Origin of the sequence: Streptomyces griseorubiginosus, from assembly GCF_017614965.1 — a bacterium.
In the GTDB taxonomy this organism is placed as follows: Bacteria; Actinomycetota; Actinomycetes; order Streptomycetales; family Streptomycetaceae; genus Streptomyces; species Streptomyces griseorubiginosus_B.
Window position 1 is genome coordinate 57075 of the sequence record NZ_WVUG01000001.1, and the last position, 52023, is coordinate 109097.

Here is a 52023-nt window from a genome sequence, read left to right on the forward strand (position 1 = left end):
TCGGTACGCAACGCCTTGCCCGACTCCAGCGCCAACAGTCCCGCCAGTTCCTCGCTGTGCCGGCCAAGCACGGAGGCTGCCTCGACCAGCAGCTTTCCGCGGGCGCGCGCGGGGACTTGCGCCCACTCCCGCTGCGCACGCTTGGCCGCCGCAACCGCCTCGTCGACATCGGCGGTACCCGAGTTCGCCACGCGGACGATCAACTCCCGGGTGGCCGGATCGTAGAGCTCGAACAGCTCCTTCCCGGACGGCCCGACCAGCTTCCCGTTGACCAGGTTGACGCCTTCCAGGCGCCGAGCACTCTTCAGGGCGGACGCACGGGTGACAGCGGCATCGGTCATCGTGAACTCCTCTTGGTCAGGACTCGGCAGACCCGTGCCTCGGCGTGGCCGTCAGCAGTGGTTCGCAGCGGTGCGCGGTGTCCGGAAGCGCGGTGCCGACCGCCTCGGACGACGTGACCATGTGTCAGACGACCCCCGGCGTCGGTCGAGGTGTCCAAGCCGACTCGCCGTGAAGGGCTTTGCAACGGGCGCACAGCACACGGATTGACCCTGGCTTGTTTCAGACCCACCCGGAACCCATGGCCATTCGGTCCGTATGGCGGATCAGGCGATCCGCATAGAGGGACGGTACACTGGGGTGGTGTGATCGTCAACGGTTGGTTTCGCTGAGTGACCAACTTCGCGGGACGTGGCCGCAAACCTACAATCGCCCTCGTCCGGTCTACTGTGCGGACCGGTCCAGTCTCGCGGTCACTCTAGGAGCGCCACCCGTGCGAAGCGTGAAGACCACCTTTCAGATCCTCGACGCGGTCGCGGTTCACCAGCCCATCGGCCTGAGCGAGCTCGCCCGCCGACTCGGCCTTCCCAAGAGCACTGTGCAGCGCAGCCTTGCGACCTTGGCGGAGCTGGGGTGGATCAGGCCCGACGGACAGGCGGCAACCCGTTGGATGCTCGGCGAACACGCCCGCAGACTGAGCGAGATGATCGATGACTTCGGACACCTGCGAGATGTGGTGTCTCCCGTGCTCGACCGCCTGAACAAGGAGACCCTCGAGACGATTCACCTGGTGATTCCGGATGGCCGCATGGTGCGTCTGGTGGAGCGTCGCGACAGCAAGCATCCGTTGCGTCTGGTGCGTCCGATCGGTGCCAAGTCCCCACTGCACGCGGGGTCCACCGGGAAGTGTGTCCTCGCGCATCTGCCTGAGGCCGAGATCGAGAACTACATCGACGGAGGTCTTGAGGCGGTGACTCCGCACACGATCGTCGACCCGGACCGCTTGCGGGCCGAGTTGGCGGAAGTTCGGGACAGGGGCTACGCCACGACTGTCGATGAGTTGATCGTCGGTATCACCTCGGTGGCGTCATCGATCCGGCCCATGGACGGGCGGCCCATCGCGGCAGTGAGCATCTCCGGTGCCTCCCCGCGCATCCCCGCGGGCGTCCGCGCGGAGTACGGCCGCCTGGTCGCAGCAGCCACCCAGGAGATCACGGACAGCCTTCGCTAGCCGGCCGAGTCGCTTGGCCCGAGCCGCCCGTAGCAGCCGCATCCTGACGAGCGGTCACCTGGCGCTCTGCCGGCCCCGACCGCTTGCGCGTTCCTGGAGCAACCGGCGCCGTGAACTCTCGGCAGCCGTGACCGCGCGCTCCACCGCGGCAGCATCGGTCATCGCTCCGGCGCGCTTCACGAATCGGCCGGCCACGAGGACGTCCACCACGGCGTTGGCAGTCCCGTAGTTGACGATGCACGAAGCCGGGTCGCTTGCCGAGACCATCCCCGCCCGGCGCAGATCGATGACCGCGAGGTCTGCTGCCTTTCCCGGTGTCAGGCTGCCGATGTCGGCGTCGAGGCCGCTCGCCCGTGCGCCTTCGATGGTCGCGAACGCGAGGACGTCCCGCTCGGTGAGCGGGACCGGGGTTGATTCCCCGGTGTAGACCTGTTGCGCGGTTTCGGCGAGGAGTACGGCTCTCATGGTGGAGAACATGTCGGTCGGGGCGGTGGGTTCGGCGTCGATGCTGAGGCTCGGGCGTATGCCGGCGCGCACCAGTCGGCCGGTGGCCGGTCTGCCGATGCCGGGCATGGCCAGCTCGATGTAGGCCGACACGGAGGCGGTTGCGCCGTGGTCGGCCATCATCCGCAGCTCTTTCTCCGAGGTCTCGCAGCAGTGGATGAAGAGAAGATCGGACCCGAGAAGGCCCGCGCGTTCCAGCGCTGCGACACCGTGGTGCCGCGAGGACTCAACTCCTCCGATGTGCAGGGAGGATCGCAGGCCGAGGCTTCGTGCGTACGCGAGGTCTGCCCTGGCACTGTCCATGTCGGACAGCTCGGGGCCACGGATCATCATGGCGAAGGTGACCCGTCCACCGGCCGCGCTGTCACCACGTTTGAGAACTTCGGAGATGTACGTGGGATGCCGTCGCCGGTTGCCGTCGGCGGACCGCCAGGCGTAAGTGTCGGTCGAGGGCCATCCGTAGGCGAGCACCGCGCGCCCGCCGCCGTCGACCAGGGCCTGGAGGACCGCCTCGGTGTACTCGGGGCCGTTCTGGACGTGGGACTCGTCGCGGATGGTCGTGATACCGGTCTCGAGGGCACCGAGCATGCCCAGGAGGTCGCCCGCGTAGACGTCCTCCGGTGTGACCAGACCTCCGAACTCCGACCGGATGACTCGCACATACGCCGAGTAGTCCCTCCACGCGGTCATACCTCGCAACGAGGTCTCCCACATGTGCCGGTGCGTGTCGACGAAGCCCGGCACGATGGCCATGCCGGTGGCGTCGACGACTTCGGCGGTTTCGGGGATCTGGATCCGGGGTCCGATGTCGGCGATTCTGCCGTCGACGACAAGGATGCCGCCCACGAGTTCGCCCAGCGACTGATCCTGAGTGAGCAGGTGTGCGTTCAGATAGGCGAGGGGTCTCAAGAGTCGGCGCCCCCGTCCTCGGCCGGCTGCGCCGGCGCTGCACCGATCAGGACAACGGCCATTCTGGCGGGCTGGTCGGACCTGTTGCGCCATGCGTGGCGGGTGGCGTTCTGAACCACTACGTCGCCGGCGACCAGTCGCGTCAACTCCCCGTCGTCGAGCTCCAGCCATAGCTCGCCCTCGAGGAGGATCACGTAATCGACGGTCGGCGTGGTGTGCATGCCGTCCGGCTCGAACAGTTCGCCGAGCCCCGGGCCGTGCTTGAGTTGCTCCGCGGCGTAGAGCGGACCGTCGAAGCTCGGCAGGGCCATATGGGCATCCGGGGGGATGGTCACGAACAGCAGGCGTGTGCCGCCTCCCGGTTCGGGCACATAGGAGCCGACTTCAGTGGTGATGTCGTCGCCCGCACCGCTCACCGGTTCTCCGGGTTCGGTCGCCCCGGCGAGCTCGAACACGAACCCCGGAAACCCCTTGTAGGCGTGGCTCCGAGGAGGCTCGCCATCGCTGACGATGACTGAACGGCCCCGACCGTCATGTCCCGTGACGACCCTGCGCATTCTGAATCTCCGTCTCACTGGTGTGGGTGTAGCCGGCCGGAAGATCGTGTCGAAGCTGTTGAGCCTCGATGAATGCCCGGCGGTTCCATGCCCATGGCGGAGCCGCCTGGTTGGTGCAGGACTGCTTCGTCTCCGGCGTCCACCGGGCGCGCAGTCTGCTTCGATTCGAGCGGAGTGTCGCTGCTGTCGGTCTTGAACCGGGCCGACCCGCCTGCGGCGAACGGTCCATAACGCGGACCGAACTCATCGCGTTGCGGGACGCTATGGGAATCCGAGTATGACTGTCAACACATTCCGCGGGGTGCGCTCCGGTGCTGCCCGCTGTCCGTGGCGGAGCGTTCCGCGCGAACGGCTGAGCTGCGAGACGCTGGTCGCTCTTGGCTTTGGTGGCCGCCGAGTTGAGGGAGGACGGCCTCGGGGCTGCTTCTGGCGGGGTCGGCAGGAAGCGCGTGCCCATGGGCGGGTGCTTCCGGTCTCGCCGGGCTACGGAGCGGTCCTCCGGGCTGGTGTAGCAGGGGCCGCGGAGTGGTCCGCGCTGCGGACCACTGTGGATCGAATACTGGCAGTCGGCGACGCAAGGCAGGCAAGGCGAATCCGGCGCCCGCGCCCGTTGACCCATGACGCGATGCTCGGCTACCGTGCCAATATACAGACCGATGGTCCGCATTACGGACCAATCGAGCGGAGATCATCACTTCCACGCGCAGGTACTCGCCGCTGTGGCCAAGCTGCGGTACCGCTGACACTCCCGCACTGTTCGCTGATTCGTGGTCGTCGAGACGGCCCGGCGTTCTTCTTCCGAGCCGTGAAGCGCGCCGAGAAGGGACACCCGCATGACCAGCACAGGGTTCGACATCTTCGCGGAGTTCGGCCTCGACCCCAGGCCCGACGCGGAGCTGACCAGAGACGAGATCATCTCGCGCAACCTCAAGGTCGTCGACTGGCACTTCCACTCGGAGAACCCGCACGAGGTGGAGAAGGCCGTGGCGCTGTACGCCGACGACATCGTCTGGGAGGCCCCGAGCAGGGGGCTCGTCATGAGGGACGCCGGCGAGGTGCTGGAGGCCTACCGCAACATCTTCCGCACGATGGCCTACCGCAAGACGATCTCCCTGCGTCGGTTCGCCACTGAGGACTTCGTGTTCGACGACCAGATCGCCTGGGCCAAGGTCGTGGGCGACCCCGCGCAGATGCCGGGCATGCCCTTCCCGCAAGGCACCGAGGTCTGTGCCCGCCTGGTGCACTGCTTCCAGATGAAGGACGGCCGGATCTCGCGTGAGATCGCCTACGAGGTCTGGCGCGAGGCTGACAGCGACATCGCCCACGACGACGTGCCCGACGGCTCTGCCGTACAGGTCTTCTCGGGTCTGCCGGACTGAACCCCGTCAGCGGACAGCGCGGAACCCCGGGCCGTTTGGCCACCGAGAAGGGAAACACTGTGAGAGTTGTCGGCTACCTTCAGGACGGCGTCCGGCACGTCGGATCGCTGTGCAACGACAAGGTGACACCGCTGGGAACGACGGAGGCCTTCTACCGGCGCGGCGGGGGCACCGAGAAGGCCGGCGCTCCGGTCCCGGTGTCCGACCTGGAACTGGTCCCGTTCGTGCCGGAGACAGCACGCGTCTTCTGCGTGGGCGTCAACTACAAGGCGCACGCCACCGAAGCCAAGGAGATCGGGGGCATCGAAGCCCCCAAGTTCCCGATGATCTTCGGGCGATGGGCGTCCACGCTCGTGACGGACGGGACGCCGGTGCCGGTCCCTCCGAACGAGGACGGCCTGGACTGGGAGGTGGAACTCGCCGCCGTCATCAAGGACGACGTGTGGGAAGCGACGCGGGAGAACGCCCTCGACCACGTTCTGGGCTACACGGCTTTCAACGACCTCTCGGCCCGGCGCAAGCAGACTGACACCATTCAGTTCACGCTGGGCAAGAACGCGGACCGTAGTGGTCCGATCGGCCCCGTCCTGGTGACCGCCGACGAAGTCGAGGACCCGACGAACCTTCGGGTCATGACACGGGTCAACGGAGAGACGGTCCAGGACAGCAACACCAGTCTGCTGATCCACTCCCTGGCCGAGATCATCACCTACATCACCGACACGGTGACCCTCCGCGCCGGGGACGTCATCGCGACCGGCACCCCGGGCGGAGTCGGAATGAGCTTCACACCACCCCGGCTGCTCGGCCCGGGGGACGTGGTCGAAGTCGAGGTGGAGTCGATCGGCACCATCCGCACGCCCATCATCTCCCGCGCCGAACTCTGATCCGCGACGGATGTGCAGACCAATCCCGGTACAACGAAAGGGAGGCCGCGTGCCCACGGGTCAGCCGCAGGCGCCGCCATACGCTTGGAACCCCTACCGGTCGATTCACTTCGTCCCCGCCTCACGTCCGGACTGGGTGGGGAAGGCGGATGCGGCCGGGGCGGACGCCATCGTGATCGACCTCGAGGACTCCGTTCCACCGAACCAACGAGCCGCCGCCCGCCGGCAGATCAAGACGATGCTCAGCGACGGCTCAGCACTGCGGGCCGACCTATGGGTGCGTACCCTCGACGTGGACAACGCGGAGTTCGAGGACGATCTGGCCGCCGTGGTCCATGAAGGCCTGACCGGGGTCCTGCTTCCCAAGACCGAGTCGGCCGCCCAGGTCGTCGCGGCGTCGTCGCGCCTCCTCCACTTCGAGTCGATGAGAGACCTCGCGCCGGCGAGCACCGCGCTCATCGTGTCGCCGGAGTCTCCCGCCGCCATCCGCGATCTCGGTGACATCCTGCGCGCCGACCGTCGCGTCGTCGGCGTCGGTTTCGCCGGCGCGGACGGTGGAGACCTGTGCAACGCACTGGGGATATCGCAGAGCCGGGACCGGCGGGAGGTCCTCTATCTACGCTCACGGGTCCAGTTCGAAGCCGTCCTCGCGGGCTGTCGGCAGATCATCGAAAGTGTATGGGTCGATCTCAACGACCCCGATGGGTTCGCCGCCGACTGTCAGTTGTCCCGTCGCATGGGATACACGGGGCGCGGAACCATTCACCCCGATCAGATCACGGCGGCCAACGCGGTCTACGGTCCCGGCCCGCAGCAGATCGCGGACGCCCGAGCCTTGTTGACCGCTTACCGCGAAGCGGCGGCGGCCGGCCAGGGAGCCGTCAGACACCGCGGCCGAATGATAGATGCCGCCATGGCCGAAGGGGCGGAGCGCTTCCTCAAGCAGCTGGGTGCCCTCGATGCAGGAGTGTGAGACATGAGCGAGAGCCTCCCACTGGCGGGAATCACCGTCCTCGATGTCGGTCAGGCCATAGCCGGTCCGCTTGTCGGTCAGATCCTCGGGGACTTCGGCGCCGAAGTGGTCAAGATCGAGGATCCGGAGCACGGCGACACCTACCGGCACTGGCTGCCGCGCAAGGAGGGTGTGGAGCTCGGCTGGCTGTCGATAGCCCGTAACAAGAAGTCCGTCACGATGAACCTGCGGGATACACGAGGGGTCCAGTTGCTGAAGGACCTCGTCACCAAGGCCGACGTGGTGATCCAGAGCTTCAAGCCGAGCACCAGTGACCGGCTCGGTATCTCCTATGAGGACCTGGCCGCCGTGAACCCGCGCATCATCGTGGTTCAGGTGTCGGGCTTCGGACAGACGGGCCCTTATCGGGACCGCCCGGGGTTCGGCACGCTCGCCGAGGGGATGAGCGGCTTCGCCGAGATGAACGGCGAAGCGGACGGACCTCCCCTCCTGCCGCAATTTCCCCTGGCCGACAGCGTGGCCGCGCTCTACGCGGTCATCGGTGTCCTCACGGCCGTCCTCGACAGGGACTTGAACGGCGGCGGGAAGGGCCAACTCGTCGACGTCAGCCTCCTCGAGCCGTTGTTCTCGATCCTCGGCCCCATCTCAACCCTCTATGACCAGCTCGGGATCAAGCCCGTTCGGCTCGGGAGCCGTAACCCGGCCAACGCGCCCCGCAATCTCTACCAGACCAAAGACGGAAACTACGTCTCCATCGCGGCATCCGCGCAACAGGTGGCAAGGCGCTGCTTCGAAGCCATCGGCCGTCCTGAACTCTTCGACGACCCTCGCTACGCCACAGCGGCGGCACGCGTGGAGCACGTAGAAGAGGTGGATGGCCTGGTCGGCGACTGGGTCCGCGAACGATCCCGAGAAGAAGTGGTGCAGGTGATGAACGAGCACGGGGTCGCCGCCGCGCCCGTGTTCGACATCGAGGACCTCTCCGCGGACCCGCACGTCCTCGCCCGGGACATGATCCACACCGCGCACCATCACGTGCTGGGGGACGTGCGGATGCACGGCGTCGTACCTCGCCTGTCGCGTACCCCCGGGAGCATCCGGTCCGTGGGGCCGTCGCTCGGGGCACATACCGAGGACGTACTGCAACAACTGCTGCACCTGACCCCTGACGAGATCGGGCAGTTGCGCACCGACGGAGTCATCTGACCATCAGCGCTGACGGAGGAAACAGCCTTGCGGTACGACGTTGCCATCGTGGGATACGGCCCGGTGGGTCAGACGCTTGCCTTGAATCTTGGGCGAAAAGGACATCGAGTGGGCGTCTTCGAGCGCAACGACTCCCTGTGTGGCCAGCCGCGTGCCGGAGGCGGCGACGGCGAGATCATGCGTCTCCTGCAGAACCTGGGTGTGGCGGAGGAGCTCGAGCCGCTCTTCCAGCCATCCCTCGCCTTCGACCTGGTCGACAAGGACTTCAATGTGCTCCGCGTGGGAGGCGATCACGGAGTGAGCACGACCGGATGGCTCCCGTGGTACCTCTACCACCAACCGGACGTCGAGGAAGCGCTCGACAAGGCCATCCGGGAACTCGACAATGTCGACGTGTTCCTGGGGCGTACCGTCGTCGGCGTCGAGCAGGACTCCGACTGCGGCCGGCTGTTCGTCGACGGGCCGGAAGGGCGCTCCACCGTCGAGGCCGCGTATGTCATCGGCGCCGACGGCGCTCGAAGCCAGACCCGTGAGTGGCTGGGTGTGGAGCAGGTCGACCAGGGGTTCGAGCCGGCCTCCTATGTCGTGGTCGACATCAAGCACAGGGATCCCACCGTCGAGATCCCGCGGATGAACCTGATGCGGCAGGTCCTCGACCCGGCTCGCCCGCACTTCGCCTCTCGCTGGAACGGCACGGAACATTCTCGCTGCGAGTTCGCGGTCATGCCCGACGACGATCTGGACGCGATCGTCGAGCCGGAGAACGTCATGAAGATGCTGGAGCAGTTCTGGGACATCGACCCGTCGAACACGACCATCGTACGGAGCACCATCTACACCTTCCGCTCCAAGGTGGCAGAGACGTTCCGTGCGGGTCGGTTCTTCCTCGCGGGTGACGCCGCGCACCTCATGCCACCGTTCCTGGGCCAAGGACTCTGCTCCGGGCTGCGCGACATGGCCAATCTCGCCTGGCGCCTGGACCTGGTGCTGTCAGGCCGTGCTTCCGAGCGCGTCCTGGACGACTACACTCCCGAACGCAAACCGCATGTCGAGGGCATCGCGCGTGCGTCGGCGAGCATGGCCGACATCTGCATCCGGCTCGACCCCGCCACGATGGATGATGCCGCACGTGAGGCGTTCCGGACCGCCAAGTCCGCCGACTTCGACCGGAAGTACTTCGACGGGACTGTCGCCTCCGGTGCAGCGTTCGCCGGGGAGTACTTCATGCAGGCACGCGTCCACCACAACGGTCGCACCGGCAAGATGGACGACATCTTCGGCAACGGCTGGCGTCTCATCTCCCCGAGGAAGATGGACCTCTCTGCACTGGATCCCGAGCTCCGCCGGTGGAGTTCCGGCTTTCTTGAGGTGATCCCCATGTCGCGAGGGCGGCTTGCCGGGGTCGTGATCGACATCGACGCGGCGTACGCGGGCTGGTTCACAGCACATGGGGTGGACTTCGTCATCGAGCGCCCGGATCACTACCTGTTCGGGGCCGGCAAGCTGGAGGACCTGTCCGACGTGCTGGCGCAACTCCGGGAGCTCATCGGAACACCGCAGGCGGCGTAGCCCATGAGTGACAGGCTCGTCCTCCAGGTGATCCTTTGCAGCGTTCGATCCGGCCGCGTCGGAGAGCCCCTCACACGCTGGTTCTCCGACACCGCACGAGCACACGGACACTTCGACGTCGAGGACATCGACCTCAAGGAGACAGCGCTTCCCCTCCACGACGAACCGGACTTCCCGGTCACGCGCAAGTACACGCAGCCGCACACCGTCGCCTGGAGCAAGACGATAGAGCGCGGCGACGCCTACGTCTTCGTGACGCCGGAGTACAACCACGGCTACAGTCCCTCGGCCAAGAACGCCATCGACTACCTCTGCCACGAGTGGGCTTTCAAACCGGTCAGCTTCGTCAGCTACGGCGGCATCTCCGCCGGCACCCGGTCGGTGCAGCAGCTGATGCAGGTGCTGCAGGCGGTCCGTGCCGTGCCGATCGCCGAGCTCGTCGCTGTGCCCTTCTCTCACACCAAGCTCGACGAAGACGGCAACCTCGCCCCCGACGAGCCACTGTCGCTCGCCGCCATCGCAGTCTTGGACGAACTCGCCCGCATGGCAAACGGACTCAAGCCGCTACGCAGGCCTCTGCCGCCACTCTCCTGATCCGGAAGTGGGCAGAAGCGGAAGTCCGAGCGGGGCTGGTATTCAAGTCCGCGCTGTGCAGACGGCGGCGAGGGACCCTGCGGTCGTCTCGAAGGGGGTGCCGACGCCTCCGGGGGTCCCGTCCACCGACGGCAGGCGAGTGCGTGGCCATGGCGGCCTCTTTCAGCTGATCGGTTCGCCGGCCCACGCCGCCTGCAGCAGTAGGGTCAGGTTCGCGTAGGTGACGGGGGTGGGGTTGTTGGCGGGGATCGCCTTGACGATCGGGCCCAGCGCCTTGGCGATGCCGGTCTCCGGCATGCCGTAGTCGCGCAGTGCCCTCGGCGCGCCCAGAAGTTCACGCAGGGCGGCCAGTCCGGCGCTCGCCGTGCGGGTTCCGCACTCCGCGCCGATGGCCTGTGATATGCGTGCTTCCGCTTCGGGGGCGTGCGGGGCGTTGAAGGCCAGAACGTAGGGGAGCACGACCGCGTGGGTCTGGGCGTGCGGGAGATCGAACATGCCACCGAGGACATGGCAGATCTTGTGATGCATGCCGGAGCCGGCCGAGGCGAACGCGACAGCCGCCAGATAGGCGCCGTACAGGGTCTGTTCGATGCCTGCGACGCTCGTCGAGTCCTTGGCCACCTTCGGCAGGCCGGCCGCCAGGGCGCGGATGCCCTCCTGGGCCAGCGCCCGGTCGATGGGGTCGGCGCGTGGCCCCCACATCGAGTCCACGCAGTGGGCCATGGCGTTCATGCCACTGGCCACGGTCATGTCGCCGGGGAGCGTGGTCAGCAGAGCCGCGTCGTAGACGACCGACGCGGGCAGCACCGTGTCGTCCACGCCGGTGGTCTTGGTCTCGCCTTTGGTCAGGCCCCACACGTTGGTCGCCTCGGACCCCGCGTACGTGGTCGGCACCGCGACGATCGGCAGCCCGGTGGTCATCGCCACCGCCTTGGCCAGACCCGTGGTCGAGCCCCCGCCGACGCTGACCAGGATGTCGGCGCCCGCGTCGGCCGCGGCTCGACGGGCCCGCTCCGCAACGTCGACCGGTACGTGCATCACGACTTCCTCATGACGCAGCACGACCGCGATCTCCTTGTCGATGGGGTCGGCCAGCTCCTTCTCACGGTCCGACGCGATGAGCATGACCTTGGTGCCGCCGAGTGCCTCGACCTCCGCCGCCACGGCGGCAGGCGATCCCCCGGCCGCGAACACGACCCGCTGGGGAAGAGTCTCGTGGGTGAATCGCATCAGGCTTCCGTCAGCCACTGTCTGCCTTCCGAGTAGAGCTGCTCGACCGCTGTCCCGGTGAGGCCGGGGAGTCCTGGTTTCACCGTGAAACCCGCCTTCGTCTGCAGGTAGGCCAGGTGCCGGTAGCCGGTCGGGAACCGGTTCAGCAGGTCGGGGTCGAGTGTGAGTGAGGCAGCGGGGTCGACGACGTCGAGCCGGTCCTTCTCGTAGATCGGCTGCCGGCGTACGAGGGTCCAGCGGCCCTCGTGGCGGGCGAGGAAGTCGTAGAAGCGGCCCGTGCAGACGACGTCGACCTCGACGCCGTCGATGCTCGCGCGCTGGTTGATGGTCATCTTCGTCTGGGCGACGGCCCGGTCGCCGTCGATGTCCGCGGTGTGGCCGCCGAGGAAGTGGAGGATGCTGACGCCGTTGTCGAAGCCCTCGCGGCTGGCCTTGATGAAGTCGGCGGCGCTGCCCTGGAACCAGGTGGCGCTCATCCAGCCGTCGCGCGGGTGCCAGACCGTGGCGAAGCGGTCCCAGTCCCCGGCGTCGCGCCACAGCGCCCAGTTCTCGATCAGCTGCCGGATCTCGTTTCGATCGTCGTCGCCCTGCGACATGTTGACTCCTTGAAGGGGGGGAGGGTACGCGGATCTCGTCAGAGAGTCCGGAAGAACTCCTCCAGTTCCCGGTCGAGCTGTCGGGAGGCTTCTGTCTCCCGGGCGTCCGACAGCCATGCCGCTCCCACCGCGGGGCTGAAAGCCGCGGCGAGGAACCACCACCGGGGGAGCGAGGAGCGACGCAGGGGCGCACGCCGTGTCACGTGCGCCTCGCGGTCTCGACGCATCATCAGATGGGGTAGTGGCGGGATCCGGACTGGATGGTGATCCAGCGCAGTTCCGTGAACTCCTCGAGCGCGGCGCGGGAGCCGAATCGGCCCCAACCGCTGGCGCCGACCCCGCCGAAGGGCATCTGGGGTTCGTCGTGCACGGTGGCACCGTTGATGTGGCAGATACCGGACTTGATCCGGCGGGCCACGTCGAGCGCAGCGGCGGCGTCCTTGCCGAAGACGGCGGCGGAGAGGCCGTATTCGGTGTCGTTGGCGACCGCGACGGCCTCGTCGGTCGAGTCGACCTCGATGATCGAGACCACCGGTCCGAAGGATTCCTCGTGGTAGATGCGCATGTCCGACGTGACACCGCGCAGCACGGTGGGCTTGACGAACAGGCCGTCGGCCGTACCCCCGGTCAGGATCTGCGCGCCCTTGTCCCGGGCGTCCTCGATCAGCGCGATGACGTGGTCCCGGGCGGCCGTGTGGACCAGGGGGCCGATCTGGGAGCTGGCGTCGCTCGGGGGCCCGACGACCAGCTTGGCGGCGCGCTCGGCCAGCCGGGCGGACAAATCGTCCGCCAACGCCCTGTTGACGATGACCCGTTCCGTCGACATGCAGATCTCGCCCTGGTTCATGAAGGCCCCGAAGCTCGCCGCCGCGGCGGCCTCCTCCAGATCGGCGTCGGGAAGCACCAGGAAGGGAGCCTTGCCGCCGAGTTCGAGGACCACCCGGGTCAGGTGGCGGCCGCCGAGTTCGCCGATGACGCGGCCGACCCTGCTGGATCCCGTGAAGTTCACGCGGGTGACGGCCGGGTGGGCGATCAGGGCCTCGACGACGGCCGGACCGTCCTCGGGTGCGTTGCTGATGAGGTTGACCGCTCCGGCGGGCACTCCGGCGTCGTGCAGCACCTGGACGATGGCGGCCTGGGTGAGCGGGGTCTGCTCGGAGGACTTCAGCACCACGGTGTTGCCCCACACCAGCGGCCACACGATGGCGCGTACGCCCAGGATCAGCGGGGCGTTCCACGGCGCGATACCGACGACGACACCGACCGGCTGGCGTACACCGAGGGCGGTGAGGCCGGGCACGTCGGACGGGATGACCTCGCCGACGGCCGCGTAGGCCTGGGCCGCCGCCTCCACGAGCATGCCCTTCGCCACGTGCACGTTGAAGCCGCACCACGGAAGCGTGGCACCCATCTCGCGGCTCATCGTGGCGACGATGTCGTCGCTGCGTTCGCCGAGCAGGGCGGCCGCTCGCTCCAGGACCGCCCGCCGGGCGGCCGGCGGGAGACCCGACCACTCGTCGAGAGCGGCCGACGCGGCGTTCACCGCGAGGTCGACGTCCTCGGCGGAGGCCGCGGCGACCCGGGCGATAGGTTCGCCGGTCAGCGCCTCGGTCGTCTCGAAGTAGCGGCCGTCCCGGGCCGCGACGCGCTCGCCCGCGATGAGGAGGTCGCTGGTCCGGACCGCGCCGGACGTGGGTGTCTCGATCTCAGTGGCTGACATGTGTTGCCCCATCTCCACGACAGCGGCGCCATCGCCGCTCGAACCTGCATGTCGAACTCTCTGCGGTCGGCGCCCCGCCCTGAACCCTCTTGTCCGTTCATCGAACAGCGGTGTGGGACCAGGGCGGTCGGCGGCCGGGGTGTCAGACCGGCGGCAGACGCTTGGCCTGGTGCATGTGGGCGAGCCGCCAGCCCTGGGCGGTCGCCTCCCACACGCGCGTCACCGCCTCCTGGACCGGGAACGGCGGAAGGTTCTCGTCGAAGACGATGTGCATCTCCTGCAGACACGTGGTGATCGCGGTGTTGCCGCGCACTGTGATGCTCAGTTCCTCGGCCTTGGCGAAGACGTGGCGGCGGCGGGTCCAGGTGAAATGGGCGAAGGTCCTGGCATCGTCGATCTTCCCGACCGGGCCGTGGACCGCCCGGCTGTCGTCGAGCATGAGGGCGGTCATCGCCTCCTCGCCCTCGGTGAGCGCCACCAGCCAGGCGGCCTCCGCCTCTTCGATCGCCCGTACGGTGGTGGCGGCTGTGGCGGATGTCGTCGTCATAGATCAAGCTCCAGAATCGGTGAGTGTGCTCGGGAGGAGCACGTCGTGAACAGGCCGTCGGCGCGTTCGCGGTCGGTCAGGATGTCGTCGCGGTGGTCGGGCTCTCCGGCGAGGACGCGCACGATGCACTCCCCGCAGATCCCCTGCTGGCAGGAGTAGGGGGCGTCGACGCCCGCCGTGAGCAGGACGTCGAGGACGCTCTCGCCCTCCTTGATCTCGTATTCGCCGCCGGTCTTGGCGAGCCGCACCGTGAACGCGCCGCCGCCGGCGGGCGAGCCGGTGTCCTGCGTGGGGGCGAAGCGCTCCTTGTGGATCGCTTCGGCGGGCCATCCCGCTCCCTGGGCGGCGGAGATCACGAAGTCCATGAATCCTCCGGGCCCGCAGACGTAGATCGCCGTGTCGGGGGAGGGCGGGCCGAGGTCGCCGGCGACGGTGAACCGCTGCTCGTCCGGTCCGTCGTCGAAGTGCAGCCGGACACGGTGGTTGTGCTCCAGCTCGTCGAGGAACGCCGACTCGGCCCGGCTGCGCGCGCAGTAGTGCAACTCGTAGTCCGCGCCGCCTGCTTCGAGCGCGTGCGCCATGGCGAGCAGGGGGGTGACGCCGATGCCGCCGGCCACCAGCAGATGGCGGCTTGCCTGGTCGGACACGCCGAACCGGTTGCGCGGACGGGAGATCCGCAGCCGGTCGCCCTCGCGCAGCCGGTGCATCCCGAGCGAGCCGCCGCGTGACGCCGTCTCGGCCAGCACGGCCAGCCGGTAGCGGGTGCGGTCGTGCGGCGGGCCGCACAGGGAGTACTGGCGGATCAGCCTGGCGCCGTCCACGAGTACGTCGACATGGGCGCCGGCGGCGAACTCCGGGAGTTCGGCGCCGGCGGGACTGATCAGGTCGAGCACCACGATCCGGGCGGTCGCGTCGTGCCGGGCGACCACGATGGTGTCGAGCCACTCGTCGCTCATGCCGCCGCTCAGTTCACAGCGGTGGCGGAGGCGTCGGCGTTCTCGCTCGTGGGACGCCTGCCGAGGGTGAACAGACCGGACTGGGTGTGGTGGACCTCCGACGCGTCGCGGATGACGTTGATGGGATCACGCCCGGCCTCGACGTCGTCGGCCATCGTCAGGAGCATCCGGCGCAGCATGACGACGCCGCGGTCTCCGGTGGCCAGGGTCTCCTCGGAGTCCAGGGTGATGGCGCCCTGCGAGCCCTGGGCCTCGGCGTCGCCGGGGAACCTCTGGCGCTCCTCGTCGGTCAGTTCGTGGTTCTGCTTGCCGTTCTGCGTGATGCCGATGACGAAGCGGACCATGCGTTCGTGGTCGGCGGTGCGGATGGAGAAGAAGAGGCGGTGGCTGGTGTCGTCGGAGGGCACGACCCACAGCAACTGGTCCGGCCGTATGTCGGGGGCCATCTTCACGAAGTCCGCCAGGCCGAAGACATTGGGAAGGTGCTGCTCGACGGCGAAGCCGTACTCGGTGACCTCGCCGTCCTCGCCCTCGACCTCGAAGCGCTGGGTGTACTTCACGCCGTGGGCGGTGCGTTCGTAGGTCAGGCGATCGGCGATGGTGGCCGGGTCGAAGAAGTTCTCGGGGTAGCCGAAGGTGCCGGTGCCCAGCATCTGGTAGCCGCTGTGGGTGGAGTGCAGCCAGGTGACGTGGGTGGGGTCGGCGGAGTTCTCGTAGATGTTGAGCCAGCTGAAGTCGGCCGGCATGCCGGTGACCGCGGCGTGCGGGACCGGCCAGCTGGCGAAGTACCCCTCGCCCTCGGCGGGGTTCTCCAGGGCGTCGTAGCGGGGGAGTTCGGGCTTGAGTTCGGGCGGGCCCATGTAGACGAAGACCAGGCCGTAGCGCTCCGCGACGGGGTACCAGGGCTGACGGGCGGCGTCGCGCCTGCGCCCGAGGGCCGGCTCGCAGGCCTGCTCGATGCAGTGACCCTGGACGTCGAACTTCCAGCCGTGGTAGCAGCAGCGGATGCCGTCGTCCTCGACCCGGCCGTAGAAGAGGCTGGCGCCGCGGTGGGTGCAGCGCTCGATCACGACACCGGGGTTGCCCTGCCCGTCGCGGAAGACGACGAGATCCTCGCCGAGGACGCGGGTCTTGTGCGGCAGGGCGCCGGCGACGAGCGTCTCGGAGCTGGCGACGGGGTGCCAGTAGCGGCGCAGGGCCTCGCCCATGGGCGTACCGGGCCCGACCTCGCGGAGGCGGGCGTTGTAGGAGGGTTTCGGGCGGCCATAGCCGGTGCCGGTGTCGGTCTGTGGTGCGGTGGTGGTCATCGTGCTGTCTCCCGTGCGGCTCGGGGGCACAGCCGGTGGCCCGTGCAGGGCGTGATGTGGGGGGACCTGCGAGGGCTCCGTCGGGTGCGACCCTCAAACTGATAAGTGGATTCACATTCGCATTTCTCTTCCTCGGGCGTCAAGAGGAAGTTCTGCCGAGGCCTTGACGGGGAGGCTGTGCGGTGACCGGAGCGGATGTCGGCTCCGTATACGGTGGGCGGGTGACTACCGAACCGTCGCTCGATCTTCCGCAGCCACAGCAGGCGCGCAGTCGGCGGACCCAGCAGCGGATCCTGGAAGCCGGCACGGCCCTTCTCGAGGAGGGTGGCACCGAAGCGCTCACCATCGCGGCCGTCGCCGCTCGGGCGGGCGTCTCCGTGGGCAGTGTGTACCGGCGTTTCGGCGGCAAGGACCGACTGATCGCGGGTCTCCAGCACGCCATGATCGAGGAGTTCCGCGCCGACATCATCCGCCGGTTCGCTCCGCTGCGCGGCGATGCGGCCACGATGGTCGCCTCGGCGGTCGCCGGGCTGACCGAGACGTTCGAGGCGCACGCGCGTCTGATGCGCGTCTTCGTCATCGCGAGCACCACCGATCCCGCGGTGGCCCGGGCGGGATCGGCGGCCAGCATCGACGCCGGCCAGGTCTTCCGGCGGTTCCTGGAGCCGCTCGTGCCGATGATCGACGCGCCGGAGCCCGAGTTGCGGCTCGATGTCGCCTTCCGCCTGGTGTACGCGGCGTGCATGAACCGTGTGCTGCACGGCGAACGCTTCGAGTCCGAGCGGCCGCTGACGTGGGGTCAGCTCACCGACGAACTGGTCGACGCCGTCTGCCTGTACCTGCTCGGTGCGCCGCCGAAGTGAGCCGCCGGGTGGATCTCCCGATGCGAATGTGATTCCATCTTCACATTCGCACCCGGCGGCGGCACCCGGCCCGAGCCACGGGTGACGGCCGGTCGACCGCTCGGTCGACGAGGGAAGGGACCGCTCCATGCGAGAGCCGCTCAGCTACGAGATCGCCCACGGTGCCGCGCTTGCCGCTCTGGAAGCGGGAAGAGCCGAGGGGCACAAGGTGTGCGCCGTCGTGGTCAACCGCAGTGGCGTCACGAAGGTCCTGCTCAGTGATGACGGGGTCGGTCTTCTCGGTGTGGAGACCGCGCGACGCAAGGCCTACACCTCCGCCGTCAGCGGTGTCCCGACGGCCAAGTTCGCCGCCTTCGCCGCATCTCCCCAGATGCAGGTCGCGCCTCCCCACCTGGTCGACTCCAACCTCCTGCCCGTCGCCGGCGGCGTGCCGATCGTGACGGCCGACGGGGAGGTCATCGGCGCCATCGGTGTGGGCGGCGCGGACGACACCACGGACGACCGGATCGCGAACCAGGCACGCGACGCGGTCGCGAAGATCGTGGCGTAGGGCTCCTGCGCGGAAATCCGCGGGCGTCCCAGGCCCCTCGCTCTCAGGCAGCCGTCCGGATGACTCCCACGGTGCGCACCAGGTGCGGCTCGGAGCGGTCGGCACGGTGGGCGACGGCCAGCTCCACGCGTGCGTCGGCCCCGGTCAGCGGCACGTAGGCGACACCGTCGAGCGCCAGCGCGGTCACCGGTTCCGGCACGACGGCGACGCCGAGACCACCGGCCACGAGCGTGACCAGCGTCGAGGTCTCGCCGACCTCGTGACGCAGGTGCGGCTCGACACCGGCGTCCCGCAGGAGACCCAGCACGACGTCGTACATCACGGACCGGCGGTCCGCGGAGTGCACGATCAGGTCGGCGCCGGCGAGGTCCGTGACGCGCAGGCGTTTCCGGCGCGCGAGGGGGTGCTCGACCGGTACGGCCACCACCAGCCGGTCCCTGCGCAGGGTGTGCACGGTGAGGGAGAGGTCGGCCGCCGGCGGACGCAGCAGCGCCACGTCGATCGCGCCGGTGCGCAGCGCCTCGACCTGGTCGGGTGCGAGCATCTCGCCGCGGAAGGAGAAGTCGACACCGGGCAGTTCCTCCGTGAGCCGGCGCGAGAGCGCGGGCAGGAGGCTGTACGTCGCCGAGCCCACGCACCCGATCGCGAGGTGCCCCACCGAGCCGGCGGCGACGAGCCGCGCGTGCTGGGCGGCCTCGTCGACATCGGCCAGGATGCCGCGCGCCCGCTGGAGATAGGCCCGGCCGGCCTCGGTCAGGTCGACACGGCGCGTGGTGCGGTGCAGCAGCTCGACGCCGAGCTCGGCCTCCAGCTGCCGGATCTGCTGGGACAGCGGGGGCTGCGCCATGTGGAGCCGCTCGGCGGCACGGCCGAAGTGCCGTTCCTCGGCCACCGCCACGAAGTACCGGAGATGACGCAGATCCATATCTCACTCATATCAATCGGCTTGGATATGCGTACTTCAGAATATCGCGGCCCGGGACTAGCGTCACTGACATGAGCGCTTTCATCTATGCCGCGACCCGGACGCCGTTCGGCCGCTTCAACGGCGCGCTGGCCGGTGTCCGCCCGGACGACCTCGCCGCCGCCGCGATCACCTCGACGCTCGCCAGGGTCCCCGGTCTCGACCCCGCCGCGATCGGCGACGTGGTGTGGGGCAACGCCAACGGCGCCGGTGAGGAGAACCGCAACGTCGGCCGCATGGCCGCGCTGCTCGCCGGCCTCCCGGTGAGCGTGCCCGGCACCACGGTCAACCGGCTGTGCGGATCGAGCCTCGACGCGGCGATGACCGCCAGCCGCACCATCGAGTCAGGCGACGCCGAGGTTGTGCTCACCGGGGGTGTGGAGTCGATGACGCGCGCACCCTGGGTGCTGCCCAAGTCGGCGAAACCGTTCCCGGCGGGCGACGTCACCGCTGTCTCGACCACCCTCGGCTGGCGGCTGGTCAACCCGCGGATGCCGAAGGAGTGGACGGTCAGCCTCGGCGAATCCAACGAGCAACTCCGCGAACGGTTCGGGATCTCCCGGGAGCGCCAGGACGAGTTCGCCGCCCGCTCCCACCAACTCGCCCACGCAGCTTGGGAGTCGGGCTTCTACGACGACCTGGTGGCGCCGGTCGACGGCGTCGACCTCACCCGCGACGAGGGGATCCGGCCCGGATCCACACCGCAGGTCCTGGCGGGCCTCAAGCCGGTCTTCCGCACACCGGAGCAGGGCGGCACCATCACCGCGGGCAACGCCAGCCCGCTCAACGACGGCGCGTCCGCGGTGCTGCTGGGCAGCGAGAAGGCCGCCGCCGCGATCGGCGCCGATCCCCTCGCCCGTATCGCCGGCCGCGGTGTGATGGCGCTGGAACCGCAGTCCTTCGGGTACGCCCCGGTCGAGGCCGCCAACCGTGCGCTGGCCCGCGCCGGGATCGGCTGGGACCAGGTGGGCGCGGTCGAGCTGAACGAGGCCTTCGCGGTGCAGTCGCTCGCCTGCCTGGACGCGTGGAAGATCGACCCCGCCATCGTCAACCAGAAGGGCGGCGCGATCGCGATCGGCCACCCGCTGGGCGCCTCGGGCGGCCGCATCCTCGCCACGCTGGCCAAGGTGCTGCGCGAGACACGGCAGCGCTACGGCGTCGCCGCGATCTGCATCGGAGTGGGCCAGGGCCTGGCCGTCGTACTGGAGAACTGCGCGGCCACGGAGGCGGCCCAGTGAGCCGGGCGGAGCTGGTCGACAACGCCGATGCGGCGGTCGCCGGGATCGAGGACGGGTCCACCGTCCTCGTAGGCGGCTTCGGACTGGCCGGCATGCCGTTCGACTTGATCGACGCGCTCATCCGCCAGGGCGCCAAGGACCTCACCATCGTGTCCAACAACGCCGGCAACGGCGACGTCGGCCTGGCCGCTCTGCTGGCCGCGGGCCGGGTGCGCAAGGTGCTCTGCTCCTTTCCGCGCCAGGCCGACTCCTGGGTCTTCGACGACCTCTATCGAGCGGGGAAGATCGAACTGGAGGTCGTCCCGCAGGGCAACCTCGCCGAGCGCATGCGCGCGGCCGGTGCCGGCATCGGCGCCTTCTACTGCCCGACCGCGGTCGGCACGCCGCTGGCCGAGGGCAAGGAGGTGCGGGAGATCGACGGCCGCACCTACCTGCTGGAGTACCCGATCAAGGGCGACTACGCGCTGATCGGCGCGCATGTCGCGGACACCCTGGGCAACCTCGTCTACCGCAAGACCGCCCGCAACTTCGGACCCGTCATGGCCACGGCCGCCACGACGACCATCGTCCAGGTCGAACAGGTCGTCGAGCCGGGCGCGCTCGACCCCGAAGCCGTCGTCACCCCGTCCATCTACGTCGACCGGATCGTCCAGGTGACGGCCCGTCACTACACCGTCCAGGGGGCACGATGACCACCACGACCATCGATCACCGCCTCTCCATGGACGAACTGGCCGCCGTCATCGCACGCGACATCCCGGCCGGTTCCTTTGTCAACCTCGGCATCGGACAGCCCACCAAGATCGCAGACCATCTGCCGGCCGACTCCGGGGTGGTGCTGCACACCGAGAACGGCATGCTCAACATGGGTCCCAAGGCCGAGGGCGACGCGGTCGACCCCGACCTCACCAACGCCGGCAAGGTCCCGGTCACCGAACTGCCGGGCGCGGCCTACTTCCACCACGCCGACTCCTTCGCCATGATGCGCGGCGGACACCTCGACGTCTGCGTCCTCGGCGCCTACCAGGTCGCCTTCAACGGCGACCTCGCCAACTGGCACACCGGCAAGCCCGACGACATCCCCGCCGTCGGCGGCGCCATGGACCTCGCCATCGGCGCCAAGGACGTCTACGTGATGATGACCCTCTTCACCCGCTCAGGCGAGCCCAAACTCGTACCGCGGTGCACCTATCCCCTCACCGGCGTCGGCTGCGTCAGCCGCGTCTACACCGACCACGGCGTCTTCGACGTCGGCACCGAGGGCGTACGGATCAGGGAGACGTACGGCATCGGCGCCGGCGAACTCGCGGAGCGATGCGGCATCACGCTCCCTTAGGTTCCCCACAGCCGCGCACCTGTCGATGGCCTCGGCGCCACCTCCCCCTCCGGGGTGGCGCCGAGGCCATCGACGTATCGCGTTACTTGCCGCCGGCGATCTCGATGTAGGTGTTTCCGGTGACCGGGCGGTGGTCGTAGGTGCCGGTGACGGCGGCGCTGCCTTCGTAGCCGGGTCCGGGCACCAGCAGTTCCTGGTTCTTGGCGTAGACGGTGACGTTCAGCTTGGCGTGCTCGCCGGGGATGCTGACCTTCCAGCGCGTGGGGTAGCTCCTGCCGCTCGTCGGGCTGGTCCAGCGGGTGGACTCGTCCGGCGTGAGGGTCGCCTCCGCGACGGTCTGCGTGCCGTCGGGCTTCACGATGGTGGCGAAGTTGTTCGTCTTGTCGCCGTACTTCTGGTTCCAGACGCTGACCTCGTCGCCGTTGGACAGGTTGAGGTTCATCCAGGACCAGGACGCGGTGCCGGAGGTGAGGTCGGGCAGGGGTCCCCACTGGCGGTCCAGCCAGGACTGCCCGCGGAGCTTCTCCGTGCGGCCGTTGAGGGTCAGGGTGCCGGAGGTGTCCACGGTGGGCAGGGCGTATTCGTAGTTGGCGTACTTCGCGTCACCGAACATGGGGAAGTAGCCCGTCCCCAGGTTGTAGAGCACGCTTCCGCGGGGGCGCAGTGTGACGTCGATGGTTCCCTCCGCGACCTTGGCGCGCAGCTTCATCTCCGTGGCGTCGCCGGTCCAGGTGATGTTGTCGGTGTGGATGTCCACGCCCTGCTTGTCGGACAGGCCCTTCCCGGACGGGAGGGGGATCTCCGACCGCGTGTACCAGCCGGTGTCCTCGTTGACCACCGAGACCTTCGAGACGGCGCCTGCCTGCTTACCGATGCTGGAGTTCAGGTAGTGGACCAGGAAGCCGTACCGGTGGCCCCCGGCGGTCACGTGCGCGGTGATGTACCAGGACTGGTTGGGCTGGCCGGGGTCGTAGGTGAGCTTCGCGGCGGGGTCGACGAGGACCGGGACGCTCGTCTTGGACAGCCCCTTCGGGGAGGTGGCGGGGTGCGCCGGGGCCGGACCGGCGGTCGTCGCCGTGGCCGTTCCTCCCGAGGCGAGGGTGAGTGAGGCGATGAGCGCGGCGGCGATGCCGGCGGCGCCGAGGGTGGCGGTCTTGCGCATCATGACTCCTTGTTCGGATTGCTGTACTTGTGTGGCGATGGCGTACGAAACTGTTTCGTACTCTCTTGAGTCGCACTGACGGACGGGCGGAAACCTGTAGCGGGTGCTCCCCTGGAAGGTGGGGTGCGGAGGGCTGTCGGGAGTGCCGTACGGTCCGTCCCGTTCGGACTTCCCGAAGATAATCCTACACCCGTAGGATTATCTTCGGGTCGTTCGGTGTCAAGCAGGGATCGGGTGCCATGATCGCGACGGCTACGCTGATTCGACCGACGGGCGGACGCCCGTGCAACCGTTTGAGGAGGACGTTTGGCGGACAAACCGAGCACGACCCGGCGCCCTGGGCGCCCCAGGGCGGATTCCACCGCCGTGCCCGGGGAACGGGACGTGCTGCTACGCGGCCTGGAGGCGTTCGCGACGCTCGGATACGACCGGGCGTCGGCGCGGGAGCTCGCACGTCGTCTGGGGGTCGGGCCCACGTTCATCAACGACCGTTACGGTTCCAAGGCGGCCTACTGGCGTGCGGTGGTGGACGCCGCGCTAGGCGCCCAGCTCGCGGGCATGGCGCAGCCCACTCCGGGAAGCGCCGACGAGGACGTGGTTCGGCAGTTCGTCATGGAGTTCTACCGGGTCAGCATCGACGAGCCGTACCTCGCCATGCTGATAGCGGATGAGTCGACACGGGACACCGAGCGACTGGACTACCTCTACGAGCGGTACATCGAGCCGCAGCTGGCCCTCGTCGTGCCCAGCATCGAGAGGTTGATGGCGGCCGGGCGCATGGCACGGGTCCCGATGGACATCGTGTTCTTCGCCATCATCGCTCCCGTCTCGGGACTGGTGCAGGAACCCCTCGCCCGGCGCCTGGGCAGCCCGGAAGGCATGCAGCAGGCGGACCGCCTCGCCAGGGCGGAGGCCCTGGCCGGCCTGGTCGTGGAGGGGCTGCTGGCCACAAGAGGGTGAGCCCGGCACCGGTCAGGCGGCCGGGGCGGTGAGGACGGTCTTGGCGGCCAGCCGGAGATTCCTGATCATCGGATTCGGGTCGCCCTTGCGGCTGGCCAGGACGACCTGGCTGGGGGGAGCGCCCTCGACCGGTACGGTCACGAGGTCGGGACGCAGTGAGCTGCGCCGGTCGCCGACCGGTAGCACGGCGATCGCCTCGCCGCTCGCGACGAGTTCGAGCTTGTCCTCGTAGCTTTCGATCGGCGGTACTCCGGACCCGAGGATCCGGTAGGAAGTCCAGCCCGCGGTCTCGAACGCACACGGTGCCGCCTCTTCGCCGGCCAGTTCTTCCGCGGTCACCGACGCGCGGTCGGCCCAGGGGTGGCCGCGCGGGACGACGAGCATCCGGGGCTCCTCGTACAGGGGTGTGGTGACCACGTCGTCGTCGGCGAGCGGCAGCGGGGTCCGCGCGATCAGGGCGTCGACGCGCTGGTCGGACAGTGCCCCGACCTCGCGGCAACTCAGATGCCGGGTGGCGATCTCGGCGTCCGGGTGACGGCGGCGCAGTTCCCGTACGGCGGCGGTGATCACCAGGTCTTCGACGTAGCCGATGGCGATTCGTTCGGTCCGGGCTTGTTCACGCACGGCCAGCTCGGCCTCGCGGGCGGCGCGCAGCAGGGCCTGGGCCCGGGGCAGGAACGTCTGGCCGGCCTGAGTGAGCCGGGTGCCCTGGGGGGTGCGGTCCAGCAGGCGTGTGCCGAGATACTTCTCGAGCCGTTGGATCTGGCGGCTCAGCGCCGGTTGGGCCACGTGCAGTTCGGCGGCGGCCCGGCCGAAGTGCTGGTGTGCCGCGACCACGGTGAAGTAGCGCACCAGGCGCAGTTCCAGGTCCTGTCCGAGATCGTTCACCCGTCTCAGGGTACGCGTCATGCCGTTTCGGAATGACCGGGTTGCCGAACCGGTCTTGGACGGCCAAGGCGAGCCGGGCCTTGACTGAAGGGGCAACGTCTTTCCGAGAAAGCGACAGGTGTGATGAAGGCGATCCAGTTCCACGAGGCGGGCGGGCCGGAGGTTCTGCGGTACGACGAGGTGCCGGTTCCCGGGATCGGCCCGGGCGAGGTGTTCGTCCGGGTACACGCGGTGGGCGTCAACCCACCGGACTGGTACCTGCGCGAGGGGATGAAGGTCATGCCGGCCGAGATGAGGCCGACGCTTGACTTCCCCCTGATCCCGGGAACGGACATGTCGGGCGTGGTCGAGGCGGTCGCTCCGGACGTGGCGGGGTTCGCCGTCGGTGACGAGGTCTTCGGCATGCTGCGGTTCCCCGGATTCGACGGCCGGACGTACGCCGAGTACGTGGCCGCGCCGGCTTCGGACCTGGCGCACAAGCCGGCCGGCATCGACCACGTGCAGGCGGCCGGGGCGCCGATGGCCGTGCTGACGGCCTGGCAGTACCTCGTCGATCTCGGCCACGACGTCCCATCTCCCTTCACCGGCAAGGTGCACCAGCCGGTGCCGATCACGCCGGGGATGACCGTGCTGGTCAACGGTGCCGCCGGTGGAGTGGGCCATTTCGCCGTACAACTGGCGAAGTGGAAGGGCGCACACGTCATCGCGGTGGCCTCGGGCCGGCACGAGCAGTTCCTGCGCAAGCTCGGCGCCGATGAGTTCATCGACTACACCACGACGCGGGCCGCGGACGTGGTCAGCGGCGTCGACCTGGTCATCGACACCGTCGGTGGCCCGGACAGCTCACGCTTCCTGAGCGTACTCAAGCGCGGCGGCACCATGCTTCCGGTGTTCTTCGCCGAGTACGACCCGGGAGTGACGGCGCGTCTGGGCATCACCGTCTCCAATATTCAGGTGCGTTCCAACGGCCCCCAACTCGCCGAGATCGGACGCCTCTTCGACGAGGGCAAGCTCCAGGTCGGGGTGGACAGCACCTACCCGCTGGCCGAGGCGGGGCGCGCGCACACGCGGGCCGCGCAGGGCCACATCCAAGGCAAGATCGTGCTGACGGCGGTCTCGCCGGCCTGAAGACGCAACCACCATCTTCCCCGGGGACGCGCGCACGGGTCGACAGGGGACGCTTTCACCTGCTGCGCGGCTTCGCGCTCGCCACCCGCTCCAGCGAGTGCGGCGCGACCTCGAAGCCGCCGACCGCCTGGCCGCAACGACACCCTGCACGCGGGCTTCCTCGCCACCGTTCGCGCTGACCCCGGCCGGCGCCTGATCGTCATGGCGTGTGTCGCGTGCGCCGCTTTCCTGGCCTCCGCGGTGGAGACCGGGGCCGTCAGGGCCTGACGCCCACGTCAGACACCGGCTCTGGTCGGCAGCGGAGAACAGGGAAGAACCGTTTCCCCAGATGTGTAGGTTCTGTGTGCGTGGCGTGGTTGAATCATGCACAACTCGGCCAGGTGGCTTGATCTGATCGACCGGTTTCCCGTGCCCGGCACGCGTCACGGGCCCCGTGCGCTCCCTTCCTGTCCGCCGGGCCGGGCTGTGACCGTCGTCGCCCTGCAACGTCGAAGTCGACGTCGTGCCTGCTGGGCGGCGTGCCGTCCCGCAGGAAGGAACCGTCGTGAACGCCACCGTCTCCAACTTCCATTACGGCGCCGTGACCCCCGTGGCCGCCTACTTGATGGCCTGCCTCGGCGCTGCACTGGGGCTGCGATGCACGACGCGTTCGCTGCGCCGCCCGCAGCGACGAGCCGGCTGGCTGGCACTGGGAGCCATTTCGATCGGCTCGGGCATCTGGACGATGCACTTCATCGGCATGATCGGATTCAGCGTCCAGGGCGCTGCGCTCGGTTACGACACACCGAAGACCCTGTTGAGTCTCGCCGTCGCCATCGCGGTGGTCGCGGTCGGTGTGTTCCTCGTCGGCTACCGCGGCGGCTCACCAGCGAACCTGGGCGTCGCGGGGACGATCACCGGACTCGGTGTCGCGGCCATGCACTACCTGGGCATGGACGCTGTCCACACGGACGGGACCCTGCACTACGACACGACGACGGTGGCGTTGTCCGTCGTGATCGCGATCGCGGCGGCCACGGCGGCTCTGTGGGCGGCCGTTTCCATCCACACGTTCTGGTCCAGCCTCGGCGCCAGCCTGGTCATGGGAGTGGCTGTCACCGGAATGCACTACACCGGGATGACCGCGGTCTCCGTTCACATCACCGGGGCCAGTGGCGCGTCACAGTCGTCCAGCGACCTGATCTCGTTCCTCCTGGCGATGCTCGCCGGCCCGCTCGTGGTCCTCCTGGTGGCGGCTGTGATCGTGATGTTCGACCCCGACTTGATGGTCGGAGACGAAGCACCGATCCGGGCGGTCGCGGGGACGGGGACCTACGACTCCGCCGGGCCGTATCCGTCCCAGTACCCGGCGCACAACCAGACGCACCGTACGGAGGGTTACACGCCCTGAAGGCCGTGCGCCGGGCCCTCGGGTGCGTCTGTGCCTTCAGCTCCCGGACGGGCGAGGTCAGCGCAGTCCGGCGAAGAGGTCGTTCTCGGGCACGGCCGTGCCGGTCGGGTCCTGGACACGCAGGAAGGTCTCCGTGCCCATCAGTTCGCCGAACCTCTCCTGGCCCATCTTGAGGAAGAAGATGTTGTCGCCCTGGCTGGCGTGCGCGGCCAGCGCGTCGAACTTCTGGCCGCTGAACGCGGTGGCGTCCACCCACGTGGTGATCTCGTCGTCGGGAAGCCCGATCTCGGCCATGGCGGCGGCCTCGGCGGGGTCCGGCTCCGGCACGTCCTGACCGGACTCGCGCATGAACTCGCCGAACCGCCGCATCGCCGAGTGGGGCATCGTGGTCCAGTACACCTTCGGAGTCAGCTCGGTCAGCTTCAACGCCGCCATGGTGACGCGGTGGGCCTGGATGTGGTCGGGATGGCCGTAGAAGCCGTTCTCGTCGTAGGTGACGACCACATCGGGCCGGTAATGCCGCATGAGTTGGGCGAGCCGGCCGGCGGCTTCCTGGACGGGGGTCTGCCAGAAGGAGTGGGGGGCGTCGTTGGTCGGCCAGCCCATCATCCCGGAGTCGGCATAGCCGAGCATCTCCAGATCGCTGACCTTCAGAATGTCGCAGCTCGCCTCGAGTTCCTCGCGGCGCATCGCGGCGACGGCCGCCGGATCGTGCCCGGGATCACCCGGCTTGACACCTCCCGGTCCGTCACCGCATGCGCCGTCGGTACAGGTCACGAGCACCGTGCGAATTCCTTCCGCCGCGTATCGCGCCAGGACTCCTCCGGTTCCGGTGGCCTCGTCATCGGGGTGGGCGTGCACGGCCATGAGCGTCAAAGGCCGGTCCGTCATGAAACAGTCCTCCTGCAGAGCTACGTCGTGGTCCAAGCAGTACGGCGGGCCTGCCGCGATGCTGGTGCCAGGATCTTGGCGGGGCGCACGGTCCTGCGGTTTCTGTGGTTCCCGCCCGTGCTGTGCCACCTTCTTGCCGATGCAACCGCTCCGGCAGGGCGGTCTGTTCCCGGCGCGCCGACTCGGCACCGGTTGTGGTCGATTATTGGGTGCGGCTGAACAAGGTGGATGGGCAGCCGACATCGACTCAGGCGCGCCCCGCCCGGCCCGGTGCGGCGTGGTCGCCGAACCGGGTGCGGAAGGGACGGGGTGCCGTCGGTCATGGCAAGTGCCCGAGGTTCGGGCCCAGCGGGCGCCGTCAAGTGTGGCCCTGCGTCCCGATGGGTGCTGCATGATCGCCGACCGGCCGCAGTGCCCGGACCTCCTCCACAACGGCCCTTCCCGCCCGCAGAGCTGCGACGGGATCAGCCGCCTCGTCCAGTTCGACGAGGACGACGTCGGCGCCGGGCGTCAAGGACATCGCGTCGGCCCATGCCTTCCAGTCCACGATGCCGGTGCCCAGTTCGGCCATGAAGGGCTGTTGCTGGGCGAAGACCGTCTCGTCGATGGTGAGTTCGACGTCGATCGGCTTGACCGCGTCCTTCCAGTGCGCGAGCGCGATGCGCTGGGAGTGACGGCGCGCGACGGCGACGGGGTCGCCGCCACCGAGCGCGATGTGGCACGAGTCGGGGCACAGCCACACGTAGCGCGGATCGGTCAGGGCCATGAACAGGTCGATGTCCCTCTCGTACCAGAGGGTGCTGTTGGACTCCGTGTGGAAGGCGAGCTTCACGCCGTACCGGGAGACGGCCTCGCCGACCGCGTGGGCGATGTCGGCCATCCGGGTCATGTACGCGGCGTCCACGAAGAAGGGCGGTCGTGTCCCGAACGTCGTCCGCATCGGCAGTCCGGTGACGAGCAGTTCCGCCCCCGCCTCGGCGAGGAAGGCGGCGCGTCGCTCCGCGTCGGCGACGATCGCGGGCAGGTTGCCGCCCTGCAGCCAGTCGGGGGCGTCGCTGCCGGCGACGAAAGCGCTCACCACGAACAGGCCGTGTGCCGCCAGCTCACGCCGGAAGGCATCCGCGTCACCGAAGGCGCGCAGAGCCGAGTCGATGTCGCCGGGTGCGAAGGTCAGCTCCAGGCCGGTCACCCCGGCTTGGGCGAGTGCTTCCATCACTCGTGCCCAGAAGAGCCGGGGGTGGTCGTGGGCCCAGGCGCGCAGGGTGTCGGCGGAGTCCAGTCCCCAGAAGTCCGGGTGGTAGAAGGTGATGACGTCGGTCGCGAAGCGCGGTGCCGGCGGTGCCGGCGGATCCAGGAGTGTCATGCGGCGCCTGCGCGGGCGTTGTAGACGGTGACGCCGTGGGCGTCGACGGCGTCGCGGTAGCCGCGGAACACGGCGAGCGCCTCGTCCCGCAGCACATCCTGTACGACCGTGATACCGCGCGCCTCGAACTGTTCGGCCCAGTCCGCGCCGAGTGGGCCCTCGTCGAAGGTCGTGATCTCCTCCAGGTCCGGCCCCTCGCCCGCGACCACGAGACCCCGCACCCCGGACCACATCGTCGCGCCGTAACAGAGCACGCAGGGACGCCAGTTGACTACCAGCTCGTGCGCCGGCTGTCCCTCGCCCCCGAGGTCCCAGCCTCCGGTCGCCTTCTGCGCGAGGCCCAGCGCGAGGACCTCGGCGTGCGCGCTGGATACACCGGAGGCGAGTACGACGTTCACGCCGACCGAGACGATCCGGCCGCTGTCCTGCTCGGCGACGAGTGCCGCGAACGGACCGCCGTTGCCCTCACGCCAGTTGCGGTCGGCGAGGCGGTGCACGAGGCGCATCCGGTCCTCACGGTCGGAGATGACGGCCGGCACGTCGGCGAGTTCGTCGTCGATCCACGCGGGCAGCGCCACGCGGTATTCCTTCGGGATGTCGATCACGGTTCCAAAGCCCTCTCAGTTGATGGCGGACGCGGTGATGCGTTCGGCAACGGCGCGCGCGGCCCGTACGGCGGTGACCGCGCCGGCCAGTGTGACGTTGGCGGCCATCGCGGTGGGTATCACGCCGTTTCCGGCCAGATACAGGTTGTCGAAGCCCCACACCCGGCCGTCGGGGTCGCACACGCTGGTGCCGTCGTCGGTACTGCCTGCCCGCACGGTGCCGGTCTGGTGCAGTGACGAGCCGGGTGGGAGCAGGGCCAGTTCGGTCTCGGGATCGAGCGTGCCGAACTCGGCGGCGAGCGACCGGGCTTGCTCCAAGGCCCGGCTGATCAGCTCGCGGTCGGCGTCGGAGTAGCCGAACTCGACGGTGAACCGTGGCATTCCGGTGAGGTCGGTGTCCGACTCCGAGAAGAGGAGCCGGTTCTCGGGGCGGGACTCGACGGGGGCGTACAGCGACAGGCCCACCGAGTGCGCCAGGGGGCGGCCGGCCTCGTCCACATACGTACGGTTCATGATCTGCCCGTGGAACGGCTGCGCCGTTCCGTTGTGCGGCAGCCAGAGCGAGTCCGTGGCGAACTCGCCGTCACGCGGCAGGGGCAGGGCGTCGAGAGGGATGCCGAACCGGTCGAGGTCGAGCAGCACCCGGGCACTGATGAACGCGTGCTCGTTGAGGTGACGTCCCAGTGCCGCGGGCCGTATGCCGGACGCGAAAAGGAGCTGCGGGGTGCGCAGCGCGTCGGCGCACACCACCACGGCCTCCGCGAGGAGTTCGGACTCGGCGCCGTCGTACACGCGACGCAGCCGCGCGCCGGCGGCCCGGCCGCCGTCGATGACGACGGACGTGGCGAGAGTGCCGGTCAGGAGGGTGAAGGCCGGGTCCCCGCCCGCCGCGATCGCGGGGAAGACCGTGCCTGGAGCCGTGCGCGGCATCGGCCCCGCAGGTGTCGCGCTGACCGCCATCGGCATCGGCTGGGGCCGCCGGTCCTCCGTCCCGACGCCGTCGTAGCGTCGGCGCAGCACGTCAAGTACCCGCTGCCCGACCGGGGTCGGACCGATGGCGGCGGGCGTGACCGCGAGCAGACGGCGCGCGGTGCCCAGATCCGTCGCCCAGCGGTCCGGTTCGCCGAAGTCGAACACCTCGTGTCCGGCGGGCCAGGGCGTCGCGGCGGTCCAGTGCACTCCCATGCCACCCGCGTTCCACGCGAGCGCGGCGGCCGGCATCGCCTCGGCGTCCTCGCCGAAGGCGAGCGCGTGGAACATGCCGGGTGCCAGGCCGGTGATGCTGTCCGCGACGTCGCGCACCACCTCGGCGCCCGTGTACAGGCCCTGGATGCCGGCGGCGACCTGTTCGTTGTAGCGGGACCACAGGGCCGGGTCGTCGAGGTCGTGCAGGTGCAGACCGGGTGCCGAACCGATCGGCCGGCCGCCGTCGACCATGGTGATGTCCAGCCTCGGATCGGTGTCCCGCAGCAGCCGGGCCACGACGGATCCCATGATGCCGCTGCCCACGATGAGAACGCCGGTCCTGCTGGTGCCGGTCATGGTCGGGCTCCTGTTCTGGTGAAACGTGGCGAACGGGGTGTGAAGGGAAGGGGCGGATGGCACGCGCGATCACGCGCTCGGGACGGGCGGGCCGAACAACTCGGTGTCCATGTGGTCGAGCACGAACTTGACGGCGCCGATGAGCGGGCCGTCGGAGCCCAGGACGGTGGCGCGCAGTTCGACGGCGGGGGTACGCGCACTGTGCATCGCCTCGCGCACGCGGGGCAGCAGCACGTCGGCCGCGTCCTCCAGTCCGCCGGCGAGCACGATGAGGGACGGCGCGACCGTCCACGACAGGGTGGTGAGGATCGACGCGATGTTCTCCACGAACTCGTCGACCTCCGCGAGCGCCGCCGTGTCGCCGGCCCGTGCTGCGGCGAAGCGGCCGAGCGCGACACGCCGCCGGACCGGGTCAGGAGAGGTCAGCCACGCCACGGGACGGTCCTCGACCGAGCCGGCCGGCAGCGACACCGCCTCGGCGATCTCGCCCGCGGCGCCCTCGAAACCACGGTGCACGTCCCCGCGTATGAGGATGCCCAGACCGGTCCGGTTCCCGAGCATCGCCCATACGACGTTGTCGTGGTCACCGGCCGTACCCCGCCAACGCTCCGCGAGGGCACCGAGATTGGTGTCGTTGTCCGCGAACCACGGCACGCCGATGCGGCGCCCGAGTTCCTCGGGCAGGTGCACGCCTTCCCAGCGCGTGGTGTGCACCAGACGTCGTACGACGCCTTCGTCGTCGATCGCGCCGCCGCTCGCGATCGCACCGGCCCGCAGCCGGTCGGCGGAGCCGCCCGCGTCGTCGAGCGCCTCCAGCACCAGCGCCGCCGCGTCGTCGAGCGTGGCATGCGGATCCTGGTAGACGCGCAGCGGCCCGTGCGCCCGGCCGACGATGCGGCCGCGCACGTCGGCGACGACCGCGGACGCGCCAAAGGTGTTGACGCGCACACCCGCCAGCAGCGCGTGGTCGGCCCGCAGGACGTACCGGCGAGCGGGGCGCCCGGCGCAGCCGCTGACCGGCACCCGGTCGAGCTCGCTGACCCAGCCCGCGTCGACGAGGGAGTCCAGGATGAGCTCGATGGTGCGGCGGGACAGGCCGACCCGTTCGGACAGCTCGGCCAGCGTCATGGCCCCGGCCGACACCGCCAGCGCACGGAGGATCACCGAGGTGTTGACCCGCCGGACGGCGCTCTGGTTCATCCCGGGCATCAATACGCCTCCGACGTAACGGACTCCGCCGCCACCACCGGGTCGAAAACACCCGTGGTGTCGGTCACCGGTGTCGCCCCGGGCCTGCCGTACTCGCGAGCGGGATCCCCGGGCCTCCCGGTCGCGGGCTCCCAGGTCGGCGAGCGGCCGTGGACGAACGCGGCGAGGTCGGCGTGCATGGACGTGGCGAGTTCCGAGGGAGGCTGTGTTCCGAGGGCCGCGGTGGTACCCGGCGCGTCGAGTACGTCGAAGAAGAACGGTATGTCGGCGCAGTGCACGGCTCCGCCGAGTACGGGGGAGGGCCACTCGAAGGAGTACAGCCAGGTGCCGGCGGTGGCGTCGCGACGCGAGGCCGCCGCCCGCGGACAGGCGGCGCGGAACAGGGTGTCCGTCACACGGGTGCCCGCCGCGCGGGCCGAGGCGTTGCGGATGCTCGGGGCGCCGCCGTCGAACTCGTCGCCCGTCGCGCCGAGCAGGAGCGGTACGCCGCGTCCGTGTACGGTCAGTCCCTCGGCGACGGGGACCGGAAGGATGTCGTCGCCGACGACCGGACCGAGTACGAGCGGGCCGTCGTCGCCACGTTCGCTCCGCAGCAGACGGACGCCCTGCTGAACGCTTTCCACCGTGAGGCCGCCGAAGCCGTCGCGCGTCGGCGGCACGCCCAGCCGGTCACCCAGCCGCCCGGCGAAGGAGCGCGCGGCGTCCGTGTCCACCTCGAAGAAGCCGCCGGAGACACTGACCGCTCGGTGGAAGCGACCACTGCCGAGGGGTGAGGAGAGCAGCGCGAGCACCGCCCCGCCGCCCGCCGACTGGCCGGCCACGGTGACCCGGCCCGGATCACCGCCGAAAGCCGCGATGTTCTCCCGCACCCAGTCGAGCGCGAGCAGCAGGTCGCGCAGCCCGAGGTTCGGCGGTACGCCGTCCAGCGGGGCGAACCCGTCGACGCCGAGCCGGTAGCCGGGCGTCACCGTGACGATTCCGTCGCGGGCGAAGGCGCGGCCGTCGTACCACGGGCTGGCCGGGCTGCCCGCGAGGAAGCCGCCGCCGTGGATCCACACCAGCACCGGGCAGGACACACCATCCGCGGGTGCGACCACACTCAGGTTCAGTACGTCGTCGCCAGGCACCGACGGTTCCGGAATCGTGGTCGTGGTGAACAGCGGTACGCGCTGCGAGGTGGCACCGTGCCGGGACGCGTCGAAGGGCTGCGTGAACCGACCGCGTGGCACTGGCGCCGCGAACCGCCGTGCACCGACGGGTGCTTCGGCGAACGGGATGCCGAGGAAACGCCGTACGCGGCCGGTGCGGCGGCCGATGACCGTACCCGCAGGAGCCTCCACCACCTCCACCATGTCCACCGCCGTCACCGCATTCCCGTTCCGGAGATGCCCTGCACGAAGTAGCGCTGCAGGAACAGGAAGAGGACGAGGACCGGCAGCATCACGACGATCGCGCCGGCGAGCATCAGGCCGTAGTCGGTGACGTGCGCGGCGGCCTGGCTGGTGGCGGCGAGGCCCACCGGCAGCGTGTAGCTGGAGGTGCTCTGGGCGACGATGAGCGGCCAGATGAAGTTGTTCCACGAGAAGAGGAACGACATGATCGTGATCGTCGCGACGGCAGGGCCCGCAAGCGGCAGGAAGATCCTGAAGAAGATCCCGAACTCGCCCGCCCCGTCGATCCGGGCCGCTTCCAGCAGTTCGTCGGGGACCGACAGGGCGTACTGCCGCATGATGAACACGGACAGCGGGAGCGCCGCACCGGGCAGGGCGATACCGGTGAGGGTGTCGGCCAGGCCCAGGTCGACGGTGATCACGAACTGGGTGACGAACACCGTGGTGAACGGCACCATCATCGCCGCCATGACCGCGCCGAACGCGATCCGCTTGCCCGCGAAGTCGAGTTTGGCGAGCGCGTAACCCGCGGCCGACGCCGCCACGATGTTGCCGGCGACGACGATGACCGCTACCACGATGCTGTTGACCAGGAACCGGCCGAAGCCCTCGGTCCTGAACAGTCGTACGAAGTTGTCCAGGGTGACGTGGTGCGGAAGCCAGGCGCCGGGGTCGGAGCGGATCTCGTCCAGGCTGCGCAGCGAGCCGCTGAGCACCCAGACGAACGGCAGCAACGTGAGCAACGCGCACAGCACGAGCGCGCCGTACAGCAGGGGACGGGCGACGGACCGGCGGCGGATGTGCGTCCGTTCGCCTGTCATCTCGGCATTCCGCGGTGCGGCGATGGTGGTCATGCGCGAGGCCTCAGCATTCGGAACTGGACGATGCTCACCAACGTCACGAGAAGGAGCATCACGAAGGACGCCGCCGAGGACACGCCGAACTCGCCGACGCCGAACTCGTGGTAGGTGTACAGCGCCATCGACTCGGTGGAGCCCAGCGGTCCGCCGCCCGTGAGCAGATACGGCTCGTCGAACACCTGGAGGTAGAAGACGGTCAGCAGCACCGACACCATCAGCGTGGTCGGCATCAGCAACGGCAGGGTGATGTGCCTGAGTTGACGCCACCGGCCGGCCCCGTCGAGCGAGGCGGCCTCGTACACGTCCTGCGGCACAGCCTGCAGACCGGCGAGGAACAGCACCATCGCGATGCCGAAGTTGCGCCAGACGCCGAGGGCGATGACCACGGGCATGGCCAGGTGCGTGTCGTCCAGCCAGTTCGGCCCGGCGAAACCGATGGCACCGAGCACCTTGTTGACGGTGCCGTTGGCGTTGAAGGCGTACTGCCAGATCATGGCGACGGCCACCACGTTCGTGACGACCGGTGCGAAGAAGACGGTACGGAAGGCTCCGCGCAGCCGCCGGATGCCGGAGTTGAGCACGAGGGCGAGCGCGAACCCGAACCCCATCGTCAACGGCACGCCGACGGCCACGAACAGGACGGTGTTGAGGATGTCCCGCAGGAAGGTCGGGTCCTCCAGCAGGCGGAGGTAGTTCTGGATGCCGATGACGTTGACGGCGAGCGGATGCCGTAGGTCACTGCCGTGCAGATCGGTGAGGCTGAACCCGAGCGCGGCGACCGTGGGTATCGCCGTGTAGAGCAGGAACACCAGGGCGAACGGTGCGAGGAACAGCCAGGCGACGGCGGTTCGCCGGGCGCCCCGGGGCCGGCGCGCACCGCGCGGCGTCGCCGGCCCGGTGATGGCGGTCATCCGGGGATCACCCCTTGCCCGTGCCGAGACTCTCGGCGTACGCCTGCACGTTGGCGGCTGCCTTCGCGGCGGTTCCCTTGCCCTTGGCGACGGCCTCCATCTCCTTGCCCAGCCGGGTGGCGACCTGCTGCCACGTGCTCACCTGGGGGAACGCCCGGGTGTTCTTCAGCTGCGCGAGGAAGGCGTCCAGCAGCGGCTGGCCCGCGATGGCGGGGTTGGCCCAGGCGGAGGCGACGGCCGGCAGCGAGCTGTACGCCTTGTACTGCGCGACCTGGGTGCTCGGCTTGGAGAGGTACCGGACGAACTTCCAGGCCGCGTCCGCGTTGCCGCTGTCGGTGAGCACGCCCCAACTGCCCCCGGCGGAGAAGGAGACGCTGCCCGACGATCCGGCCGGCAGGGGTGCGGTGGCCACGTCGGAGGCCGTCCAGCCGGTCTTCTTGGCGACCGCGTCGAGCTGGCCGACGACCCACGGGCCGGTGATCATGCAGGCGGTCTTGCCCGACACGAAGTACGGCTGCGCGTCGAGGAACGTGGGCCCGCTGGTGTCGGCGATGCCCGAGGTGAAGAACGACGCGTTGTACTTGATCGCATCGACCATCGCCGGCGTGTCGAGCGTCCACTTGCCGTCGGCCGAGAGCAGCGAGCCGCCCGCCTGCCAGGCGTACATCGCGACGTCCTGGCCGTTGAAGATGTCCCAGCCGATGTCCGCCCCGAGCCCGTGCCCGGCTCCGGCGCGCTGCAGCGCCTTGAAGAACGGCACCATGTCGTCCCATGTGGTCGGCGCCTTGACGCCCGCCTTCCTGGCGAGGTCGGCGCGATAGACGAGCGCATACGTGTAGGCGTACCAGGGCACCGTGTAGGCGACGTTCTTCACCACACCGGCGTCCCACAGACTGCGGAAGAAAGTGGACGGGTCGACGAGACCGTCCGGGACGGGCCGCAGAATGGACGGATCGAGGAACTGCGCCTGCGCCTCGGGGAAGAACTGGGCGACATCGGGCCCCTTGCCCGCGGCGATCGCCGACTGGAGCTTGGTGTAGTACTCGGCGTTCGGGATCAGCGTGAACTTCACCGTGAGCTTGGGGTTCGCGGCCTTGAAGGGCTTGATGACCTTGTCCAGCACGTCGGCGTCGCCCTGGGCGGCCCAGACGTTGACGGTTCCCTTGGCCGGGGAGTCGTCGACGGGTTTGGCGGAGGCGGCGGCAGCGGTGTTGTCACTGCCGCGACCGCAGCCTGTCAGGGCGAGGCTGCCGAGGAGAGCTGTGCCGGCGGTCAGCTGTAGGACACCGCGTCTGGAGGGGTGGGACACTCTGGGGCTCCTGTCTCATGGGCGCTGAGCACAGTGGAATTTCGGGGGAAGTAGCGAATTCGGTCCGGGGGACGTGAACGATGTTCTGGTGCCGTTGCGGCGTGGCAGTGACAGTAGGAGGGGTGCGTTGCCATGGCATCGCGCGTCCGTCACCGCGAAATTTCGGAACTTGTAGCAAAATCCCGTTTTGCCGCACCGGGCCAGTCGGAGGTCAGGGCCGCCCAGGCCGGATCAGGGCTGACGTCGATACCGGCCCGGGGCCGTACCGTGTGCTCTCTTGAAGGCGTTGGCGAACGCGAACTCCGAGGTGTAGCCGACGCTGCTGGCCACGGTGGCGAGCGGGGCGTCGGACTCACGGAGCAGCCTGGCGGCGATGGTCATCCGCCACCAGGTCAGATAGCTCAACGGCGGCCGGCCGAGCAGCGTGGTGAATCGCCGGGCGAGGGCGGCCCGTGACACTCCGGCGTGAGCGGCCAGTTCCCCGACGGTCCACTGCCGGGACGGATCGGCGTGGATGGCCTGCAGCGCGGACGCCGTGGCGGGGTCGCGCAGTGCCGCGGCCCAGCCGGCGGCTTTGTGGTGGTTCGACTCCGCGTCGTGCCAGGTGCGCAAGATGTAGAGCAGAAGCATGTCCAGCAGTGCGCGCACGACGGCGTCGGAGCCCTCGCGGGGTTGTTTCAGCTCGCTGTTGAGCAGTTCGATGGCTGAACGCAACTCCGGTCGGTGCCCTTGGCGCGCGGGAAGGTGGATGAGTTCCGGAAGCTCCTGGAGCAGCGGGTGGGGCCGGGACTCGTCCAGCAGATACGCGCCGCAGAGCATGACGGTGGGCGTCGCCTCGGCGTGCCGCGAGTTACCCGCCAGAGCGGTGCGGGTGTGTTCGTGCTTGATGGAAGCGCCTACCAGCGTGGGTACGGGTGCGTCGGCCATGGGTGTGGAGGGATGGTCGGCGATCCCGAATTCGGATCCGTGACGCAGGAAGGCCACATCTCCGGACTCGAGCGGGACCGGCGCGCCGTGCCGCGGGACCAGCCAGCATGTCCCCTGGAGTACGACGTGGAATCCCGCTCCGGGGACGGTGGTGGGCAGGCGTCCGGCGAACGGGCCGTGGTGCTCGACGCGCAGAGAACGCGCGCGGCCGATGCGCATGGCCGTGATCACGTCGCTGAGCACATCCATGGAGGCAGCCTATGGGCACCTGAGAGAGTTTGGCGTATGAAGTTGAGAGTTGCACTTATAGGCGGTTCCCCCCTCTCGGCGTACCGTGACCTCGGAGTAGATGATCAACGTCCTCGATTTCCGAGGCCACGGAGCTGAACCTCGAAGAGGCACGCAGAGCCTCGACCTTCTTGGGAGCACGGAATGAAGATCTGGATTCGGCTGGTCGTCGGAGCCCTGCTGCTGCTCTCCGGGGTGGTGTGGAGCCTGCAGGGCTCGGACGTGATCGGGGGCAGCGGTATGTCGGGGCAGGCCCAGTGGCTGGTGATCGGGCTGTTCGTGGCCGTCATCGGCGCGATCCTGCTCGTCGGCGGAGTCAGGAAGCTGCGGGCGGGAGAGAGGGCTTGACCGAGAACGCGGACGGCGAGGGCAGGCCGGTTGGGCGACGGGTCATCCTCGGCATCCTCGGACTCGGCGCCGTCGCGGTTCCCGTCGGCGCGCGGCTGCAGGACGCGACGGACGGCCTGCTCGCCACCGTGAGCAGCAAGGACCCCACAGGTCTGACCGGACTGCTGCCGGGCGGCGGGGGATTCCGCTTCTACTCCGTCGCCGACAGCATCCCGCACCGCTCTCCCGCCGACTACCGACTCACTGTGAACGGCCTCGTGGACCGTCCGGCGACGTACACACTGGAGCAGTTGAAAGCCATGCCGCGCACCCGTCTGGTCCGGGACGTCCAGTGCGTCACCGGCTGGCGGGTCCCGCAGACGCCTTTCGCCGGGGTCCGGCTGTCGCACCTGCTGGAGACGGCCGGGGTGAAACAGGGTGCCAAGGCGGTGCACTTCACCTGCTTCGACGGTGTGTACACCGAAAGCCTCACCCTGGACCAGGCAGGACGCCCCGACATGCTCGTCGCCTACGAGATGCGGGACAAGCCGGTCACCGCCGCGCACGGCGGTCCCGTGCGGCTGTACGCAGCGCCGATGTACTTCTACAAGTCGGCGAAGTGGCTCTCCGAGATCACGGTCACCGACCGCGTCATACCCGGCTACTGGGAGCCGCGCGGCTATGACATCGACGCGTGGGTCGGGAAGTCGAACGGACGCGACGATGACTCAACCGGCTGAACCGCCCGAGCTGATACGGCGCTTCACCGCCGCCGAACGCTGGATACACCGCACCACGGCCGCGCTGATGGGCACCGCCCTGGTCACCGCCGCCTTCCTCTACCTGCCCGCACTGGCAGAGCTGGTCGGCCGGCGAAGCCTGTTGGTGACCGTGCACGAGTGGGCGGGCGTCACCATGCCCGTCCCGCTGCTGGCCGGGCTGGTCTCTCAAGCCTTCCGCGCCGACCTCGTCCGCCTCAACCGGTTCGGCCCGCACGACCGGGGCTGGATACGGGCGACGCTGCGCGGGCGCTCGCACCCATCGGGGAAGTTCAACGCGGGTCAGAAGCTGTACGCGGCCGTGATCTCCGGAGCCGCGTTGGTGATGATCGGTACCGGCCTCATCATGTGGTTTCCGCGTCTGACGCCGTTGTTCCTGCGCACGGGAGCGACCTTCGTCCATGACTGGCTGGCCCTGCTCATCGGTGCCCTGGTCGGCGGACACATCTGGATGGCGTCCCGTTATCCCGAGGCACGCAGCGGGTTGCGGACCGGCTTCGTTCCACGCTCATGGGCCAGGCGCCACCACCCGCTGTGGGAGAGAGACCAGTCGGCCGACCAGCAGGCGGTGACGGCCTCTGCCCCAGTCCGTTCATCCGCCGAGAGCGAGACCGACGCGCTCAGCTGACGTCCGGCCGTTTCACTCGCACCGGCTCACCGGAGGCGATGCCGCCTTCGCCGAACGCGTCCACCGCCACCCAGTACTCCGCGTCCGCATTGAGCGAGCGCAGGTCGAGCGAGGTCCGCTCGTACCCCAGCCAGCTGTGGTAGAGCTTCTCGGGATGGCGGCCGTAACGGACGTTGTAGCCGGTGGCCCCGCTGGTGGCGTCCCATTCGATCCTGGCGGTGCGGCCGTCGACACGGTGGGCCCGAGCGCGGACCGGGCGCGGAGGTGCGTCGTCACCCGTGCCGAAGACGCGTACTCCGCTGACCGCGAAGACGCCGTCGAACGGCATGCGGCCGCCGGTGACCCGGATGTAGCGGGCGCGCAGGGGTGCGTCGAGCACGATGAACGCGTGCGGGGCATCGACGTCCGTTTCCCGGTTGTCTCGCAGGACGGTCCATCGCCGCCCGTCCTGCGAGACCTCCACCAGGGTCTCCGCGGGCTGATGACGGGGAAAGATGCCGCGCCAGATGTGAGTGTTCCAGTCCGCTCCTTCGGGGACGGGCGGGGCGACGGCTCCCAGTTCGTGATCCGCCAGGTTGACCTGCACGGCGTGCACCGTCTTGGTCACGCCGAGGTCGATGGTGAGGGATGCGCCGGGTTCGCGGCTCCCGGCTGCCCACCAGGTGCGGATGTCCTCGTCGACAGCGGATGCCGGGGCGTGGCCGGGGGCGGCGGACGAGGCGGTGGCCTGCGCCTTGTAGGAGAGCAGCATCCAGGGCGGGGGCGTCCATGGGTCGAACGGCCCGTCCGGGACGACGAAGGGATAGTCGGCGAAGTTCTGGTTGCAGAAGAGGACGCCGTCCTGGTCGAACCCTGCCGGGAAGATCCCGACGCGCCGCTCGAAGTCGTCGTTCACCGAGATGCGCATGGTCGACGCGTGCCACCAGTTTCCGTGACGGTCCTGGAAGGTGCTTCCGTGGCCCGCCCCAGTGATGAAGCCGCCGGGTTTCGACGAGAACGGGCTGTCGAGCGAGTACTCGAACGGGCCCAGCGGGGACGGGGCCGTGTAGTAGCCGTCGGCGTAGGTGTTGAGTTGCGTGGCGGGCGCCGCGTACTGCAGATAGTAGGTGTCCTGGTGCTTGGTCATCCAAGCGCCCTCGATGTAGGGCTTGCCTTCGAGTCTGGCGAGGAGTTGCTCCTGGTCGGGTCGCGTCGGTGTGGTGACATGGTCCTCGCCGACCTGTTCCCAACCGTGATGGGGGACATCGGCCCGGATCAACGGCACCGGTTCACCGATCCGCTCGAAGGTGTCCGAGAGGCGCGCTCCATAGAGGGGCGTGTCGTTGTCGCAGCCCCAGTAGAGGTAGACGGCGCCGTCGTCGTCCTGGAAGAGGTTCGGGTCCCAGAAGGGGAAGGTGCCCGGCGTGACCTCGACGAAGTCGTCAGCCAACGGATCCACGCTGCGAAAGAAGGGGCAGTTGTCCCTTTTCCTGGACGCGCTGATGTACAGGGCTCCGTCGACCTCCCGGACATCCGGTGCGTAGTCCAGGGCGGGCAGCTTGGATGTCGCGCGGTACTCCCACCGCAGCAGATCCGCGGAGTGCCAGAACCCCGCCGACATCGACACGAACATGTAGAAGCGGCCTCGGTACAGCACGACGGACGGATCCGCCGCCTCCCGGTGGACGGACCGGCTGCCGGAGGCGCGTATGTCCTGGTAGCGGTAGGCGAGGTCGAGGGGATTGCAGATGACACGCTGGGAGGAGTGCATCGTTCGGTCTCCGGGGTCGGTGACGGCGGGCGGCGGGTTCAGCCCTGCGGACGGCACGGGCTGGTCGTACGTCATCCGCCGGCGAGGGCGTCCAGCAGCCAGTCGCGCCGTACGCACTCCTGAAGCGCGAAGGAGTCGGCCAGGGCGATGACGTCGTCGTCCCCGAGTCCGCGGAAGAGCCCGGCGTATTCCTGGACCAGAGGCTGGCCCAGCAGGATGTGCCGCAGGAGGACGTCCATCCACTGGCGGGTGCTGAACGGCCGGCCGGTGAAGCCCGGGAACTCGTCGGCGATGAATCGCTCGAGCGGCTTGGCCAGTTCGCGGATCGCGCCCTCGGGGGAGCTCCACGCCTCCGCGCCCAGGCGGTGCTTCTTCGCCATGAATCCGCTGAAGTGCCGTTGGTAGGCGCTGTGCGGCGCGGTGTGGACGAGCCCTTGCAGGCCGACGTCCTTGTACGTCCAGATGGTCCAGCTCGCCTCGTGCCGCCGGTAGATGTCCAGCTGGTCGGCGAGGAGTTGGGCGCACTGTTCGTCGCGTGCCGGGTCGCCGGTGTAGACGGGTCCGAACTCGCCCACCCAGACAGGGGTGTTGGTCTTGCGCATGTAGGCGGTGCGGCGCAGGAAGGCTTCCTCGACCTGTTCCTTGTCGATCCAGGTGCCGTCCGTCTCACCGGGGTATCCGCCGCTGCGGGCGAACCCCGCGCGTGCGTAGTCGTGGCAGGTGTAGACGGCGTTGTCGATCGGGTCGTCGAAGACGTCGAAGTCGGTGGAGTAGTGGTTGCCGTCGAGGAAGAGGATGTGGTGAGGGTCGACCGCGCGGATCGCCGCGGCGAGGCGGTCGTAGAAGGCGGGCAGCACCTGTCCCGAGTCGTCGGCGGGCTCGTTGACCGGGTTGTAGCCCGCCACCCACGGATGGTCCTTGTAACGGTCGGCGATGACCTCCCACAGGCGCACCACTCGGTCCTGGAAGTGCGGGTGGTCCCAGAAGAACGGCAGGTGCGTCGGGTTGTCGGAGTGCCACTGGTGGTTCTGGCCGCCGGGCAGGGAGTGCAGGTCGATGATGGTGTAGATGCCGTAGCGCGCGCATAGATCCACCACCCGGTCGAGCTGGGTGAAGCCCCCCTCGCGGATCTGGAACGGGCGGGCGTCGTCCTCGAGGTGGCGGTAGTTGACCGGCAGGCGCAGGCAGTTGAGGCCCTTGGCGGCGAGCAGCGCGGCGTCGGCCTCGTCGAAGAAGGCCGTCAGGAACCGGTCGAAGAACAGGTCGTAGCGGCGCTCGCCGAGCACCTCCCGTACCGCGGAGCGCATCGCGGCCTCGTTGCCCGGGAAGCCGGTGATGAAGTTCTCCATGTTCATCCAGCCGCCGAGGCCGGCGCCCCGGAGCCTGACGGGCGTGCCGTCGTATGTCTCCAGCCGGGTGCCGGAGACCTTGAGCAGCGGGTTCGGGGGAGTGGCGGATCGAGAGGGGGCGGAGGGCGGCGTCGTGGCCAAGGCAGACGGTTCCTTCGTGAGGGGTGACGGGTGGGGCGGTGATGAGGGATGGCGTTGGTACGCCTCAGGTGCCGGCCGGCTTGTCGACGGCCACGAAGACGCGTACGTCCCAGGGCCCCAGACGCAGGTGGGCGCCGGCGGGTACGACGGTGCCGTCCAACACGTCTGTCAGCGTCGTCGGCGCGGTCACGTGTACGGGGTCCCAGTCCCAGTTGTGGACGACGTGGACCCGGCGCCCGTTGGGGGAGATGCCCGTGGCGGCGGTGACCGACGGCGGGAGGTCGTGCCAGCCGCTGCGCGGGGTCGGCGCGAGCCAGGTGGCCAGCGCACGGGCGAGATCGTCGCCCGGAACAGTGCCGACGCAGGTGACCCGGCCCGCGCCGTGCGGGCGTGTGGTGACCGCGGCCCAGCGGCCGAAGTGCGGGTGGTCGTATGCGGCCAGGACCTGCGCGTCCCGGGTGGTCAGGCCCTCGACCCAGCGCGTGGCCGTGGCCTGTTCGGGCAGGTGCAGCGGGCTGCCGGGCGTCGCGCGCAGCGGGATGTCGGCCGTCAGGTTGCTGAACTCCTCGTAGCTTGCCCCGGCGGCCTCGACGAGCCGGCCCGGAGCCGGTTCGTGCCGGGCTCTGGCCTCGTGGTCGGCGTAACCGGTGCGCGGCCCGAGCACGAGGTGTCCGCCGGCGTGCGCGTAGGCGGCGAGCCAGTCCAGGGTGGAGTCGGTGGCCAGGTACAGCGCCGGGACGACGAGGACGGGATGGCGGCGTGCCGCCTCCTCGGGGCTCGGGCCGGGGCGTTCGCCGCTGGGGTCGTGCAGCTGGCGGGCGTGCACGATACGGACCTGGCGGCCCGATGCGAAGGCGCCGCGGTAGAAGGGGTCGAAGATCCCGTGGTAGGCATTGGCATCGGGGCCGCCGTCGGGGTCGGCCAGCGGCGGGTACTTCTGCATCAGCCACTTGCTCGGCGTCGAGTAGACCAGGGTGAGGTCCGCGTCCGGCTCCAGTCCGGCGACCAGGGCGCCCGCGGTCTCGAACTCGGTGCCCAGGCGGGCCAGTTCGTCGTAGACGCGGCCCGGTCCGCCACTGTGCGGCAGGATTCCGCCCACATACGTCTCGGTCCCGAAGTGCAGCGTGTGCCAGTGCCAGTACTCGATCATCCGCGCACCGCGTGCCACCAGTTGCCAGGCGGCCTGACGCCACTGGCCGTCGTAGGCGGGGCGGTTGTCCCAGGGCGGTCCGATGGTGCCGGCGTTGGTCTCGGTGACCAGGAACGGCGCTTGGCGGGAGGCGTACATCCAGTCCCCGATCTGGGAGACGGACCAGGCGCGTTCGCCGTACGACAGCGCGTCCTGCATGCCGTAGTAGGGATTGCCCGCGGCGATGTCGAGGGTCTCGTTCAGCTCGTGGTCCTCGACTCCCGGGCGGGGGTAGGAGACGCAGGTCGTCACGAACTGCCCGGGGGCCGCGAACTCGCGGACGATTCCCGCCTGCCAGGCGACGAACTCGGTGGTCTGGCGGGCCTGGAACTCCCGCCAGGCGACGTCGTACTGCGGCTGGGTGTTGCCGTCCGGGAGCCACAGGTCGGCCCAGGTGCTCAGCCGGTGCGACCAGTAGACCAGGCCCCACTCGCGGTTGAGGGTCTCCACGTCGCCGTACCGGTGCCGGAGGTGGTCGGTGAAGCGCTGGAAGACACCGTGGTTGTGGAAGAGCTCCAGGCCGGGCTCGTTGTCGACCTGGAAGCCGATCACCGCCGGGTGCCGGGCGTAGCGGGCGAGGATGCGGCGGACGACCCGCTCGGCGTGGAAGAGGAAGGCGGGGTGGGTGTAGTCGACCTCCTGGCGTGCGCCCCAGGGGATGCGTTCGCCGGTGCGCCGTTCGCCCGCGATCTCGGGGTACTGGCGGGCCAGCCAGGGCGGGATCGCGTACGTGGGGGTGCCCAGGATGACGGAGATCCCGCGTTCGTGGGCGCCGTCGAGGACCGGTTGGAGCCAGTCGAGGTCGAAGACGTCGTTCTCCGGCTCCCATGTCGACCACACGGACTCGCCGACCCGGATGACGGTGAAGCGGGCCTCGGCCATGAGGTCGAGATCGGCCTTGAGTTGTTCGTCGGCCCGGTCGGTGCCGTAGGAGGGCCGGTACTCGTGGTAGTACGCGGCGCCGAAGAGGACGTGAGCGGGCAGGTCCGCCATGAAGGGGGCCTCCTGGAGGCAGAGTGGGAAGAGGGGCGGCGGAGGGGAGGTTCCGCCGCCCCCGGATCAGCTGCCGTTGGCCGGCTGGGTGTACGTGGTCCCGTCGAGGGTGGTGGTGAGCGTGCCGACGGCCTGGAAGTCGTTGCTGAGCATCACAGACGGGCCGAGCGTGAAGCCGCCGGGGCCGGTGCGCTTGGTGCCGGTGTGCCGGCCGGTCAGCGTCAGGTCCTCGGTCCAGGTCACGCAGGCGAGGGCCGAGGCGGTACCCGGGGTGCAGCCGAGCGCGGTGTTGGAGACGCGCTCCACCTTTTCGGTGCCGTTGATGACGTTCGTGCCGTCGTCGCTGTAGTTGTCGTAGGCGACGGCGATGCTGAGGGTCTGGTCACCGGCGCTGTCGTTGGTGATCCGTACGGTGGCCGAACCGCGGTCCTGGCCGCGCAGGGTGTACGTCCCGGTCGGCACCGGTGAGGTCTTCGGCGGGTTCTGGCCCGGCGTGTACGGCACGCCCCAGGTGTCGTCGGAGACCGGAGCGGGAGACACCGGCTTGCTGGGCTTGAGGCCGGGGAAGCGGGCGATCATCAGCCGGCTGTTGCGGCCTCCTGGTTCCGTCGAGTCCGCGCAGCGGTGCGGTGTCGGATTCGCGCCGCAGGCCAGGTTCTCGGTGTAGACGACGGCGGTGCTGTCGGCGAGCCAGGCCGGGTCGGCGGCGGCGTTCCAGTTCGGGTCGGATCCGGCGTTGATCTGGAAGCCGTCACCGGTTTTGGGGTCGACGAGCCAGGGGGAGAAGTACCGGCGGTTGCCGTTGTTGCGGATCCCTGAGACGTACGGCGCGGTGGACAACTGGGCGGTGAGCGGGGGCACTCCGGGCATCCCGGCGATGAAGTCGAGGCGTCCGGAACCCCTCACCTCCTCGGCGAGCAGCCACCTGCCGTCGGGGGACATCGCCATGGGGTCCGTGTAGTGGGCCTGCCGAGTCAGCGGCCGGGAGTGGCCCGTGGCCAGGTCGGTGGCCCAGGCGTCCATGCTGTCGGAACGGAGGCTCTGGATGCCGAGCACCGCCCGTCCGTCGCTGGTGAAGCCGCGCGGTTCGCCGATCATGCCGGCCTGGTTGAGCCGCAGTCGGTTGCCGTCCTCGACGGTCAGCGGCTGATAGGCGGGTGAGGGGTTCGCCAGGACCGAGACCTTGGTCAGTTCGTAGCGCCGGTCGTGCCGGTCGTAGGCGAGCCGGCCGACGTACGCGATCTCCGTGAGGGCCCTGAAGTCGAGGACGTCCCAGACCAGGTGGACCCCGTCGGGGCTCAGGCGCCATTCACGGCCGTTGTCGATGCCGGAGGCGTCGCGGGCGAACAGCGGCTTGCCGTTCCAGTAGATGGGCGTGATACGGGTGTTGGCGGGGGTGCAGCGCGGGTCGGTGACCGTGTAGGCGGCTCCGTCCGGGCCGCATTCGAGGATGCCGTTGCTCACCAGGACACGTCTGTGGTCGGGCAGTTCGTTCGCGGGCGGGTAGGTGAGCTGGCTGGTGTCGATGTCGGGTCCGTACGACACTCCGCAGGTGATGCACTTCCATGCCTCGCCGTTGGGGAACGTGGTGCCGTCGGTGCGGACCGCGAGTACCTGATTGCCGGTGTAGATGCTCGCGGGGCCCGACTGCGGTGCTCCGGCGTAGGTGATGCCCAGGAACACGTACTTCGGGTCCCTGGCGGGGCCGGGGGTTCCGATGCCGCCCCAGTCGGCCGAGACACAGCCCGTGGGGTGGGTGCACACCCCGTCCGCCGGGACGGTCGGCGGCACGGGCAGTTCCTTGATGACGGCCTGCGGTCGACCGGTGGCGGGCGATGCGTCGGCGGGCGACGCGTCGGCGGCCTGGACCTGGGTGCTGGAGAGGGTGGCGGCGAGCACCAGCGCCGCCGTGGCGACTCTGGCGAGGGTGGCACGCTTGCGACGAACTCGTGTGATCATTGCAGCTTCCTCTCTGGTCGTTGCCTGGTCACTTGAGTGCTCCCGCCGACAGCCCGCTGATGATGTGCCGCTGTGCGACGGCGTAGAAGACGACGATCGGCAGCACCGCGATGAGTGAGGCGGCGAGCAGGATCTGCTGTTGCGGGGAGTCCGCGGAGACGAAGTTGGTGAGCCCTCGCTGCACCGGCATCAGTGAGCTGTCGTTGAACAGCACCAGGCCCATGAGGTACTCGTTCCAGACCCCCATGGCCTGGATGACGGCCACCGCGACAAGGCCCGGCTTGGCCAGCGGGAGGATGATCCGCCAGAACGTGCCGAGCAGGGAGGCACCGTCGATCGCGGCCGCCTCCTCCAGCTCCCTGGGCTGGCTGGCGAAGAAGCCGCGCATGATCAGGATGGAGATGGGCAGCCCGCCGGCGATGAGCACGAGGATGTAGCCGATCCGGGTGTTGGCGAGCCCGAGGGTGATCAGCAGCTTGTACTGGGCGATGAACGAGGCCGGCATCGGGATGATCATGATGACGAGAAGGGCGGCCACGACAGCTCCCCGGCCGGGGAACTCGATGCGCGCGAGGGCGTACCCGGCCAGGCTCGCGATGACCAGGATCCCGAGGACCGCGGCCGCCGTGTAGAGGAGGCTGTTGGGCAGGTACTGGCTGAACCCGCCCTCGTTCCAGGCGGTGGCGAAGTTGCCCCATTCGAAGGGGTGGGGGATCGGGTTGGTCCCCTTGTACAGCTGCTTGGCGCTCTGCAGGGATCCGCTCAGCACCCACAGCACCGGCACCAGAGCCTCGAGGGCGCCCGCGACCAGCAGGGCGTACAGGGCCATACGCGGCAGCCGGCCGGCATGGCGTCGTGGGCCGGGGACCGGCTGCGACACCGACGAGGTACTGGACTCCTGTGCCGGGTCGAGAAGCGTGTTCACGGTCAACGTCCCTTCTCCGTCCGGGAGTCGGTGCTGCCGCCGAGCCTGCGGGAGACCCACAGCTGGAGGCAGGCCAGGGCGATCAGGCACAGCCCGAAGATGACGGACATCGCGGCCGCGCGGCCGTACTCGCTGTACTGGAAGGCCTGTTGGTAGATGTGCAGGGTGGGGACCTCGGTGTGGCCTGCGGGGCCGCCGTTGGTCAGCACCTGGACCGTGCCGAAGATCTGCAGACCGCTGAGCAGGGTCAGCACGCTGACGATGCCGGTGACGTGGGACATGCCGGGCCAGGTGACATAACGGAACTGGGCCCATCCCCGGGCTCCGTCCAGGGACGAGGCCTCGTACAGCTCCTTGGGGACGTCCTGCCGGCCGGCGAGGAAGAGGATGAAGCCGAATCCCCAGTGGTACCAGACGAACACGGCGGCCACCGCGATCACGGCGGTCGTGGGGTCGCCCAGCCAGTTGTGCTGAAGACCGTCGAGGCCGACGGCCTTCAGCGTCTGGTTGACCACCCCGATGTTCGGGTCGAGGAACCAGGAGAACATCACACCCACCACGACGGTGGAGAACACCCCGGGCAGGTAGTAGACGGTGCGGAAGAACGCCGATCCGCGGCGGGCCCGGTGCACGGCCAGGGCCATGACCATCGACACCGCGTTGGCGACGACCAGGCCGACCACGCCGTAGAGGACGGCGTTCTTCATCGAGCCCCAGAACTGGGTGTCGTGCAACACGTACCGGTAGTTGTCGAGCCCGACGTAGGGCGTGTCCAGGCTCACCCCGTCCCAGGACTGGAAACTCAGCTGGATGCCCTGTACGAACGGGACCACCGTGAACAGGGCGATCACGGCCAGCGCCGGCGCGAGGAAGAGCCAGGCCGCCAGAACGCGACTGCGGCGCCGCATTACGCGCTCTTCTGCGCCGCGTCGAGGTCGCCGAGGACCTGATCGACCGTGCGCTCCTTGAGGATGAGCGCCTGAGTGCCCTTCTGCAGGGCGGTGTTGACCTGCTCCAGGATCTGGTTCTGGACGAGCTGGACGTCGGAGATCTTCGCGGCGATGCCCGCCAGCTGCTCGGGGACGTCCTTGTCCGACACGGCGCGCGCGGAGGGGATCAGCGGAACCCCCTTGGCCCAGACCTGCTGCTGCTTGGCGGCGGTCAGCCACTTGAGGAACTTCAGCGCCTCGGCCGCCTTCTTGCTGCGGGGGTTGACGGCCGCGCCCTTGGCGGCGCCGCCGACCAGACGCGGGGCCTGGGTGCCGTCATCGGCCTTGGGCAGGGGGAAGGAACGGAAGTCGGTGAAGTCCGGGGCCGTCGCACGCGCCACGCCGACGGCCGAGGTGCCGTCGAAGATGGCCGCGACGCCCTGGGTGTTGAAGAAGGCCTTCTCCACGGTGGGGTTGTCGGTGGTGCCGCTGGGCAGCGAGCCGGTGGCGATCACGCCGGCGTCCCGCAGGTCGGCGATGAGCTGCAAGGTCTTGCGCCAGCCCGTGCTCTTCCAGCTGTTCTTGCCCACGAAGGTGGCGTTCAGCTCCTCGTCGGACATGTAGTTGGACGCGTAGGACTGGATCACCTGGTTGGACAGGCTCGTCGCGAACCAGAACGGGCCCTTCCCGGACTTCTTGATCTTCCGCAGCTGGTCGATGAACTCGCTCATGGAGGCGGGCGCCTGGTCCGGATCGAGCCCTGCCGCCTTGTACATCGCGGCGTTGACGAAGATGCCGAGGGCCGGGGTCTCCCAGTGGGCGCTGTAGATGCCCGGCTTCACATGCTGCGGGTTGTCCGCCCCGAACGTCGTGGTCTTCAGCGTGGCGGGCCGGAAGGTGTCGCCCCAGCCGCCCTTCATCTGGTCGGTGAGGTCCATGGCCCAGCCGGCCTTGTAGTAGGGGGCCATGGAGTGGCCGTCCACCACCGAGTACATGTCCGGCATGTCGCGGGACTGCGAGCTCGACTGGAGCTTGGTCAGGAAGTCGGTCGGGCCGACGTCGTCGATCCTGATCTTGACGCCGGTCTGCTGGGTGTACTGCTTGGCCAGCGCCTTCAGTGTCGCGGCCTGGCCCCGGGACTGGTTCATGAAGACCACCTCGGAGCCGCCGCCGGACGAGCTGCTCCCGCCCGAGCCGCAGGCGGCCAGCGTGGTGGCGGCCAGTCCGCCGCCGACTGCGCCGAGGAAACCGCGGCGGGACAGGAACGGGGCGGCGGCCGGCGAAGCCGTCTGCGCGGTGTGGTCTCGCCTCATCGCGAGCCTCCTCCATGGTTCAGGGCGCCGAAACTTCACGGCGTAATTGATCGAAAGAGTTTTCCGTCCGATTTACTGACGGTGCACGCTAGATACGGCCGTGATCCTCGTCAACCCTTTGAACACGACTTGTTTCGGCAGGAGGAGGTCGGCGACCGGACCGATAGGTGACCGAAAAAAGTTTCGGTGCTACGGTGCTGCGCGTGAGGAAGTAGTCTGACCGGCACGCTCGTCAAAGGGGGAGTCATGGCATCCGCTTCCAGCCGCGTCACACTGGCGCAGATCGCCGAGTACGCCGGTGTCTCGGTGGCCACCGTGTCCAAGGTCATCAACGGGCGCCCGGACGTGGCGCAGCAGACCCGTGACCTGGTGCTGGACCTGATGCGTCAGTACAACTACGGCGGCAACCGTGACGACCTGCGCGCCCACCCCACCGTGGAGCTGTTCTTCGGCTTCGAGCGGCTGAGCATCTACCACACCGAGCTCATCCAGAGCGTGGTCGACGCCGGGGCCCGTGAGGGCGTCGCCGTGGTGGTCAGCAGGCGCGGCGAGCACGACCCGGCGGCCGACCCCGCCGCCTGGGCCCGTGGCCTGGTCGCCGCCGGCCGGCGCGCGGTCATCACGGTGACGGCGAACACCCTCTCCGGCCCGGTCCTCGAAGCCCTCAACCGGGTCCGGCTGCCGGTGGTGCTGCTCGACCCGGAGTCGCTGCCCGACGGCTCGATCGTCAGCGTCGGCGCGACCAACTTCGCCGGCGGCAACGCGGCCGCCGCGCATCTGCTCTCCCTCGGCCACCGTCGCATCGCCTTTCTCGGCGGCACCGAGCACGCCTGGTCCAACCAGGCCCGGCTGCACGGTTTCCGCAGCGCGATGGAGGCGGCCGGCGTGCCCGTCCTGGGCGAACTCGTCCGCCACGCCGGTACGTTCCACGCCGCCGAGGGGGTCGAGCACGGTGCACGGCTGCTGGCCGTGGAGCCGACGCCCACCGCGGTGTTCGCCGCCTCCGACGAACTGGCCGCCGGGGTCATCGAAGCCGCCCGGGTGCGTGGTCTGCGCGTCCCCGACGACATCAGCGTCGTCGGCTTCGACAACACCCCGCTGGCCCAGGTGATCTCACCCCCGCTGACCACCATCCACGGTCCCGTCCCGGAAATGGGAACCGTGGCCCTGCGCACCGCCCTGCGCCTGGCCGCCGCCGAGGACATCGACTCCCATCACGTCGAACTCGCCACCCGCCTGGTGGTCCGTGAGTCGACCCGGGCACTGTCGGCCCCGAGCGACGCCACGCCCTGAACCGACCGGCCACCCCCACGGAAAGGGAGGCGACGGCACCGATGGCCACGCCTGCTCCGTACGACCTCGCCATCGACTTCGGCGGCGACCAATTCCCCGTCTCCGGCAGCAGCCCCCGCCTGTCGTGGAAGCCCCCCACCGGGATACCGGCCCACGCCGCGCACGAACTCGAGATCCACGTCGAGGACCGGCCGCCGCTGACGACCCCCGCCCACGACCACCTGTACGT

Annotated in this window: 49 protein-coding genes (1 of these 49 cut by a window edge); 20 read left to right on the top strand and 29 right to left on the bottom strand. The window is 69.2% G+C overall.

Annotated elements, in window-relative coordinates; genetic code table 11:
* Positions 1 to 341, bottom strand: partial view of an aldehyde dehydrogenase family protein gene (locus GRC12_RS00260; protein WP_208776542.1) — the 5' end (the start) only. 1156 nt of this gene lie to the left of the window's left edge; the window shows 341 of its 1497 coding nt (coding positions 1–341); it begins with the start codon at positions 339 to 341; its stop codon lies off the left edge, out of view.
* Positions 342 to 772: 431 nt separating this feature from the next.
* On the opposite strand from GRC12_RS00260, the gene GRC12_RS00265 reads away from it, so the two are divergent.
* On the top strand, positions 773 to 1510 hold the full coding sequence (locus GRC12_RS00265) for an IclR family transcriptional regulator (RefSeq protein WP_208776543.1): 738 nt from the start codon (positions 773 to 775) through the stop codon (positions 1508 to 1510).
* Between the two features lie 54 nt (positions 1511 to 1564).
* Here GRC12_RS00265 and GRC12_RS00270 read toward each other — a convergent pair whose 3' ends face one another.
* Both GRC12_RS00270 and GRC12_RS00275 read right to left on the bottom strand, forming a co-directional pair.
* Entirely contained in the window at positions 1565 to 2923 is a 1359-nt protein-coding gene (locus GRC12_RS00270) for an amidohydrolase family protein (protein WP_208776544.1), read from the bottom strand.
* Positions 2920 to 3378: a cupin domain-containing protein gene (locus tag GRC12_RS00275; protein WP_308286424.1), complete on the bottom strand. Its 459-nt coding sequence runs from the start codon at positions 3376 to 3378 to the stop codon at positions 2920 to 2922. Before GRC12_RS00275 ends, GRC12_RS00270 begins: the two co-directional genes overlap by 4 nt.
* Before the next feature lie 935 nt (positions 3379 to 4313).
* Between GRC12_RS00275 and GRC12_RS00280 the strand changes: the two genes are divergently transcribed.
* The 6 genes from GRC12_RS00280 to GRC12_RS00305 are packed head-to-tail and all read left to right on the top strand — an operon-like array spanning position 4314 to position 10088.
* The gene (locus GRC12_RS00280; RefSeq protein WP_208776546.1) at positions 4314 to 4859 is read left to right on the top strand and encodes a nuclear transport factor 2 family protein; all 546 of its coding nucleotides are present in this window, start codon (positions 4314 to 4316) and stop codon (positions 4857 to 4859) included.
* 59 nt (positions 4860 to 4918) lie between these two features.
* Complete coding sequence (locus tag GRC12_RS00285) at positions 4919 to 5746, top strand: fumarylacetoacetate hydrolase family protein (RefSeq protein ID WP_208776547.1); 828 nt, start codon at positions 4919 to 4921, stop codon at positions 5744 to 5746.
* Between the two features lie 10 nt (positions 5747 to 5756).
* Complete coding sequence (locus GRC12_RS00290; protein ID WP_244371822.1) at positions 5757 to 6719, top strand: HpcH/HpaI aldolase/citrate lyase family protein; 963 nt, start codon at positions 5757 to 5759, stop codon at positions 6717 to 6719.
* Between the two features lie 3 nt (positions 6720 to 6722).
* Positions 6723 to 7925 carry a CaiB/BaiF CoA transferase family protein gene (locus GRC12_RS00295; RefSeq protein WP_208776549.1) on the top strand — a complete coding sequence of 401 codons (1203 nt, stop codon included), beginning with the start codon at positions 6723 to 6725 and terminating at the stop codon, positions 7923 to 7925.
* Between the two features lie 27 nt (positions 7926 to 7952).
* Positions 7953 to 9494 (top strand): bifunctional 3-(3-hydroxy-phenyl)propionate/3-hydroxycinnamic acid hydroxylase, encoded by a 1542-nt coding sequence (locus tag GRC12_RS00300; RefSeq protein WP_208776550.1) that lies wholly within the window; start codon positions 7953 to 7955, stop codon positions 9492 to 9494.
* A 3-nt stretch (positions 9495 to 9497) separates the two neighbouring features.
* Complete coding sequence (locus GRC12_RS00305; RefSeq protein ID WP_208776551.1) at positions 9498 to 10088, top strand: NADPH-dependent FMN reductase; 591 nt, start codon at positions 9498 to 9500, stop codon at positions 10086 to 10088.
* Between the two features lie 162 nt (positions 10089 to 10250).
* On the opposite strand, the gene GRC12_RS00310 is transcribed toward GRC12_RS00305, so the two are convergent.
* The 6 genes from GRC12_RS00310 to GRC12_RS00335 all read right to left on the bottom strand — a co-directional run bounded on the left by GRC12_RS00310 (position 10251) and on the right by GRC12_RS00335 (position 16444).
* On the bottom strand, positions 10251 to 11318 hold the full coding sequence (locus tag GRC12_RS00310) for a maleylacetate reductase (protein ID WP_208776552.1): 1068 nt from the start codon (positions 11316 to 11318) through the stop codon (positions 10251 to 10253).
* On the bottom strand, positions 11318 to 11914 hold the full coding sequence (locus GRC12_RS00315) for a nuclear transport factor 2 family protein (RefSeq protein ID WP_208776553.1): 597 nt from the start codon (positions 11912 to 11914) through the stop codon (positions 11318 to 11320). The genes GRC12_RS00310 and GRC12_RS00315 overlap by 1 nt, the downstream gene beginning before the upstream one ends.
* A 229-nt stretch (positions 11915 to 12143) precedes the next feature.
* Complete coding sequence (locus tag GRC12_RS00320) at positions 12144 to 13634, bottom strand: aldehyde dehydrogenase (protein ID WP_208776554.1); 1491 nt, start codon at positions 13632 to 13634, stop codon at positions 12144 to 12146.
* A gap of 142 nt (positions 13635 to 13776) precedes the next feature.
* Entirely contained in the window at positions 13777 to 14181 is a 405-nt protein-coding gene (locus GRC12_RS00325; protein ID WP_208776555.1) for a nuclear transport factor 2 family protein, read from the bottom strand.
* On the bottom strand, positions 14178 to 15137 hold the full coding sequence (locus GRC12_RS00330) for a PDR/VanB family oxidoreductase (protein ID WP_208776556.1): 960 nt from the start codon (positions 15135 to 15137) through the stop codon (positions 14178 to 14180). The genes GRC12_RS00325 and GRC12_RS00330 overlap by 4 nt, the downstream gene beginning before the upstream one ends.
* A gap of 8 nt (positions 15138 to 15145) precedes the next feature.
* Positions 15146 to 16444 carry a Rieske 2Fe-2S domain-containing protein gene (locus GRC12_RS00335; protein ID WP_208776557.1) on the bottom strand — a complete coding sequence of 433 codons (1299 nt, stop codon included), beginning with the start codon at positions 16442 to 16444 and terminating at the stop codon, positions 15146 to 15148.
* A gap of 221 nt (positions 16445 to 16665) precedes the next feature.
* Between GRC12_RS00335 and GRC12_RS00340 the strand changes: the two genes are divergently transcribed.
* Together GRC12_RS00340 and GRC12_RS00345 are read left to right on the top strand one after the other, a co-directional pair.
* Positions 16666 to 17307: a TetR/AcrR family transcriptional regulator gene (locus tag GRC12_RS00340; protein WP_208776558.1), complete on the top strand. Its 642-nt coding sequence runs from the start codon at positions 16666 to 16668 to the stop codon at positions 17305 to 17307.
* A 127-nt stretch (positions 17308 to 17434) separates the two neighbouring features.
* On the top strand, positions 17435 to 17857 hold the full coding sequence (locus tag GRC12_RS00345) for a GlcG/HbpS family heme-binding protein (protein WP_208776559.1): 423 nt from the start codon (positions 17435 to 17437) through the stop codon (positions 17855 to 17857).
* 43 nt (positions 17858 to 17900) lie between these two features.
* Here the strand turns inward: GRC12_RS00345 and GRC12_RS00350 are convergent, their stop codons facing one another.
* Positions 17901 to 18782 carry a LysR family transcriptional regulator gene (locus GRC12_RS00350; RefSeq protein WP_208776560.1) on the bottom strand — a complete coding sequence of 294 codons (882 nt, stop codon included), beginning with the start codon at positions 18780 to 18782 and terminating at the stop codon, positions 17901 to 17903.
* A 71-nt stretch (positions 18783 to 18853) separates the two neighbouring features.
* Here GRC12_RS00350 and GRC12_RS00355 point away from each other — a divergent pair, with 71 nt between their 5' ends.
* The 3 genes from GRC12_RS00355 to GRC12_RS00365 are packed head-to-tail and all read left to right on the top strand — an operon-like array spanning position 18854 to position 21395.
* On the top strand, positions 18854 to 20059 hold the full coding sequence (locus GRC12_RS00355) for a thiolase family protein (RefSeq protein ID WP_208776561.1): 1206 nt from the start codon (positions 18854 to 18856) through the stop codon (positions 20057 to 20059).
* The gene (locus GRC12_RS00360; protein WP_208776562.1) at positions 20056 to 20751 is read left to right on the top strand and encodes a 3-oxoacid CoA-transferase subunit A; all 696 of its coding nucleotides are present in this window, start codon (positions 20056 to 20058) and stop codon (positions 20749 to 20751) included. The genes GRC12_RS00355 and GRC12_RS00360 overlap by 4 nt, the downstream gene beginning before the upstream one ends.
* Entirely contained in the window at positions 20748 to 21395 is a 648-nt protein-coding gene (locus tag GRC12_RS00365; RefSeq protein ID WP_208776563.1) for a 3-oxoacid CoA-transferase subunit B, read from the top strand. The genes GRC12_RS00360 and GRC12_RS00365 overlap by 4 nt, the downstream gene beginning before the upstream one ends.
* Positions 21396 to 21477: 82 nt before the next feature.
* On the opposite strand, the gene GRC12_RS00370 is transcribed toward GRC12_RS00365, so the two are convergent.
* Positions 21478 to 22560 (bottom strand): lipocalin family protein, encoded by a 1083-nt coding sequence (locus GRC12_RS00370; RefSeq protein ID WP_244371823.1) that lies wholly within the window; start codon positions 22558 to 22560, stop codon positions 21478 to 21480.
* Between the two features lie 381 nt (positions 22561 to 22941).
* On the opposite strand from GRC12_RS00370, the gene GRC12_RS00375 reads away from it, so the two are divergent.
* A complete protein-coding gene (locus tag GRC12_RS00375) occupies positions 22942 to 23517 on the top strand; it encodes a TetR/AcrR family transcriptional regulator (RefSeq protein ID WP_308286425.1) in 576 nt (191 codons plus the stop codon).
* Between the two features lie 12 nt (positions 23518 to 23529).
* On the opposite strand, the gene GRC12_RS00380 is transcribed toward GRC12_RS00375, so the two are convergent.
* Positions 23530 to 24405 carry a LysR family transcriptional regulator gene (locus tag GRC12_RS00380; protein ID WP_208776564.1) on the bottom strand — a complete coding sequence of 292 codons (876 nt, stop codon included), beginning with the start codon at positions 24403 to 24405 and terminating at the stop codon, positions 23530 to 23532.
* 123 nt (positions 24406 to 24528) lie between these two features.
* Here GRC12_RS00380 and GRC12_RS00385 point away from each other — a divergent pair, with 123 nt between their 5' ends.
* Positions 24529 to 25533, top strand: a complete 1005-nt coding sequence (locus GRC12_RS00385) for an NADP-dependent oxidoreductase (RefSeq protein ID WP_208776565.1) — start codon at positions 24529 to 24531, stop codon at positions 25531 to 25533.
* A 544-nt stretch (positions 25534 to 26077) separates the two neighbouring features.
* Complete coding sequence (locus GRC12_RS00390; protein WP_208776566.1) at positions 26078 to 26923, top strand: MHYT domain-containing protein; 846 nt, start codon at positions 26078 to 26080, stop codon at positions 26921 to 26923.
* A 57-nt stretch (positions 26924 to 26980) separates the two neighbouring features.
* Here GRC12_RS00390 and GRC12_RS00395 read toward each other — a convergent pair whose 3' ends face one another.
* The 10 genes from GRC12_RS00395 to GRC12_RS00440 form a co-directional block, all read right to left on the bottom strand.
* A complete protein-coding gene (locus GRC12_RS00395; protein WP_208776567.1) occupies positions 26981 to 27814 on the bottom strand; it encodes a PIG-L family deacetylase in 834 nt (277 codons plus the stop codon).
* Positions 27815 to 28172: 358 nt separating this feature from the next.
* A complete protein-coding gene (locus GRC12_RS00400; protein WP_208776568.1) occupies positions 28173 to 29177 on the bottom strand; it encodes a sugar phosphate isomerase/epimerase family protein in 1005 nt (334 codons plus the stop codon).
* Positions 29174 to 29782, bottom strand: coding sequence for a nucleoside deaminase (locus GRC12_RS00405; RefSeq protein WP_208776569.1), 609 nt, complete (start codon positions 29780 to 29782; stop codon positions 29174 to 29176). The genes GRC12_RS00400 and GRC12_RS00405 overlap by 4 nt, the downstream gene beginning before the upstream one ends.
* Positions 29783 to 29797: 15 nt before the next feature.
* A complete protein-coding gene (locus GRC12_RS00410; RefSeq protein WP_208776570.1) occupies positions 29798 to 31324 on the bottom strand; it encodes a GMC oxidoreductase in 1527 nt (508 codons plus the stop codon).
* Between the two features lie 69 nt (positions 31325 to 31393).
* Complete coding sequence (locus GRC12_RS00415) at positions 31394 to 32524, bottom strand: ROK family transcriptional regulator (protein ID WP_208776590.1); 1131 nt, start codon at positions 32522 to 32524, stop codon at positions 31394 to 31396.
* Positions 32525 to 32532: 8 nt separating this feature from the next.
* The gene (locus tag GRC12_RS00420; RefSeq protein ID WP_308286426.1) at positions 32533 to 33900 is read right to left on the bottom strand and encodes a carboxylesterase family protein; all 1368 of its coding nucleotides are present in this window, start codon (positions 33898 to 33900) and stop codon (positions 32533 to 32535) included.
* Positions 33897 to 34778, bottom strand: coding sequence for a carbohydrate ABC transporter permease (locus GRC12_RS00425; RefSeq protein WP_208776571.1), 882 nt, complete (start codon positions 34776 to 34778; stop codon positions 33897 to 33899). Before GRC12_RS00425 ends, GRC12_RS00420 begins: the two co-directional genes overlap by 4 nt.
* Positions 34775 to 35695 carry a carbohydrate ABC transporter permease gene (locus GRC12_RS00430; protein ID WP_208776572.1) on the bottom strand — a complete coding sequence of 307 codons (921 nt, stop codon included), beginning with the start codon at positions 35693 to 35695 and terminating at the stop codon, positions 34775 to 34777. The genes GRC12_RS00425 and GRC12_RS00430 overlap by 4 nt, the downstream gene beginning before the upstream one ends.
* Positions 35696 to 35702: 7 nt before the next feature.
* Positions 35703 to 37004 carry an extracellular solute-binding protein gene (locus GRC12_RS00435; RefSeq protein ID WP_208776573.1) on the bottom strand — a complete coding sequence of 434 codons (1302 nt, stop codon included), beginning with the start codon at positions 37002 to 37004 and terminating at the stop codon, positions 35703 to 35705.
* A 231-nt stretch (positions 37005 to 37235) separates the two neighbouring features.
* Entirely contained in the window at positions 37236 to 38180 is a 945-nt protein-coding gene (locus GRC12_RS00440; protein WP_208776574.1) for an AraC family transcriptional regulator, read from the bottom strand.
* Positions 38181 to 38363: 183 nt separating this feature from the next.
* Between GRC12_RS00440 and GRC12_RS00445 the strand changes: the two genes are divergently transcribed.
* Genes GRC12_RS00445 through GRC12_RS00455 form a run of 3 tightly spaced genes read left to right on the top strand, consistent with a single transcriptional unit; the run spans position 38364 to position 39953 of the window.
* Positions 38364 to 38567: a hypothetical protein gene (locus GRC12_RS00445; protein WP_208776575.1), complete on the top strand. Its 204-nt coding sequence runs from the start codon at positions 38364 to 38366 to the stop codon at positions 38565 to 38567.
* A complete protein-coding gene (locus GRC12_RS00450) occupies positions 38564 to 39286 on the top strand; it encodes a molybdopterin-dependent oxidoreductase (RefSeq protein WP_244371826.1) in 723 nt (240 codons plus the stop codon). The genes GRC12_RS00445 and GRC12_RS00450 overlap by 4 nt, the downstream gene beginning before the upstream one ends.
* On the top strand, positions 39270 to 39953 hold the full coding sequence (locus tag GRC12_RS00455; protein WP_244371827.1) for a cytochrome b/b6 domain-containing protein: 684 nt from the start codon (positions 39270 to 39272) through the stop codon (positions 39951 to 39953). Before GRC12_RS00450 ends, GRC12_RS00455 begins: the two co-directional genes overlap by 17 nt.
* Here the strand turns inward: GRC12_RS00455 and GRC12_RS00460 are convergent.
* The 7 genes from GRC12_RS00460 to GRC12_RS00490 all read right to left on the bottom strand — a co-directional run bounded on the left by GRC12_RS00460 (position 39946) and on the right by GRC12_RS00490 (position 50501).
* Positions 39946 to 41760, bottom strand: a complete 1815-nt coding sequence (locus tag GRC12_RS00460) for a family 43 glycosylhydrolase (RefSeq protein ID WP_208776577.1) — start codon at positions 41758 to 41760, stop codon at positions 39946 to 39948. The genes GRC12_RS00455 and GRC12_RS00460 overlap by 8 nt on opposite strands.
* Before the next feature lie 14 nt (positions 41761 to 41774).
* Complete coding sequence (locus GRC12_RS00465; protein ID WP_208776578.1) at positions 41775 to 43193, bottom strand: glycoside hydrolase family 5 protein; 1419 nt, start codon at positions 43191 to 43193, stop codon at positions 41775 to 41777.
* 64 nt (positions 43194 to 43257) lie between these two features.
* Complete coding sequence (locus GRC12_RS00470; RefSeq protein ID WP_208776579.1) at positions 43258 to 45375, bottom strand: beta-galactosidase; 2118 nt, start codon at positions 45373 to 45375, stop codon at positions 43258 to 43260.
* A 66-nt stretch (positions 45376 to 45441) separates the two neighbouring features.
* Complete coding sequence (locus GRC12_RS00475) at positions 45442 to 47334, bottom strand: hypothetical protein (RefSeq protein ID WP_208776580.1); 1893 nt, start codon at positions 47332 to 47334, stop codon at positions 45442 to 45444.
* A 28-nt stretch (positions 47335 to 47362) separates the two neighbouring features.
* Positions 47363 to 48259, bottom strand: coding sequence for a carbohydrate ABC transporter permease (locus tag GRC12_RS00480; RefSeq protein ID WP_208776581.1), 897 nt, complete (start codon positions 48257 to 48259; stop codon positions 47363 to 47365).
* A gap of 2 nt (positions 48260 to 48261) precedes the next feature.
* The gene (locus tag GRC12_RS00485; protein WP_208776582.1) at positions 48262 to 49167 is read right to left on the bottom strand and encodes a carbohydrate ABC transporter permease; all 906 of its coding nucleotides are present in this window, start codon (positions 49165 to 49167) and stop codon (positions 48262 to 48264) included.
* Positions 49167 to 50501, bottom strand: a complete 1335-nt coding sequence (locus GRC12_RS00490; RefSeq protein ID WP_208776583.1) for an ABC transporter substrate-binding protein — start codon at positions 50499 to 50501, stop codon at positions 49167 to 49169. The genes GRC12_RS00485 and GRC12_RS00490 overlap by 1 nt, the downstream gene beginning before the upstream one ends.
* A gap of 246 nt (positions 50502 to 50747) precedes the next feature.
* Between GRC12_RS00490 and GRC12_RS00495 the strand changes: the two genes are divergently transcribed.
* The gene (locus GRC12_RS00495; protein ID WP_208776584.1) at positions 50748 to 51794 is read left to right on the top strand and encodes a LacI family DNA-binding transcriptional regulator; all 1047 of its coding nucleotides are present in this window, start codon (positions 50748 to 50750) and stop codon (positions 51792 to 51794) included.
* A gap of 41 nt (positions 51795 to 51835) precedes the next feature.
* On the top strand, positions 51836 to 52023 hold a 188-nt coding region (locus GRC12_RS00500), incomplete at its 3' end, for a hypothetical protein (RefSeq protein ID WP_208776585.1).

What these genes read in the sequence shown, in the direction of transcription:
- GRC12_RS00290 (WP_244371822.1), top strand. Translation starts at nt 5,757, where the DNA reads ATGTGCAGACCAATCCCGGTACAACGAAAGGGAGGCCGCGTGCCCACG.
- GRC12_RS00365 (WP_208776563.1), top strand. Translation starts at nt 20,748, where the DNA reads ATGACCACCACGACCATCGATCACCGCCTCTCCATGGACGAACTGGCC.
- GRC12_RS00440 (WP_208776574.1), bottom strand. Translation starts at nt 38,180, where the DNA reads ATGGATGTGCTCAGCGACGTGATCACGGCCATGCGCATCGGCCGCGCG.
- GRC12_RS00430 (WP_208776572.1), bottom strand. Translation starts at nt 35,695, where the DNA reads ATGACCGCCATCACCGGGCCGGCGACGCCGCGCGGTGCGCGCCGGCCC.
- GRC12_RS00320 (WP_208776554.1), bottom strand. Translation starts at nt 13,634, where the DNA reads ATGTCAGCCACTGAGATCGAGACACCCACGTCCGGCGCGGTCCGGACC.
- GRC12_RS00470 (WP_208776579.1), bottom strand. Translation starts at nt 45,375, where the DNA reads ATGGCGGACCTGCCCGCTCACGTCCTCTTCGGCGCCGCGTACTACCAC.
- GRC12_RS00295 (WP_208776549.1), top strand. Translation starts at nt 6,723, where the DNA reads ATGAGCGAGAGCCTCCCACTGGCGGGAATCACCGTCCTCGATGTCGGT.
- GRC12_RS00475 (WP_208776580.1), bottom strand. Translation starts at nt 47,334, where the DNA reads ATGATCACACGAGTTCGTCGCAAGCGTGCCACCCTCGCCAGAGTCGCC.
- GRC12_RS00425 (WP_208776571.1), bottom strand. Translation starts at nt 34,778, where the DNA reads ATGACCACCATCGCCGCACCGCGGAATGCCGAGATGACAGGCGAACGG.
- GRC12_RS00345 (WP_208776559.1), top strand. Translation starts at nt 17,435, where the DNA reads ATGCGAGAGCCGCTCAGCTACGAGATCGCCCACGGTGCCGCGCTTGCC.
- GRC12_RS00385 (WP_208776565.1), top strand. Translation starts at nt 24,529, where the DNA reads ATGAAGGCGATCCAGTTCCACGAGGCGGGCGGGCCGGAGGTTCTGCGG.
- GRC12_RS00445 (WP_208776575.1), top strand. Translation starts at nt 38,364, where the DNA reads ATGAAGATCTGGATTCGGCTGGTCGTCGGAGCCCTGCTGCTGCTCTCC.
- GRC12_RS00415 (WP_208776590.1), bottom strand. Translation starts at nt 32,524, where the DNA reads ATGAACCAGAGCGCCGTCCGGCGGGTCAACACCTCGGTGATCCTCCGT.
- GRC12_RS00335 (WP_208776557.1), bottom strand. Translation starts at nt 16,444, where the DNA reads ATGACCACCACCGCACCACAGACCGACACCGGCACCGGCTATGGCCGC.
- GRC12_RS00315 (WP_208776553.1), bottom strand. Translation starts at nt 11,914, where the DNA reads ATGTCGCAGGGCGACGACGATCGAAACGAGATCCGGCAGCTGATCGAG.
- GRC12_RS00370 (WP_244371823.1), bottom strand. Translation starts at nt 22,560, where the DNA reads ATGATGCGCAAGACCGCCACCCTCGGCGCCGCCGGCATCGCCGCCGCG.
- GRC12_RS00495 (WP_208776584.1), top strand. Translation starts at nt 50,748, where the DNA reads ATGGCATCCGCTTCCAGCCGCGTCACACTGGCGCAGATCGCCGAGTAC.
- GRC12_RS00330 (WP_208776556.1), bottom strand. Translation starts at nt 15,137, where the DNA reads ATGAGCGACGAGTGGCTCGACACCATCGTGGTCGCCCGGCACGACGCG.
- GRC12_RS00325 (WP_208776555.1), bottom strand. Translation starts at nt 14,181, where the DNA reads ATGACGACGACATCCGCCACAGCCGCCACCACCGTACGGGCGATCGAA.
- GRC12_RS00490 (WP_208776583.1), bottom strand. Translation starts at nt 50,501, where the DNA reads ATGAGGCGAGACCACACCGCGCAGACGGCTTCGCCGGCCGCCGCCCCG.
- GRC12_RS00410 (WP_208776570.1), bottom strand. Translation starts at nt 31,324, where the DNA reads ATGACCGGCACCAGCAGGACCGGCGTTCTCATCGTGGGCAGCGGCATC.
- GRC12_RS00350 (WP_208776560.1), bottom strand. Translation starts at nt 18,782, where the DNA reads ATGGATCTGCGTCATCTCCGGTACTTCGTGGCGGTGGCCGAGGAACGG.
- GRC12_RS00305 (WP_208776551.1), top strand. Translation starts at nt 9,498, where the DNA reads ATGAGTGACAGGCTCGTCCTCCAGGTGATCCTTTGCAGCGTTCGATCC.
- GRC12_RS00455 (WP_244371827.1), top strand. Translation starts at nt 39,270, where the DNA reads ATGACTCAACCGGCTGAACCGCCCGAGCTGATACGGCGCTTCACCGCC.
- GRC12_RS00400 (WP_208776568.1), bottom strand. Translation starts at nt 29,177, where the DNA reads ATGACACTCCTGGATCCGCCGGCACCGCCGGCACCGCGCTTCGCGACC.
- GRC12_RS00310 (WP_208776552.1), bottom strand. Translation starts at nt 11,318, where the DNA reads ATGCGATTCACCCACGAGACTCTTCCCCAGCGGGTCGTGTTCGCGGCC.
- GRC12_RS00485 (WP_208776582.1), bottom strand. Translation starts at nt 49,167, where the DNA reads ATGCGGCGCCGCAGTCGCGTTCTGGCGGCCTGGCTCTTCCTCGCGCCG.
- GRC12_RS00280 (WP_208776546.1), top strand. Translation starts at nt 4,314, where the DNA reads ATGACCAGCACAGGGTTCGACATCTTCGCGGAGTTCGGCCTCGACCCC.
- GRC12_RS00355 (WP_208776561.1), top strand. Translation starts at nt 18,854, where the DNA reads ATGAGCGCTTTCATCTATGCCGCGACCCGGACGCCGTTCGGCCGCTTC.
- GRC12_RS00395 (WP_208776567.1), bottom strand. Translation starts at nt 27,814, where the DNA reads ATGACGGACCGGCCTTTGACGCTCATGGCCGTGCACGCCCACCCCGAT.